Source organism: Kitasatospora albolonga (assembly GCF_039535905.1).
GTDB classification, from domain to species: Bacteria; Actinomycetota; Actinomycetes; order Streptomycetales; family Streptomycetaceae; genus Kitasatospora; species Kitasatospora albolonga.
This window is the reverse complement of sequence record NZ_BAAAYB010000106.1, coordinates 1-57,548: the sequence shown is the minus strand read 5'-3', so window position 1 is coordinate 57,548 and position 57,548 is coordinate 1. Positions and strand designations below refer to the sequence as shown.

The following is a 57,548-nucleotide window of genomic DNA, read 5'->3' as shown; positions in this document are numbered from 1 at the left end:
TCTGACGCTGCGTCTGGTCGGCGGCCTGACCACGGCCGAGATCGCCCGGGCGTTCCTGGTGCCCGAACCGACGATCGCCCAGCGGATCGTCCGGGCCAAGCGGGCCATCGCCGCGGCCGGGGGTGCCGTTCGAGGTGCCGGGCGGCGCGGACCGGGCCGGACGGCTGGCCTCGGTGCTGGAGGTCATCTACCTGGTCTTCAACGAGGGCTACGCCGCCACCGCCGGGGAGGAGCTGCTCCGTCCGGCGCTCTGCGAGGAGGCGATGCGGCTGGCCCGGGTGCTGGCCGCGCTGATGCCGCAGGAGCCGGAGGTGCACGGCCTGGCCGCCCTGACGGAACTCCAGGCCGCCCGTCTCCCCGCCCGCACCGGGCCGGGCGGCGAGCCGGTGCTGCTGGCCGACCAGAACCGCGGCCGCTTCGACCGCCTGCTGATCCGGCGCGGCACCGAGGCCCTGGCCCGCGCGGGCGTCACCCGCCCCGACGCCGGCCCGTACACCCTGCAGGCCGCCATCGCCGCCTGCCACGTGCTGGCCCCGCGCTGGGCCGACACCGACTGGGCCACCATCACCGGCCTCTACACCCGTCTGGAAGCCCTCAACCCCTCCCCCGTGGTCCGCCTCAACCGCGCCGTCGCCCTCTCCTACGCCCGCGGCCCCGCCGAGGCCCTCGCCCTGGTCGACGCCCTCGCGGCGGAGCCCGCCCTGCGCAGCTACCACCTGCTCCCCAGCGTCCGCGGCGACCTCCTCGCCCGCCTGGACCGCCCGGCCGAGGCCCGCGCCGAGTTCGAACGCGCCGCCGCCCTGGCCGGCAACGACCGCGAACGCGAGCTCCTCCTCGCCCGCGCGGCCGGGCTGGGTGGCTGACCGGCCGTCAGGCCCCGGCCGGCGCGGTGGCCTTGCCGCGCAGGGTCCACGCGACGGCGCCGAGCAGGGCGGCACCCGGGGCGATGCCCGCCACCGTGGCGACCGCGGCCTGCGGGGCGCCCGCCCAGGCGAGCGCGATCCCGGCGGCACCGCAGACGGACAGAACCGCCGCGAGGGCGTTGACGGCGGGCATCCGCCAGACGGCGGCGAGCCCGAAGAAGTGCAGGCCGACGACGAGGGCGATCCAGCCGACGGCGGCCTGCGGGTGGTGCAGGACGCGGGAGATGACGAAGAGTCCGGCCGCGCCCGCCGCCACCTCGACGGCCACCACGAGGCGGTAGCCCCGGCCGAAGGTCGCGGACGGGGCGGAGGGCGCGGAGCGGCGGCGCAGGAGGGTGAAGAGCCGCAGGAAGGCGAGGACCGCGAGGACGCGGATCGGTATGCCGACGCCTGCGGGGAGGGGCCCGGTGTTGGCCAGAACGAAGACGAGGCCGAAGACGGCGCCGATGAGCGGGCCGAGCTGGTTCTTTCGCACGGCGCAGGCTCTCACCAAAGTGGATCATGATGCAACGCACTTCCCGGTCCGCGCGGGCGCGCAGGTGGATGCGGTGATTCACCGTCCGTCAGCTTCCATGCCTGGATAGGGTGTTGACGCCGTGGCCGGGTGGCCGCGGCCGGGGAGGGGTGTGGAATGGCACAGCTGGCCAGAATCGCTCTGGACGGGGGCGGCTCGATCCTGGTGGAGGCGGCGGACAGCGCGGTCGGCCCGGTCAAGGCCTCTCGGATCGGCGACTCCATCCGGGAACTGCCCACCACTCTCTCCGCCGCCCTGGGCCCGGTCACCGGCATGGCCCGCACCGTGCTGACGCACCTGCGCGAGGCGGGCCCCAGTGAGGTGGAGGTCGAGTTCGGCGTGGACCTCTCCACCGAGGCGGGCGTGGTGATCTCCAAGACCGCCGCCAACTGCCACCTGACGGTCCGGATGACCTGGAGCAAGGACGAAGGCCCCGCCACTGCGGGCGGCGCCACGGCTCCCTGAGGCGGTGAACGTGCCCGCCTCGGATCCGGACGACCCCGGACCTTCCCTGGCCCTGGCGGTCGCCCAAGTCCTCGGCCGGGCCGGGGAAGTGGCGGGCTCCGGTTTCCTGGTGGCCGAGGACCTGCTGCTGACCTGTGCCCACGTCCTGGAGGACGGCGGCCACGGGCCGGGCGACCTGGTCCCCCTCGTCTTCCCCCGGGCACCCGGCGGGCCGGAGGGCACGGGGCTGGTGCTGCCCGGCTCCTGGCGCGCACCCGACGAGCAGGACATCGCCGTCCTGCGGCTCACCGACCCGGTGCCCGGTACCGTACCGCTCGCGCTCGGGTCAGCGGTCGGGGTGCGCGAGCACCGGCTGCACGCGCTGGGCTTCCCCCAACAGGCGCCCCCGGCCGGGCACTTCGGCTACGCCGTCGCGGGCCACGTGCTCCCGGCCGGCGACCGGAGCGGCGCCCTGCTCCAGCTGACCGACGCCAACGACCTGACCACCGGCTTCAGCGGCGGCCCGCTGCTGGACGAACTGACCGGCCTGGTGGTCGGCATGGTCTCCGCCATCGCCCCGCCCGACGAACACGGTCGCGGCACGGAGATCGCCTACGCCACCCCGACCTCCGAACTACGCGATGCCTGGCCCGAGTTGACCGAGCAAGCGTTCTCGCCCTACCGGGCCCTGGAGTCGTTCACCGCCGAGCACGCCCGCTGGTTCCGGGGGCGCGAGGAGGCGGTCGAGCGGGTGCTCGCCGGCCTGGCCGGGCGACGGCGGGCCACGCTGCTGCTGGGGCCCTCCGGTGCGGGCAAGTCCTCGCTGGTGGGGGCGGGCGTACTCCCCGCCCTGGCGGCGGGACGGCTGCCGGGGAGCAGCCGCTGGCTCCCCGTGGTGGTCCGGCCGGGCCTGGACCTGGACGCGGCCATGGCGGCGGCGGGCCTGACGGACGTCGGCGCGCAGGGTTGGGACGCCGCCGTCGCCCGGCTGCTGGACACGGACGCGGAGCACGACCGCGTCCTGCTCGTCGTCGACCAGTTCGAGGAGCTCCTCAGCGGGCCCGAGGGCGCACCCGACCCTGCGGCCCTGGACCTGCTGACCGCCGCGGTCGGGTCCACCGCCCCGCTGGGTCTGCTCCTGGTGATGCGCGACGACTTCTACTCGCGGCTCTCCTCGACCGCCCCGGAGCTGCTGGACCTCCTCCTCCCGTCCCTGCTCAACGTCCCGGCCGCCCTGACCCGCGCCGAGCTCACGGCCATCGTCACCGGCCCCGCCGCCGACCTGCGGACCCCCTTCGAACCGGGCCTGGCCGACCGGATCGTCGCCGACGTCCTGACCGCCTCCCCCGGCCCCGGCCCGGACCGGGCCCCGGCGACGGTCCTCCCCCTGCTGGAGGTCACCCTGAGCCTGCTGTGGGAGAGCCGCGCGCAGCACGACGGGCGGCTCACCCACGCCGCCTACCAGGCCCTGGGTGGCATCACCGGCGCACTGGCCGACTGGTGCGAGAGCGCCCTCGCCGAACTCGACACCCCCGGGCGGGAGGTGGCCCGACGGCTGCTCACCGCCCTGGTCCGCCCGGCCGACCCGGCCCTCGACCTGCCCGCCTCACGGCAGCAGCTCCCGCTCGGCCAACTCCGGGACCTGGCGGCCGGATCCGAGGACTCCGGCACGGTGGACCGGGTCCTGACCGTCCTCACCGCCCGACGGATCGTCACCACCCACCGCGGCACCGCACCCCCGGGGACCGCCGACCTGGACAGCGACGAGCCGGTGGCCGAACTCATCCACGACGCCCTCATCCGGGACTGGGCCCAACTCCACGACTGGATCGACCAGGACGCCCGCTTCCACGACTGGCTCCACCGCCTCCGGTCCCTGCACCTGCGCTGGTCCGCCCGCCCGGACCCGCAGGACCTCCCGGCCGGCTCCCTGCTCGCCGAAGGAGTGGAGGCGCTTCGGGTCCGCCGCCTGCCGACGGAGTTGGACGAGTTCGTCCGGGCCGGGCTGCGGCGGCAGCAGCTCGCACTCCGCCGCAGCCGACGCCTCGTCACCGGCCTGGCGGTGCTGCTGGTCCTCGCACTGGCCGCCTCCGCGCTGGCCTGGGGTCGGCAGCGGGCGGCGGTCGCCGCCCAACGCACCGCCCTGTCGCGCCAACTCGCCGCGGACTCACGGACCTTGATGGGTGCCACCCCCGATCTGGCCTCACTGCTGGCCGTGGCCGCCTACCGCATCAGCCCCACCAACGAGTCCGCCGTCGCCCTGAACGCGGCTGCGGACCTGCCGCTCCGTCAGCGCATCGTGATCCCCGGCGCCATCGGCAGCGCGCTCGCGTTCAGTCCTGACGGGAGGACCCTGGCGACCGGCGCCACCCGCTGGTCCAGGAAGCCGAACGACCAACAGCACGTGCGACTGTGGGACACGACGACGGGCAGGCTCCGCTCCGGCTTCGGGACCGACCCGGTGGACGTCATGGCCTTCAGTCCGGACGGGACCCTGGTGGCCAGCGGCGGTCACGGCGGTCCGGCCCACCTCTGGGAGGTGGCCACCGGTACGCGGCGGATCACGCTCACCGGACATGACGGGGACGTCCTGGCGCTGGCCTTCTCCCCGGACGGCCGGACCCTCGCGACGGGCAGCGACGACCGTACGGTGAGGCTCTGGGACGTGCCCGGCGGGACGCTTCTGGCCGAACTTCCCGGCCAGGGCGGTCCGGTGACGGCACTGGCGTTCAGCCCGGACGGGAAGACGCTCGTCAGCCGGGCCGGCGACCACCAGGCAGCCGTCTGGGACACCGCGACCCGCACCCTGCGACGGACCCTCCAAGGCACCCCCGGAGACTTCCAGGCACTGGCGTACGCGCCGGACGGCCTCACACTCGCCAGCGGCACCCCGTTCGGTGAGGCCCTGCTCTGGGACACCAACACCTGGACCCCGCGCACGGTGCTGCGCGGGCCACGCGACGCCGGAGTGAACAGCATCGCGTTCAGCCCCGACGGTCGAACCGTCGCCACGGGCGCCGGAAACAAGCCCCGGCTGTGGAACGTCCGAACCGGCACCCTTCGAGCCACTCTCATCGGCCACGACTCGGTCGTTCGCGCCGTGGCCTTCGATCGGACCGGGCAGTTCCTGGCCAGCAACGCCGACGACGGAACGACTCGCCTCTGGGACGCCAGCGCCACCGACGCTCCCGAAGCAGTGCTCGAACTGGGCTCGGCCGTCGAGGCCGTCCGCTTCACACCGGACGGGAGGGAGCTCACCGCCGTCAGCGCACGGCGCCGTTCCGGCGACCTCGCCATGGGACCGGCCGGCGCCAAGACCCTGCGGGTGTGGGACTCCGTCTCGGGAACCGTCAGCGACCCTGCCTGGAGTCCCAGCTCCGCGGCCGTCAGCGACGACGGTGGAACCATGCTCGTTGCCGACCGCGGGAGGCTCAAATGGTGGGACCCTGCCACCGACTCGGCCCACACCGAGCTCAGGATCGACCCGCTGTCCGAGGTGACCGCGGTCAGCCCCGACGGACGGATCGTCGCCCTCAGCGGCTCCGTCAAGGACCTGACCACGGGCGCCGAGCGCCCGCTCCAGGGGGCCGGCGGCGAATCGAGCGACCCACCGGTCTTCGGCCCGGGCGGAGAGCTCATCGCACGGGCCGCCGCCGGGTCGGTCCGCCTGTGGGACGTGTCCACCGGCAAGAGGCGTGCGGACATCACCGAGAAGGGCGTCATCGCCTTCGCCTTCAGCCCCGACCGGAAGTCGCTCCTCACCGCCTCGATCGGCGGCCCGCTCCGGTTGTGGGACCTCACCACCGGCAGGCAACGGTCCACCTTCGCTCCGCTCATGCCAGGCGTGACGTCCGTTGCGTTCAGCCCTGACGGGACCACCGTGGCCACCGGCGGCCGCGACATGACGGCCCGCTTGTGGGACGTGGCGACCGGCACCCTGCGGCACGAGCTCACCGGCCACACAGAGGCGGTCGACCTGCTGACCTTCAGTCCCGATGGGCGGACACTGGCCACCGGTGCGGGAACCGATCCGACGTTGCGACTGTGGGACGCGGCGACCGGCGCTCCCCGGGCCGCCCTCGTCGGGCTCGGCTCCGGCGCCACCGCGTTGGCCTTCCGTCCGGACGGCCAGGCACTGGCCGCCGGCGCCGACGACGGTACGGTCCGCGTCTGGAACACCCTCTACGCGGCTCCGGCGACGGCGGCCGAGCGCATCTGCGCCAGGGTCGGCCGCGAGCTCTCGACATTCGAGTGGTCGACCTACCTGCCCGGCGAGACGCCCCGGCCGCTCTGCCCCGAGGCCACCGCCGCGCGCGAGGCCGGGACGGCCCCGTGGACCGTGCCGTCCTGACGCCCCTGCGGCGTACACCATCGGGTTGAGGCGGGCCCTACGGCGTCAACTCCCGGGTGGACGACGGAGCCTGGGAACTCGGGCAACATCATCCCCCCGGGCCGTCCGCCCAACCCCCTCGGGTGGTCGGCCCGGTCGGTCAGCCGCCGAGGTGCCAGATGGTGCCGTGGCCCGCGTGCAGGGTGAGGGCGAGGACGGCCAGGTCGGCGAGGCCGAGGGTGAGGCCGAGGAGGGCGCGGGCCGGGCGGGTGGTGCCGCGGGCCAGCGCCACGGCGGCCAGCACCAGGGCGACGGGGCCGAGGACGAGGTTGAAGAACAGCAGACCGAGCAGGCCCAGGACGAAGGAGGCGACGGCCATGCCGTCGGCGTCTCCACGGGTGCGGGTGCCGGCGCCGGTGCGGACGTGAGTGGTCATCAGGTGCTCCTGGTCAGTGGCGGCGGGTGCGGGCGAGGCGTTCGCGGGCGGCGAAGAGCAGCAGCCAGACGGTGATGGCGGAGCCGGCGGCGAGGAAGACCGGGCCGGAGGTGTGGACGGCGGCGCCGCCGAGCAGCGCGAGGGCGAGGAGCATGGCGAGCAGGGACACGGGACGGGCCTCTCGGTCGGCTGTGGGTCCGGGCAGGAGGGCTGACGTGCAGTCAGCGAACAGTTGGGTTCACAAGTGTTCGCCGACATCTCCACTCTACGCTTCCCAAAGTCGGCAAACAGTTGTTTACTGAATGACGTGAGTCACACCCTCGGCCCCCGCCAGGCCCAGAAGCAGCAGTCCCGCCGCGCCCTCCTCGACGCCGGCCTGCACCTGCTGGAGGCCCAGAACCTCAGCAGCCTCGGCGTCCGCGAGGTCACCCGCGAGGCGGGGATGTCCCCGGCCGGGTTCTACCGGCACTTCCGCGACATCCCGGACCTGGGCGTGACCCTGGTCGAGGAGTCACTGGCGAGCCTGCACACGATGGTGCTCGCCGTCCTCGCGGGGCCCGACGACGCGGACGAACTGATCGACCGAGCGGTGCGGGTGGTGGCCGACCACGTCCGCGAACACCGGGCCCACGTACGGTTCCTGGCCCGCGAGCGGCACGGCGGGGTCCGCCCCGTCCGCGAGGCCATCGCCGCCGAACTGGCCCGCTTCGCCGACGAGGTGGCCGCCGCGCTGGGGGCGCAGCCCGCCTCCGAGGGCTGGGACGCGGACGACCTGCGGATGCTGGCCGAGCTCTACGTGGAGCACCTGGTGACCACCGCCGCCGCCCTCCTCGACGCCCCCGAGGACCGCCCCGACGTGGAGGAGCGGATCGGCCTGCTCGCCCGCCGCCAGCTGCAGCTGATCAGCGTCGGCCGCCGCCACTGGCCGGCCGGCGAGAGGCGGTAGGAGAGCGGTAGGGCAGACGCGGCGGACGGACCGTCAGGTCCGCGCGCGTGTCAGGCGAACGGTCTCCAGGTACTCGGAGACGGCGTCCCTGTTGCGGGTCAGGCAGTCGATCCGCCGGCTCATCTTGTCGCGCTCCAGCTCCAGCGCGGCGAGCATCTCCGGGGTGGCGTCGGTGAAGTGGATGACCCTGGGCTGGTCCAGGCAGGGCAGGATCTGCTTGATGATCCTGGTCGGGAGCCCGGCGTCCAGCAGACCGCGGACCTGGAGCACCCGGTCCACCGAGCGCGGGTCGTACTCCCGGTAGCCGTTGGCGGAGCGGGTGGAGAGGATCAGGCCCTGCTCCTCGTAGTAGCGCAGCAGGCGCCGGGAGGTGTCGGTGCGCTCCGAGAGTTCGCCGATCCGCATGTGACCCACCTCACGCCAGCCCGCTTTGACCCTCACACCGGTGTGAGGGTTCGACGATAACCGGCATGACGACAACTCAGCCAGTCACCGACACCCGAAACCCGTCCCGGCAGGGCGGGTTGCCGATGGCGGCGCTGCTCGCGCTCGCCACCGCCGTCTTCGTCACCAGCCTCACCGAGACGCTCCCGGCCGGCGTCCTGCCCGCGATGAGCGCCGACCTGGCGGTCAGCGAGTCCGCCATGGGCCAGTCGGTCACCGTCTACGCCGTCGGCACGGCGCTCACCGCCCTCCCGCTGACCGCCGCCACCGCCGGCTGGCGGCGCCGCGGGCTGCTGCTCACCGCCATGGCGGGCTTCGCCGCCGCCAACACCGTCACGGCGGTGTCCACCGACTACGCCCTCACGATGACCGCCCGGGCCCTCGCCGGGGTCGCGGCCGGACTGGCCTGGGCACTGCTCGCCGGGTACGCGAGCCGCATGGTGACGCCCGAACTCCGGGGCCGGGCCATCGCGGTGGTGATGACCGGCATCCCGCTCGCCCTCTCGCTCGGGGTGCCCGCCGGGACCTTCCTCGGCCGGGTGGCGGGCTGGAGCGCGGCCTTCCTCGCGATGACCGTGCTGGCCGTCCTGGTGATCGCCTGGATCGCGGCCGCCGTACCGGACTTCCCCGGCGAGCCGCAGCGCGCCGGGAAGGTCACCGGCGCCCTGGCCGTCCCCGGCGTGCGGCCGGTGCTCGCCGTGACCCTCGTCTTCGTGCTGGCCCACACCGTCCTGTACGCCTACGTCGCCGCCTACCTGGCCCACCTCGGGCTCGGCGACCGGACCGACGGCGTGCTGCTGGTCTTCGGCGCGGCCTCGCTGCTCGGCATCTGGGCCGTCGGCGCGCACGTCCACCGCGCGCTGCGCCGCCTCACCGTGGCGAGCACCCTGCTGGTCGCGCTCGGCGCCGGCCTGCTGGCCGCCGCCTCCGGGAGCACCCTCGCCGTCTACACGGCGGCCGCCCTCTGGGGGCTCGGCTGGGGCGGCGTGCCGACCCTCCTCCAGACGGCGGCGGGCCGGGCCGGTGGGCAGCGCGCCGATTCCGCCCAGGCGATGCTGGTCACCTTGTGGAACGTGGCGATGGCCGGCGGAGGCGTGCTCGGCGGCGTGCTGGCTGCTGCTCGCCAACCTGGCGTTCACCCCGGACTTCTTCGCGGATCCGATCAAGGACGGCCACCTCTACGGCAGCCTGATCGACATCCTGCACTTCGGCTCGCCGCTGATATCCTGGTGGCGCTCGGCATGACCCTGGTGATCGCCACCGGCGGCATCGACCTCTCGGTCGGCTCCACCGTCGCGATCGCCGGCGCGCTGGCCTGTCTGCACATCAGCCAGGCAGACCGACCCGGGCAGTCCGGGCACGGTGCTCACGGCCGTGGGGCATCGCCCTCGGCGTGGCGGTGCTGCTCGGTGGGGTCAACGGCCTGCTGGTGGCCAGGATCGGGGTCCAGCCGATCATCGCCACCCTGATCCTGATGGTGGCCGGGCGCGGCGCTCGCCCAGCTCATCACGGACGGTCAGATCATCACCATCACCAGCGAGCCGTACAAGCTGATCGGCGGCGGCTACTGGCTCACCGTGCCGTTCTCGATCCTGCTGGCCGGTGCCGTGGTCCTGCTGGCCTCGGCGCTCACCCGGCGCACCGCGCTCGGACTGCTGCTGGAGTCGGTCGGAGGCAACCCGGTGGCCAGCCGCCTGGTCGGCATCCGGGCGGCCCGGCTGGTCGGGCTGGTCTACGTGGTCAGCGCGCTCTGCGCGGCCCTGGCCCGGACTGATGATCAGCTCCAATGTCTCCAGCGCCGACGGCAACAACGCCGGGCTCTGGATCGAACTGGACGCGATCCTGGCCGTGGTGGTCGGCGGCACCTCGCTGAACGGCGGCCGCTTCTCGCTCGGCGGTACGGTGCTCGGCGCCCTCGTCATCCAGACCCTGTCCACCACCGTCTACACCATCGGCATCCCGCCGGAGACCACCCTGGTCTTCAAGGCCGTCGTGGTGATCACCGTCTGCCTGGTCCAGTCGCCCGCCTTCCGGGCCAAGGCCGCCCGACGGCGCTCCCGCGCCAAGCACGGCGCCCCGCCCGGTGGCGTCCGAGAAGTTGGAGGTCGGAGCATGAGCACCGTCCTGAACACCATTTCCCGCGCGCGGCCGGGGTCAACTCCCGGTCCTGGTCACCTCGGTGCTGCTGGTGGTGATGTTCGCCGTCGGCTCGGTGAACTACCAGGGCTTCTTCTCCGGGCAGGTGCTGCTCAACCTGCTGATCGACAACGGCTTCCTGCTGGTGGTCGCGGTCGGCATGACCTTCGTGATCCTGACCGGCCGGCATCGACCTCTCGGTCGGTGCGATGGTCGCCCTCTCCACCATGGTCTCCGCCTGGCTGGTCCAGACGCACGGCTGGCCGCCGCTGGTGGTGATCCCGCTGGTGCTGGCGATCGGCACCGGAGCCGGCCTGGCGATGGGCTGGGTGATCCAGAACTTCGAGATCCAGCCGTTCATCGTGACGCTGGCGGGCATGTTCCTGGCCCGGGGCCTCTGCTACACGATCAGCATCGACTCCATCTCGATCACCGACCCGACGTACACCGCGATGGCCCAGACCAAGATCCCGCTGGGCGAGCTGTTCGTCTCGCCGAGCGTGCTGATCGCGGTGCTGGTGGTGGTGGCGGCGTTCACCGTGCTGCACCACACCAAGTTCGGCCGCAACGTCTACGCGCTCGGCGGCAGCGAGCAGTCCTCGCTGCTGATGGGCCTCCCGGTGGCCCGCACCAAGATCGCGGTCTACGGGGTGAGCGGCTTCTGCTCGGCGCTCGGCGGCGTGCTGATGACCTTCTACATGCTGTCGGGCTACGGACTGCACGCGGTGGGGCTGGAGTTGGACGCGATCGCCGCGGTGGTGATCGGCGGCACCCTGCTCACCGGCGGCTCCGGCTACCTGCTGGGCACCGTGCTCGGCGTGCTGGTGCTCGGCCTGATCCAGACCGTGATCACCTTCCAGGGCACGCTCAGCTCCTGGTGGACCAAGATCGTGATCGGCGCGCTGCTGTTCGTCTTCATCCTGCTCCAGCGCCTGATGACGGCCCGCCGCCGGGTGTAGCCGACGCGGCGTCAGACTCCGCACGCTGGGCCGGCCCCCCGCTTCGGCCCGCCCAGGACGAGCGGCCCCGTCCCCCCACGGGACGGGCAGACCGGCCGCCGGGCCCGCAACGCCGCGGACCCCTCCCGGCGGCCGGTACCAGAAACCTCGCAACGAACGAAGGACGTGAACGTGCCACCAACCACCGACTCCCCGGAGCGCTACGTCGTCGGCGTCGACTTCGGCACCCTCTCCGGCCGCGCCGTGGTGGTGCGGGTCAGTGACGGCGAGGAGCTCGGCACCGGCGTCCACGAGTACCCGCACGGCGTGATCGAGCACCGACTCCCCGGCACCGGCGAGCAGTTGCCGCCCGACTGGGCGCTCCAGCACCCCGAGGACTGGCGCCAGGTGCTGCGCACCGCGGTCCCCGCCGCGCTCGCCGCCAGCGGCGTCGACCCGGCCGCCGTGATCGGCATCGCCACCGACTTCACCGCCTGCACCGTGCTGCCGGTCACCGCCGACGGCACCCCGCTGGCGCAGACCGCGCTCGCCGACCGCCCGCACGCCTGGCCCAAGCTGTGGAAGCACCACGCCGCGCAGATCCACGCCGACCGGATCAACGAACTCGCCCACCAGCGCGGCGAGAAGTGGATCGGCCGCTACGGCGGCAAGATCTCCGCCGAGTGGCAGTACGCCAAGGCCCTCCAGCTGCTGGAGGAGGACCCGGGCGTCTACGCGGCCACCGAGCGGTGGATCGAGGCCGCCGACTGGATCGTCTGGCAGCTCACCGGCACCGAGAGCCGCAATACCTGCACCGCCGGCTACAAGGGCGTGTACCAGGACGGCAGTTACCCCTCCGAGGAGTACCTCGCCGCCCTCAACCCCGAGTTCGCCGACTTCGCCCGCACCCGCCTGGAGCACCCGCTCGCCCACCTCGGCTCCCGGGTGGGCAACCTGACCGCCGAGGCCGCCGCCTGGACCGGCCTGCCGGAGGGCATCGCGGTCGCCGCCGGGAACGTCGACGCCCACGTCGCCGCCCCCGCCGCGCAGGCCGTGGAGAACGGCCAGCTGCTGGCCATCATGGGCACCTCCACCTGCCACGTCGTCAACGGCGCCACCCTGGCCGACGTCCCCGGCATCTGCGGCGTGGTCGAGGGCGGCATCGTCGAGGGCGCCTACGGCTACGAGGCCGGGCAGAGCGCCGTCGGCGACATCTTCGCCTGGTGGCTGCGCCAGGGCCTGCCCGCCGACTATCTCGCCGAGGCCGAGGCCACCGGCGAGGACGCCCACCAGCTGCTCACCCGAAAGGCGGCCGGCCAGCCCGTCGGCGGACACGGCCTGGTCGCCCTCGACTGGCTCAACGGCAACCGCTCCACCCTGGTGGACCACCACCTCTCCGGCGTGATCGTCGGCCTCACCCTGGCCACCCGCCCCGAGGACGTCTACCGGGCCCTGCTGGAGGCCACCGCCTTCGGCACCCGCACCATCGTCGAGGCGCTGGAGCGGGGCGGCGTCCCCGTCACCGAGTTCATCGTCACCGGCGGGCTCAAGAAGAACGCCCTGCTGATGCAGATCTACGCCGACGTGCTGCGCCGCCCGGTCTCGCTCGCGGTCTCCACCCAGGGCCCCGCCGTCGGCTCCGCCATCCACGCCGCCGTCGCGGCCGGCGCCCACCCGGACGTGCGCACCGCCGCCGCCGCGATGGGCCGGGTGGAGCGCGCCGCGTACCGGCCCGACCCGGCCCGGGCCGACGCCTACGACGAGCTGTTCGCCGAGTACCGCGAACTGCACGAGCACTTCGGCACGGCGGCGGACAAGCAGCTGCACCGCCTGCGCCGCATCCGGAACACCGCCCTGACCCAGAACTGTGAGGCATCGTGAGCGACCTGATCGACCTGATCCGCCGTCAGGTCAGTCACCTGCACCAGGAGTTGGTGCGGTACGACCTGGTGGTCTGGACGGCCGGCAACGTGTCCGCCCGGGTGCCCGGCGAGGACCTGATGGTGATCAAGCCCAGCGGCGTCTCCTACGATGAGCTGTCGCCGGAGAACATGATCCTCTGTGACCTGGACGGCGTCGTTGTCGAGGGCGCCCACTCGCCCTCCTCCGACACCGCCGCCCACGCCTACGTCTACCGCCACCTGCCCGAGGTCGGGGGAGTGGTGCACACCCACTCCACCTACGCCTGCGCCTGGGCCGCCCGCGGCGAGGCCGTCCCCTGCGTGCTGACCGCGATGGCCGACGAGTTCGGCGCCGAGATCCCGATCGGCCCGTTCGCCCTGATCGGCGACGACTCGATCGGCCGCGGCATCGTCGACACCCTGCGCGGCCACCGCTCGCCCGCCGTCCTGATGAAGAGCCACGGCGTCTTCACCATCGGCAAGGACGCCAAGGCCGCCGTCAAGGCCGCCGTGATGTGCGAGGACGTCGCCCGCACCGTGCACATCTCCCGCCAGCTCGGCGAACCGCTGCCGATCGCCCAGGCGGACATCGACAGCCTCAACTTCCGCTACCAGAACGTGTACGGCCAGCAGCCGGCCACCGCCGCCAAGGAGACCCACGCATGAAGTCGATCGAAGGCCGCGAGGTCTGGTTCCTGACCGGCAGTCAGGGCCTGTACGGCGAGGAGACCCTGCGCCAGGTCGCCGAGCAGTCCCGGCGGATCGCCGAGCAGCTCGACGGCAACCCCGAGGTGCCCGTCACGGTGGTCTGGAAGCCCGTGCTCACCGACGCCCCGGCGATCCGCCGGATCTGCCTGGAGGCCAACGCGGCCGACGAGTGCATCGGCCTGATCGCCTGGATGCACACCTTCTCCCCGGCCAAGATGTGGATCGCCGGCCTGGACGCGCTGCGCAAGCCGCTGCTCCACCTGCACACCCAGGCCAACGTCCGACTGCCCTGGTCCACCATCGACATGGACTTCATGAACCTGAACCAGGCCGCCCACGGCGACCGCGAGTTCGGCTACATCCAGTCCCGCCTCGGCGTCGCCCGCAAGACCGTGGCCGGCCACGTCAGCGACCCCACCGTGGCCACCCGGATCGCCTCCTGGGCCCGTGCCGCCACCGGCCGCGCCGAGATGGCGACCCTCAAGCTGGCCCGCTTCGGCGACAACATGCGCGACGTGGCCGTGACCGAGGGCGACAAGGTCGAGGCCCAGCTCCGCTTCGGCGTCTCGGTCAACACCTACGGCGTCAACGACCTGGTCGAGGTGGTCGACGCCGCCGACGAGGCCACCGTCACCGAGCTCGTCAAGGAGTACGAGGACGGCTACCGCCTCGCCCCCGCCCTGCGTCCGGGTGGCGAGCGGCACGAGTCCCTGCGCTACGCCGCCCGGATCGAGGCCGGTCTGCGCACCTTCCTCACCGAGGGCGGCTTCCGCGCCTTCACCACCAACTTCGAGGACCTCGGCGGCCTGCGCCAGCTCCCCGGCCTGGCGGTCCAGCGCCTGATGGCCGACGGCTACGGCTTCGGCGGCGAGGGCGACTGGAAGACCTCGGTCCTGCTGCGCACCCTCAAGGCGATGGCCACCGGCCTGCCCGGCGGCACCTCCTTCATGGAGGACTACACCTACCACCTGGAGCCCGGGCGGGAGTTGATCCTCGGCGCGCACATGCTGGAGGTCTGCCCCTCCATCGCCTCCGCCACCCCGTCCTGCGAGGTCCATCCGCTCGGCATCGGCGGCCGCGAGGACCCGGTCCGCCTGGTCTTCGACGCGGCCCCCGGCCCGGCCGTGGTGGTCGGCCTGGCCGACCTGGGCGACCGCTTCCGCCTGGTAGCCAACCAGATCGACGTGGTCGACCCGGCCGAGCCGCTGCCCGCACTCCCGGTCGCCCGCGCGGTCTGGCAGCCCCGGCCCAACTTCCACACCTCCGCCGAGGCCTGGCTGGCCGCCGGGGCCCCGCACCACACGGTGCTCTCCTCCGCGCTCGGCGCCGAGCAGCTCGACGACCTGGCGGAGATGCTCAGCACCGAGCTGGTCCTGATCGACTCCGACACCACGATCCGCCAGTTCACCCGCGAGCTCCGCTGGAACCAGGCCTACCACCGCCTGGCCCAGGGCTTCTGACCCGGCAATCGGGGCGGGGCGGAAGGGCAGCGCCTCAGGGGCGCGAGGAACTGCGCGCGGGGGAACGGCACGTGCTGCAACTGGCTCGCGTGCCCCGATTTAGCGCTGGTCCGCCTTCCGAATCGCGCAGTTCCTCGCGCCCCTGAAGGCCCCTTCGGGGCCCCGGGGTGGCCACCGTCCAGGTCATCCACACCCACGGGGCGGTACCGGGCACCGGTGCCGCCCCACCGTCGTTCCACGAAAGGGAGCACCCAGTCATGACCGGCGACCTGACCATCCACCGGTACCCCGCGGGCGAGCTGCGGGACGGGAGAGGCATCGACCGCTGGGTGTTCGGCACCCCGGGCGGCGTCACCGCCGAGGTGCTCAGCCTGGGCGCCCGGCTGCAGTCGCTGCACGCGCCGGACCGGGCCGGACAGCGCGCCAACGTGGTGCTCGGCGGCGGCTCGGTCGCCGAACTCCTGGGCGAGGCCGCCTACTTCGGCGCCACCGTGGGCCGCTACGGCAACCGGATCGCGGGCGGCGAACTGCCGCTGGACGGCGTCGTGCACAGGCTGGCCACCCAGTCCACCGGCCACACCCTGCACGGCGGCCCGGACGGCTTCGCCACCCGGCTCTGGCACGGCGAGGAGCTGCGCGTGGGCCAGCGGACCGGCGTCCGGCTGACCCTGCACAGTCCCGCCGGTGACCAGGGCTTCCCCGGCGCGCTCGACGTGACGGTGACCTACCTGCTCGACCGGGGCGGCGAGTTGACCATCACCTACCGGGCCGAGACCGACGCCCCGACGGTGGTCAACCTCACCAACCACGCCTACTTCAACCTCGGCGGAGAGGGCAGCGGGCCGGTCCTGGACCACCTGCTGCGGGTCGAGGCGGACGCCTACCTCCCGGTCGACAAGACCCTGATCCCGCTCGGGGCGCCGGAGCCGGTCGAGGGCCTGCCCTTCGACCTCACCACCGCGGCCGGCCTCGGCGGCCGGATCTCCGCACCCCACCCCCAGCTCTGGCTGGCCGGGGACGGCTTCGACCACACCTGGGTGCTCCGCCCCGGCCCCGGACTGCGGCTGGCCGCCACCCTCCACCACCCCGCCAGCGGACGCCGCCTGGACTGCCTCACCACCGAGCCCGGCATCCAGGTCTACACCGGCAACCACTTCGACGGCTCGCTCACCGGCCCCGGCGGCACCCGCTACCGGGCCTACGCCGGCATCGCCCTGGAGACCCAGCACTTCCCCGACTCCCCGCACGTCCCGGACTACCCCTCGACCGTCCTGCGCCCGGGCGAGGTCTACGAGTCGACCACGGCCTACCGCTTCTCAGTGGAGTGACACATGATCAGGAACCGCCTGCTCGCGGCGGCCGCCACCACCCTGGCCGCCGCCCTGCTGCCGGTCGCGCCCGCCCGGGCCGCCGAGCCCGGCTCGCCGGCTGTCTCGTACGGCAACACGCTGATCGAGAAGCGCGCCGACGCGCAGATCTACAAGCACAGCGACGGCTTCTACTACTTCACCGCGACCGCCCCCGAGTACGACCGGATCGTGCTGCGCCGCGCGACCACCATCCAGGGTCTGGCCACCGCGCCCGAGACGGTGATCTGGACCAAGCACGCCACCGGTGAGATGGGGGCGCACATCTGGGCGCCGGAGATCCACTTCATCGACGGCAAGTGGTACGTCTACTTCGCCGCCGGCAGCACCACCGACATCTGGAAGATCCGGATGTACGTGCTGGAGACCTCGGCCGCCAACCCCCTCACCGGGAGCTGGACCGAGAAGGGCCGGATCGCCACCCCGGTGGACAGCTTCGCGCTGGACGCCACCACCTTCACGGTGAACGGCACCCGGTACCTGAGCTGGGCCCAGCAGGACCCGGCGATCAACACCAACTCCAACGTCTACATCGCCAAGTTGAGCAACCCGTGGACCCTGGCGGGCGCCCCGGTGCGGCTCACCGTGCCGACGCTGGCCTGGGAGACCGTCGGCTACAAGGTCAACGAGGGCCCGGCGGTGATCCAGCACGGCGGCAAGGTCTTCCTGAGCTACTCGGCCTCCGCCACCGACAGCAACTACTGCCTGGGCCTGCTCAGCGCCCCGGCCTCCGCCGACCTGCTGGACCCGGCCTCCTGGACCAAGAGCGCCACCCCCGTCTTCAAGAGCAACGCGGGCACCGGCCAGTACGGCCCCGGGCACAACCAGTTCACCGTGTCCGAGGACGGCAAGAGCGACATCCTGGTCTACCACGACCGCGGCTACAAGGACATCAGCGGCGACCCGCTGAACGACCCCAACCGCCGTACCCGGGTGCAGAAGCTCTACTGGAACGCCGACGGCACCCCCAACTTCGGCATCCCGGTGGCCGACGGCGCCACTCCCGTCCGGTTCTCCTCCTACAACTACCCGGACCGCTACATCCGGCACTGGGAGTACCGGGCCCGGATCGACCCGGACGTGACCAACCTGGCCGACTCCCAGTTCCGCACCGTCCCCGGCCTCTCCGGCTCCGGCACCGTCTCGCTGGAGTCCGCCAACTTCCCCGGCTACTACCTGCGTTCGCGCCCCAACGGCGAGGTCTGGGTGGAGAAGAGCGACGGCTCCACGGCGTTCAAGGACAGCGCCAGCTTCCGCCGGCGGGCCGGCCTGGCCGACTCCGCCGCCGTCAGCTACGAGTCCTACGCCCTGCCCGGCCGGTACGTGCGGTACCACGACTACCTGCTGCGGGTCCAAGCCGTGGCCACGACGGTCGACAAGGCCGACGCGACCTTCCGCCAGCAGTAGACCCACCCCACCCCCGGTCCGGCCGTGATCTGACACCAGGTCACGGCCGGACCCGTACCACGAGGAGCACCCCCACATGTCCGAGTTCCGCCACCTCGCCGTAGCCGCGGCCCTCGCCCTGGCCGGCAGCGCCCTGCCGGCCGGCGCCGCCGAGGCCGCCGCACCCCCGGCCGGGAGCGCCACCCGCTACACCATGGCGGCGTTCACCAACAGCAGCGAATCCAACATGAACGTCTACGAGTCCCCGGACGCCACCGGCTACCGGACCGTCAAGTCCTCGGCGTACGTGCCGCCGTCCGGCCTGATCCGGGACCCGAGCGTCATCAAGCGCACCGACGGCACGTACTACCTCACCTACACCACCGGCTGGTCCGGCAACACCATCGGCTTCGCCACCAGCGCCGACCGGGTGAACTGGACCTTCCTCGGCAACCACACCATCCCGCTGGCCGGCCTCCAGCGCACCTGGGCCCCCGAGTGGCACGTCGACTCCGACGGCAGCGTCAACGTGGTCGTCTCGCTCTCCACCTCCGCCTCGGGCGCCGACTTCCTGCCCTACCGGCTGACCGCCACCAACGCGGCGCTCACCGGCTGGAGTTCGCCCACCCCGCTGGCCGGGATCACCGGAAACCACATCGACACCTTCGTGGTGAAGTTCGGCTCGACCTACCACGCCATCACCAAGAACGAGACCACCAAGTACCTGGAGCACGCCACCGCCAGCAGCCTCGGCGGCCCCTACACCTTCACCGGCACCGGGAACTGGGCCGGCTGGGGCAACTGGGTCGAGGGCCCGGCGCTGGTCAAGCTCGACAACGGCGGCTGGCGGATCTACTACGACGCCTACAGCGCCCACAAGTACTACTACAGCGACAGCTACGACGGCCTCGCCACCTGGACCGCCCCCACCGAGCTGCCCGGCCTCAGCGGCGTCGCCCGCCACTTCACCGTGCTCCGGGAGACCGTCTCCGGCGGCGCCACCCTCCCGGTCAACACCGCCCGTTCCCTGCGGTCCGTCAACTACCCCGGCCGCTACGTGAGCTCCGACGGCACGCTGCCCACCGTCGACGCCTCCAGCAGCGCCGCAGCCAAGCAGGCCGCCACCTTCACCGTGGTCCCGGGCCTCGCCGACCCCAACTGCTACTCGCTGCGCGCCGCCGACGGCCGCTACCTGCGCCACTGGGACTTCGTCCCGCGCCTGGACGCCGACGACTCCAGCGCCGTCTTCAAGGGCGATGCCACCTACTGCGCCCGCCCCGGCTCCGCGGCCGGCTCGGTCTCCCTGGAGTCCTACAACTACCCGGGCCGTTACCTCCGCCACTACGACTACAAGCTCCGCCTGGACGTCTACCAGGACAACGACACCTTCCGCGCCGACAGCTCCTTCCAGGACGTCAACCCCTGGGGCTGAGAACGCCGAACGGCCCGGCTCCCCTCCAGGGGGAGCCGGGCCGTTCTGTCTGTCGGAGCGTCAGGAACCGACCTTGCGCTTGTTGTAGACGTCGAAGCCGACCGCCGCCAGCAGCACCAGGCCCTTGATCACCTGCTGGTAGTCGGTGCCGACGCCCACCAGGGACATGCCGTTGTTCAGCACGCCGAGCACCAGACCGCCGATGATCGCGCCGAGCACCGTGCCGACGCCGCCGCTGGCCGAGGCGCCGCCGATGAAGGCGGCCGCGATGGCCTCCAGCTCGAAGTTGATGCCGGCCTGCGGGGTGCCCGCGTTGAGCCGGGCGGCGAAGACCAGGCCGGCCAGTGCGGCCAGCACGCCCATGTTGACGAAGGCGAGGAAGACCACCCGCTTGCTCTTCACACCGGAGAGCTTGGCCGCCGCCTCGTTGCCGCCGATCGCGTAGGTGTGGCGGCCGAGGATCGAGTTGCGCATCAGGTAGCCGAAGCCGACCAGCAGCGCGCCGAGGATCAGCAGCACGATCGGCACGCCGTGGTAGCTGGCCAGCAGCATGGTGAAGGCCAGGACCGCCACCGCGATCGCCGCGAGCTTGACCGCGAACAGCCCGAACGGCAGCAGCTCCAGCCCGTACGAGGCGGCCTGACGACGGCCCCGGATCTCCTGGAGGACCGCGACGGCCAGCACGGCCGCGCCGATCAGCAGGGTCAGGTTGTGGTAGTTGGTGTGCGGGCCGACCTCCGGCAGGAAGCCGCTGCTGATCTTCTGGAACCCGGACGGGAACGGGGCCACCGACTGGCCCTGGAGCAGGATCTGGGTGCCGCCGCGGAAGAGCAGCATGCCGGCCAGCGTCACGATGAACGAGGGGATGCCGATGTAGGCGATCCAGAAGCCCTGCCAGGCACCGGCCAGCGCGCCGATCAGCAGCGCGGCCACCAGGGCGACCGGCCAGGACACCTGGTGCTTGACCATCATCACGGCCGAGGCCGCGCCGACGAAGGCAGCCAGCGAGCCGACCGAGAGGTCGATGTGCCCGGCGATGATGACGATCATCATCCCGATCGCGAGGATCAGGATGTAGCCGTTCTGCTGGATCAGGTTGGTGATGTTCAGCGGCTGGAGCAGGATGCCGTCGGTCCAGATCTGGAACAGCAGGACGATCAGCACCAGGGCGCCCAGCATCCCGTACTGGCGGACGTTGCCCCGCAGGGCCCGGGTCAACAGCCCTACCGTGTCCGGCCGTTCGGCCTTCCCCGGGGTTCGGGGCGTCTCGGTGGTCATCTGGGCCATGCCTTACACCTGCTCGTCTCGTCGGTCCGCGGTCTGGGTCATCAGCCGCATCAGGGATTCCTGGGTCGCCTCGGCCCGGTCCACCTCACCGGTGATCCGGCCCTCGGCCATGGTGTAGATCCGGTCGCAGAGGCCGAGCAGCTCGGGCAGCTCCGAGGAGATCACCAGCACCGCCCGGCCCTGCTCGGCGAGTTCGGCGATCACGGTGTAGATCTCCGCCTTGGCGCCGATGTCGATGCCGCGGGTGGGCTCGTCCAGGATCAGCACCTCGGGCTCGGTGAAGATCCACTTGCTCAGCACCACCTTCTGCTGGTTGCCGCCGCTGAGCTTGCCGGTCTCCGCGAAGACCGAGGGGGCCTTGATGTTCATCGACGCGCGGTACCGCTCGGCGACCCGGGTCTCCTCGTGCCGGTTCACCCAGCCGCGCTTGGCGACCTTGCCGAGGGCGCTCAGCGAGATGTTCCGGCTGATGTCCTCCGCCAGGTTCAGGCCGAGGTGCTTGCGGTCCTCGGTGACGTAGGCGAGGCCGTGGCCGATCGCCTCGGGCACCGTCCGGGTGCGGATCTCCTGACCGTCCAGCAGCACCCGGCCGCCGTCGTAGCGGCCGTAGGAGCGGCCGAAGACGCTCATCGCCAGCTCGGTGCGGCCGGCTCCCATCAGCCCGGCGATGCCGACGATCTCGCCGCGGCGCACGTTGACCGAGACGTCGTCGACCACCTTGCGCTGGTGGTCGATGGGGTGACGGACCGTCCACTCCTCGATCGCGAGCGCGACCTCGCCGATCGACGGGGTGCGGTCGGGGTAACGGTGCTCCAGGTCGCGGCCGACCATGCCGCGGATGATCCTGTCCTCCGTGATGCCCTCGACCGGGATGGTCTCGATGGTCTGCCCGTCCCGCAGGATCGTCACCGAGTCCGCCACCCGGGCGATCTCGTTGAGCTTGTGCGAGATGACGATGCAGGCGATGCCCCGGGCCTTGAGCTCGAGGATCAGGTCGAGCAGCTTGCGGCTGTCCTCGTCGTTGAGCGCGGCGGTCGGCTCGTCCAGGATCAGCAGCCTGACGTCCTTGGCCAGCGCCTTGGCGATCTCGACCAGCTGCTGCTTGCCCACGCCGATGTCGGCGACCCGGGTGTTGGGGTTCTCGGGCAGGCCCACCTGCCGCAGCAGCTCGGTGGCGTGGGTCAGGGTCCGGTGCCAGTCGATCCGGCCGAAGCGCGAGTGCTCGTTGCCGAGGAAGACGTTCTCGGCGATCGACAGGTAGGGCACCAGGGCGAGCTCCTGATGGATGATCACGATGCCGCGCCGCTCGCTGGCCCGGATGTCGCGGAACTCGCAGGTCTCGCCCTCGAACAGGATCTCGCCCTGGTAGGAGCCGTGCGGGTAGACGCCGCTGAGCACCTTCATCAGGGTCGACTTGCCGGCGCCGTTCTCCCCGCAGATCGCGTGCACCTCGCCGGGGGCCACGGTGAGGTTGACGTCGGACAGTGCCCGGACGCCGGGGAAGGTCTTGGTGATCGAACGCATCTCGAGGATGGGTCCGGCCATGGTGGTGGTTCCGTTCGCCGGGGCGGCCCCGGGCCCGTTGGGGCGGGCCCGGGGCCACCGGTTCGGGTGGGTCGGCTACTTGACCTGGTCGGCGGTGTACTGGCCGCCGTCGATCAGCACCTTCCGGTAGTTCTCCTTGTCCACGCTCACCGGCTGGAGCAGGTACGCGGGCACGGTCTTGGCCCCGTTGTCGTACTGGCTGGTGTCGTTGACCTCCGGCTTGCCGCCGGTCAGCACCGCGTCGCCCATCTGCACGGCCACCTTGGCGAGCTCGCGGGTGTCCTTGTAGACGGTCTGGGTCTGCTCGCCCGCGATGATCGACTTCACCGAGGCCAGCTCGCCGTCCTGGCCGGTGACCACGGGCAGCGCCTTGCCGCCGGTGCCGTAGCCGACGCCCTTGAGCGAGGAGATGATGCCGATCGAGATGCCGTCGTAGGGCGAGAGCACCGCGTCCACCCGGGCGGTGGTGTAGGCCTTGCTGAGCAGATTGTCCATCCGGGACTGGGCGACGCCGCCGTCCCAACGCAGGGTGGCGACCTGGTTGAAGGCGGTCTGGCCGCTCTGCACCACGAGCTTCTTGTCGTCCAGGTACGGCTTGAGCACGCTCATGGCGCCGTTGAAGAAGAAGGTGGCGTTGTTGTCGTCGGGGGAGCCGGCGAACAGCTCGAGGTTGAACGGGCCCGCGCCGTTCTTCAGGCCGAGCTTGTCGACGATGTAACTGCCCTGCAGGACACCGACCTTGAAGTTGTCGAAGGTGGCGTAGTAGTCGACGTTCTTGGTGCCGCGGATCAGCCGGTCGTAGGAGATCACCGGAATCTTGGCGTCGGCGGCCTTCTGCAGCACGTTGGAGAGCGAGGAGCCGTCGATGGCGGCGACCACCAGGAGCTTGGCCCCCTTGGTGATCATGTTCTCCAGCTGGGAGACCTGGTTCTCCACCACGTTGTCGCCGTACTGGAGGTCGGTCTTGTAGCCCTTGGCCTGGAACTCCTTGGCGATGTTGTTGCCGTCGTTGATCCAGCGCTCGGAGGACTTGGTAGGCATCGCGATGCCGACCAGGCCGCCTTTGGCCCCGTCGCCCTTGGCCGGGGCGTCGCCGACGCCGTTGGCACTCTGACCGCAGGCGGCCAGGGTCAGGGAGAGGCCCGCAGCCGCGAGACCGATCGAGAGCTTTCGCACAGTTCCTCCAGGAGTGGTCCGCGCCGTTGTGGTGGCGGAGCGGTACCTGAGTGTTAACGCTCACAGGAGGGTCGTCAAGAGTTCAACAGGTCACCGTTGCGTCTCGTGGGGGCGGCTTGACGCGATGATTGTTAGCGTTAACAATTCCTTCTCGTGGACTGCCCGGCCGCCGGAGGTGCCCCCGGCGGCCGGGCGGGTCTTACAACTCCCGGACGGTGAAGGCCGGGTGGAGCCGCCGGGTGTGGTCGACCGGCCGGACCGGACCGGTCAGGCGCAGCGGCACGGCGAATCGGACGTCGGTGCTGGAGGCCGAGATCCGCAGCTCCAGCGCGCCCGGCTCGACGATCCGGCGGCCGTCCCGGCCGGTGAAGGAGGCCAGGTCGGCGGGGAGCCGGACCTCCACCCGGTGGCGGGCCCCCGGCTCGGCGGCTATCCGCCGGTAGCCGACCAGCCGCTGCACCGGCTGGACCACCGAGGCCACCGGGTCGTGCAGGTAGAGCTGGACGGTCTCGCCGCCGGACCGCCCACCGGTGTTGCGCAGCTCGAAGGCGAACGCGAACTCGCCGTCCGTCCCCGCATCCGCCGTCTCCATGGTCAGCCCCGACCAGGCGAACTCGGTGTAGCCGAGCCCGTGCCCGAAGCCGTAGGCCGGGGTCGGGTCGGTGCTGGAGACCTCGCCCGCCTGGGCCAGCCGGGCGGCCAGGTAGGTCGAGGGCTGGACACCCGGGTGGGCGGGGACGGAGACGGGGAGCCGCCCGGAGGGGTTGACCCGCCCGCTCAGCACCCCGGCCAGCGCCTGGGTGCCGGCCTCGCCGGGGAAGAAGCACTGCACGATCGCGGCCGCCTCGGTGACGGCCCGTCCGAGTGCGTACGGCCGCCCGGCCAGCAGGGTGAGCACCACCGGCGTGCCGGAGTCCAGCAGCTCGTCGAGCAGCCGCTGCTGCAGTCCGGGGAGTTCGAGGGTCGGCGCGTCGCAGCCCTCGCCGCTGGTGCCCCGGCCGAACAGACCGGCCCGGTCGCCGAGGGCGAGCACCACGACCTCGGCCTCCCGGGCGGCCAGCACCGCCTCGGCGATACCGCCCGGGTCCGTGCCGTCGACCGTCACCCCGCGCACCACCCGCAGCTCGCTGTCGGGGAACTCCTTCTCCAAGGCCTCGCGCAGGGTGGGCAGTTCGATGCCGAGCGGGACCTGCGGATGCTGGCCGCCGACGTGCACCGGGAAGGCGTAGCAGCCGAGCACGGCGGTCGGCTCGTCCGCGTTCGGCCCGATCAGGGCGATCCGCCGGGGCCGGGCGAGCGGCAGTGAGCCGTCGTTGCGCAGCAGCACCACGGCCCGTTCGGCGAGCTCGGCGGCCAGCGCCCGGTTGGCGGGCGCGGGTCGAGGTCGACCGATCCGCGCAGCTTCTGAGGGTGTGCTCAGGTCGGCGCCGGCCAGGATCTCCCGGCACCGGGTTCACAGTCGGCGTCCAGCAGGCCGAGCCGGACCTTCTGGACCAGTACCCGGCGCAGCGCCCGGTCGATCAGCTGCTCCGGGACGGCGCCGCTGCCGACGGCGTCCAGCAGCGGCTGCCCGAAGGTCTTCACGGTGGGCAGCTCGACGTCGACCCCGCTGGCCAGGGCCAGCCCGGCGGCGTCGGACCAGTCCTCGGCCACGCCGTGCAGCACCTTGAGGAAGGCGATGCCGAAGTAGTCGGCCACCAGGGTGCCGGTGAAGCCCCAGGTGTCCCGGAGCAGTCCGGTGAGCAGGGCCTCGTCGGCGGCGGACGGCAGCCCGTCCGGTGTCGGTGTAGGCGTGCATCACCGAGCGCGGGCGGCCCTCGCGGACGGCCATCTCGAAGGGGGGGCAGGATGGACGTCGGCCCGTTCGCGCGGCCCCATGCTCACCCGGCGCGAGGTTGCGCCCGGCGCGGGAGGCCGAGTAGCCGGCGAAGTGCTTGAGGGTGGCGACGATCCCGGCGGACTCCAGGCCCTGGACGTAGGCGGTGGCGACACGGGTGCCGACCAGGTAGGGGTCCTCGACGATGGTCTCCTCGACCCGCGCACCCAGCGGGCGTCGCGGACCACGTCGAGCACCGGGGCCAGGCCCTGGTGCACGCCGACGGCCCGCAGGTCGCGGCCGATCGCGGGGCCATCATCCCGGACCAGGTCCGGGTCGAAGGCGGCGCCCCAGGAGAGCGGCACGGGGTAGGCGGTGGCGCCCCAGGAGGCGAAGCCGGCCAGGCACTCCTCGTTGGGCGAGGGCCGGGATGCCGAAGCGGTTGGCGGCCGTGATCAGCTGCTGGCGCTGCGCAGGCAGCGAGAGCGCGCGCGAGCGCCGGGTCGACCGGGGGGCGGTGCCGAACAGGGGCGGGTCAGCTGGCCGAGCCCGTGCGCGGAGCAGCTCGTCCAGGTCGGGCGGCGCCTCCATCTCGTGCTGGTGCGGGGCGACTTCGCCACCCTCGTCGCTGGCGCCGACCCAGACAACGACCAGTCTGGGCGGTATTTTTCGCGCAGGGTCATCGCCGCGATCAGGGCGTCGGCCCGGTCCTCCGCGGAGCGCGAGGTGTCGTGCCAGGCTGGCGCGGGATTCTGACGGTGGTTCACTTTCCTCCGATGCCCATCAGCCCCTGGACCAAGGGCCGCGACGGGCGAACAGGTAGACGACGAAGATGGGGAGCACGGACAGCACCCACGGCGCTGAGCAGGCCGGGGACGTCCACGCCGTGCTCGGTCTGGAACTCGTACAGACCGAGCGTGATGACCTTGGTGGAGTCGGACTGGGTGAGGGATCAGCGGGAACAAGAAGCCCGTTCCACGCCTGGGAGGGCGGCGAAGACCACGATGGAGGAGAGACCACCCTTGGACAGCGGCAGCACCAGCTGGCGGAACACCCGGGCCGGGGTGGCTCCGTCGAGGGCCATCGCCTCGTACAGCTCGGGGCTGATGTCGCGCATCGCGCCGCGTCAGCACCAGGGTGCACACCGGGAGGCCAGAACGCGGCGGGTCGGCAGGATGACGCCGATCAGGTGGTCGTACAGGCCGGTCTTGCTGATCAGGTAGAACATCGGCACGATCACCGCCTGGGCGGGGATCGCCAGGCCGAGCAGGAAGAGCCGGAAACACCCAGCCGGTGGCCGGCCGCGGGCGCGGACGACGGCGTAGTGAGAGTGGCGGGACGAGCAGCAGGACGAGGGCGACCACGCTCGCGATGGTGACCACCAGGGTGTTGAGGAAGTCCTGGCCGAAGCCGTTGGACAGGTCGGTCAGGTAGTTCTGGAAGTTCCACGTGGCGGGGCAGGCTGAGCGGCCCTCGGTGGAGTAGTCGGAGCGGGTCCGGACGGTGGCGATCAGCAGCACGTACAGCGGCAGGCCGACCAGCGCAAGCCAGACCAGGGAGCCGAGGCCGGCCAGGTGGTTGGGGCGTCGACGGGGCATCAGATCCCTCCGCGGTGGAGCGCATCTCGTCGTAGCCGGTGAACCGGACCACCGCGAGCGAGATCAGGGTGGCGACCACCACCAGGACCAGGGCGATGGCCGAGCCGGCGCCGAAGTCGAAGCCCTTGAAGGCCTTCTGGTACATGTAGTAGGCACTCACGGTGCTGTCGGTGCCGGGGGCCGCCCTGGGTGAGGATCAGCACGGTGTCGAATGTGGTCAGGCCGCCGACCACCATCAGGACCGTCGAGGTGATGACGGTGTTGCGCAGCTGAGGCAGCGTCACGTGGAGGAACTGCCGCGCCCGGCCCGCCCCGTCGATGGCGGCGGGCTGGTAGAGCACCCGCGGGATGGCCCGGGCGCCGCCCTGGTAGATCAGCGCGTGCAGCGGGGTGAACTGCCAGACGCCGACGAAGGCCAGCACGCCGATCGCCCCCGCTCCGGGTGCCGAGCAGGTTGCCGTCCCCGAACAGCCAGGTGAGCTGGGACGGCACGCCGAAGTTGGGGTCGAGCACGGCCCGCCACACCACCGAGACGGCGGTCGCGGAGAGCAGCAGCGGGACGAAGTAGATCGCCGAGAGCACGGCCCGGTTGCGCTGGTGGCCGGCCGCCCAGACCCCGAGCAGGATGCTGACCGGGGTCTGGGCCGCCACGCCGAGCGCGGTGAGCAGCAGGGTGGTCCAGATCGACTGGATCATCACCGGGTCGTGCACCAGCGCGGTCCAGTTGTCCAGACCGTTGAAGGTCGGTTCGTTGATGCCGTTCCAGCTGGTGAAGGAGAGCACGGCGACCAGCAGCAGCGGCACCAGCGCGAACAGGGCGAAGAAGACGGCGGCGGGGCGCCGCCCAGGCGAAGCCGGGGCGGGTCACCCCCACGCCTTTCTGCTGGGCCGTCATGAGGTCGGCAGGGCCTGCATGGCCTTGACGAAGCCGTCCGCGTCGAGCTTGCCGTTGAAGAACTGCTGGATGGCGGTCTGCAGCGGCGTCATGGCGCTCGGCGGGTAGGCCTGGTCCCAGGAGAGCTGGAACGAGGGGGCAGCCTTGACCAGCTCGAACTGGTACTTGGAGTACTCCGGGCTGGCGGCGGTGTCGAGGAAGTTGACGGTGTTGGTGGTGGTCGGCAGGTTGCCGACGGCGAGCTGCGCCTTCACGAACTCGTCCGAGTACATCAGCTTGAGGAAGGCCGCGGCGGCCTCGGGGTGCTTGGTCTTCTTCAGCACCGAGTAGAAGTTGTTGGTGTTGCCGACCACGGCGGTCGCCTCGCCCTTGCCGCCGGTGACGGAGGGGAAGCGGTGTAGCCGAGGCCGTTCTTCACGAAGTCGGGGTTGGCGTCCTGCTGGGTCGAGTAGTACCAGGAGCCCATCAGCTCGAAGGCCGCCTTGCCCTTGGCGACCCAGCGCGGGGGAGCCGCCGTCGGTGAACTTGACCGAGTCGAAGTTGGTGCCGAAGGCGCCCGTGTCGGTCAGCTCCCGCAGGGCGGCCAGCGCCTTGCGGCTGTCCTCGCCCGCCCAGGCCGCCTTGTCGCCCTCGACGGCCTTCTGGAACAGGCCGGGCCCGGCGACCCGGTCGTAGAGGTACTCGAACCACATCAGGGTGGGCCACTTGTCGGCGCCGCCGAGCGCGATCGGGGTGATGCCCTTGGCCTTCAAGGCCTTGGTGGTGGTGAGCAGTTCGTCCCAGGTCTTCGGCGGGGTGAGGCCGGCGTCGGCGAGCACCTTCTTGTTGTGGAACAGCAGCACCGGCTGGGTACCGCGCATCGGGACGCCGTACGGCTTGCCGTCCACCACCGCCGAGTTGAACACCGACGGCAGGAAGTTGGTCTTCAGCCCGGGGTCCTTGGCGATGAACTCGTCCAGCGGGAGCAGCAGGTCCGCCTTGACGAACGGCTGGATGGAGCCGCCGCCCCAGTTGAAGAAGACGTCGGGGGCCTGCGGGGTGTTGATGACGGTTTGCAGCTTCTGCTGGTAGTCCGCGCCGGGGACGGTGTCCAGGACGACCTTGACCGGGGAGGTCTTGTTGAAGGTGTCGACGAGCTGCTTCTCGACCTTGTTGGTGGCGTCGCCGTAGACCATCACGTGGATCGTCCCGGAGTCCCCGCCGGAGGCGCCGCCGCCGGATCCGCAGGCGGCCGTCATGGCCAGAAGAAGCACGGTGGCCGCGGTGGTCGCGACGAATCTGGAGCCCATACCTTGCCCTCGGTTTCGAATGTTTCGAGTGGATTACCGAATGTTGTGGGAAACCTAGGCCCGTGCTGACCACCCGTCAAGGGGTCCGGCGGGATCCGATCGGAGCCTGCCGAGGGCTAGTATTCGGGCCGTACACAGGCTGACAACGGCGTTCGCCCAGCAGGGGCGGTACAGGAGGAAGTCGTGACCAGAGCAGCCACGCTCGCCGAGATCGCGCAAGAAGCGGGGGTGTCCGCCCCGACTGTTTCGAAAGTCCTGAACGGCCGGGCCGACGTCGCCCCGGCCACCCGGGAGCGGGTGGAGGACCTGCTCCGGCGGCACGGCTACCGGCGGCGGCGCGGCACCGCCCAGGCCGCCCCGCTGCTGGAGCTGGTCTTCCACGAACTGGAGAGCGTCTGGGCGATGGAGGTGATCCGCGGGGTGGAGAACGTGGCCCGGGAGGAGGGCCTGGGCATAGTGCTCTCCGAGTCCTCCGGCCGGCTCAGCCCCGGCCAGTCCTGGGTGGACGGCGTGCTCGCCCGGCGTCCCACCGGTGTCCTGCTGGTGCTCTCCGGCCTGGACCGCGCCCAGCAGCAGCAACTGGCGGGCCGGGACATCCCGTTCGTGGTGCTGGACCCGGCGGGCGACCCCGGCCAGGGGGTGCCGGCGGTCGGCACCACCAACTGGGACGGCGGCCTGGAGGCCACCCGCCACCTGGCCGACCCTCGGCCACCGCCGGATCGCCCTGATCGGCGGACCGCGCCGGATGATGTGCAGCCGGGCCCGCGCCGACGGGTACCGGGCGGCGCTCGACATGGCGGGCCTCGCGTACGACCCGGAGCTGGTCCGCGAGGGCGACTTCCACCACGAGTCCGGGCGTCGGCTCGGCCTCGAACTGCTCGGCCTGCCGGATCGGCCGACCGCCGTCTTCGCCGGCAACGACCTGCAGGCGCTCGGTCTGTACGAGGCCGCCCGGGAGCTGGGCCTGCGCATCCCGGAGGACCTCAGCGTGGTCGGTTTCGACGACCTTTCGCTGGCCCGCTGGGTCGGCCCGCCGCTGACCACGGTGCGCCAGCCGCTGACCGAGATGGCCGAGGTGGCGACCCGGATGGTGATCGACCTGGCCCGGGGCGGGCAGCCGGGCACGCTCCGGGTGGACCTGGCCACCAGCCTGGTCGAGCGCAGCAGCACCGCCCCGCCCCGGTCGGCCGGACAGCCTGACGAGGTGCGCGCGAACGGTTGACGGGGGGACGGACCGGCCCTAGGGTCACCGATCGGAATCGGGCCGAGCAGCGAAACTTTCGAAGCCTCCGCCTTCGCCGCTCCGTCCGAGGACGTTCCATGCCCCACCGCACGTCCAGCTCTTTCCCCCACCCGAGAAGAGAAGGGACCACGCTGGTGCCCGTCCGTACGCTCCGCGACCCCCGCCCCGAGCACTCCCGCCCCAGGCACGCCCGACGCCGCGCCCTGGGCGCCGCGGCCGCCGCCGTCACCGCCGCCGCCCTGGCGGCGGCCGCCCTGCTGCCGGCCGGCCAGGCCGGCGCGGCGGGGCCGAGCCTGCGCGGCCTCGCAGAGTCGAAGGGGATCTACTTCGGTACCGCGATCTCCCAGTTCGACCTGGGCAACGCCACCATCACCGGCCTGGCGAGCAGCCAGTTCGGTGTGCTGACCCCCACCAACGAGATGAAGTGGGACACCGTCGAGTCCTCGCCGGGCAGCTTCAACTTCGGCCCCGGCGACCGGCTGCTCTCCTTCGCCCAGGCCAACTCCATGAAGACGCGCGGCCACACGCTGGTCTGGCACAGCCAACTCCCTTCCTGGGTGAGCAACCTGCCGAACAGCCAGGTGCAGGGCGCGATGCGCAACCACATCACCACCACGGCGACCCACTACAAGGGCAAGCTCTACGCCTGGGACGTGGTGAACGAGATGTTCAACGAGGACGGCAGCTACCGGAACTCCGCCTTCTACCGCGCGATGGGCACCGGCTTCGTGGCCGACGCGCTGCGCACCGCCAGGGCTGCCGACCCCGGGGTGAAGCTCTACCTGAACGACTACAACACCGAGGGCCTGAACGCGAAGAGCGACGCCATGTACAACCTGGCGAAGTCGCTCAAGGCCCAGGGGGTCCCGCTGGACGGCATCGGGTTCCAGGGGCACTTCATCCTGGGCCAGATCCCGTCGAGCCTGAAGGCCAACCTGGAGCGGTTCACCGCGCTCGGCCTCGAGGTCGCCATCACCGAGCTGGACGTCCGTATGCAACTGCCGGCGGACAGTGCGAAGTTGGCCCAGCAGGGACGTGACTTCGCGAGTGTGACCAATACCTGCCTGGCCGTCAAGGGCTGCGCCGGCATCAGCCAGTGGGCCGTCGGCGATCCGGACTCCTGGGTCCCCGGCACCTTCCCCGGCGAGGGCGCCGCCACCCTGTACGACAACAACTACCAGCCGAAGCCCGCCTACACCGCCACGGTGAACGCCCTCGGCGCCGCCACCTCCAGCCCCTCGCCGTCCAACTCGCCGAGCCCGAGCCCGAGCCCGAGCTCCAGCCCGAGCCCGAGTTCGAGCCCCAGCCCCACCCCGACCCCCACCCCGACCGGGGGAGCGGGCTGCAAGGTGACCAGTGAGATCAACGCCTGGAACACCGGTCTGACCGAGAACCTCACCGTCACCAACACCGGGGCCACCACCGTCAACGGCTGGGCGCTGTCCTTCGCCCTGCCCGGCGGCCAGACCGTCACCAACAGCTGGAACGCGACGGTCAGCCCCGCCGCCGGCCAGGTGACCGCCAAGAACCTCGGCTACAACGCCACCATCGCCCCCGGCGGCTCGGTCTCCTTCGGCTTCCAGGCCACCCACTCCGGGAACGCCGCCCCGGCCGGCCAGTTCAGCCTCAACGGCATGGCCTGCACCACCGCCTGACGGCCCCGCAGCGCCACCGTCCTACCCTCCGCCCCGTCGCCCCTGCGGTGGGGCGGAGTCATTGCAGTCATCGGATCGGCTGCCGCGCCTGATCCTCGCGGCTGGCGTGGAGGCTGCCGAGCAGGGAGAACGCCTCGGCGCTGGGACTTTCCGGCTGGTTCCGGTACACGACTAGGTCGTTTCTTTCGGATCATCGCGCTGACCAGATGAAGATGGCGGCGAGGTGGAGTCCGGCGAGGTAGATGGTGGCGGTCTTGTCGTAGCGGGTGGCCAGGCCGCGCCACTGCTTGAGCTTGTTGATGCACCGCTCGACGGTGTTGCGGCGCTTGTAGGTGTCGTAATCGCATGCGGGTGGTCTGCCTCCGCGTCGGCCGAGGCGTTTGCGGTTGGCGACCTGGTCGGCGGGTTGCGGGATGACGGCCCGGATGCCGCGCCTTCTCAGGTGGGCGCGGATCGCGCGGGAGGAGTAGGCCTTGTCCGCCAGGACCGCCTCCGGCGTGGTTCTCGGTCTGCCGACGGGTCGGGGGACGCGGATGCGGGCCATGACGTGTTCGAACTCCGGTGCGTCGCCGGCCTGTCCGGGGGTGAGGACGAAGGCGAGCGGCCGGCAGTTGCCGTCAGCGGCGAGGTGGATCTTCGTGGTCAGCCCGCCGCGGGAGCGTCCGAGGGCATGGTGGTGGGGCTCGTCGGCCGGAGCCCCTTTTGACGGGCTCCGGCCGCGTGCTGGTGAGCGCGCACGACGGTGGAGTCGACCGCGACGACCCAGTCCAGGTCGCCGTCGGCGTCCGCCTGGGCGAGCAGAGCGGTGAAGACCTTCTCCCAGGTGCCGTCGAGCGCCCACATCCGCAGGCGGTTGTGGGCGCCCTTCCAGGACCCGAACCGCTCGGGCAGGTCCGCCCAAGGCGTCCCGGTGCGGTACTTGAACGCGATCGCGTCGATCACCTGCCGGTGATCACGCCACCTCCCACCCCGCTTCGGTGCCCGGTCCGGCAGCAACGGCTCGATCCGCGCCCACTGGGCATCAGTCAACGACACATCAGATCCAACGATCCGATGATCTGAAAGAAACGGCCTAGCTGCTGGCCGGGCGCGCCGCACGCCTCGAAGGTCTGGTAGGTCAGGGCCGGGCGTCCCGCCTCGGAGTGGATCAGGTTCTTGGCGGCGGAGCTCTTCCCGTGGACGGTGTGCGAGGACCACAGGCGGGCGAACTCCTCGCTCGTGGCCGAGAGTTCACGCACCAGAGACCGGAGGCGGCGGTATTCCGGGTAGAGGTCACTCGCCCGGCGCAGTCCCGCGACGACGCTCCCGGTGGTCTCGGTCCGGTCCGTGAAGAGGTCGCGGGCGGCGGGATCGAGGAAGGTCATCCGGGCGAGGTTGTCGGCCGGCCGGAACGGTGAGAACAGGGCGTGGACCAGGGTGTTGGAGGCGAGCAGGTCCATCGCGGGGTTGAGGACGAACGCCGGGGTGCCCGTCCAGGCGTCCAGCAGCTGGCGCAGCGCTGCGCCGACGTGCTCCTGCGGCTGCGCCGGCCGGCCGCCGGGCGGGGCATCCGCGAGCCGGAAGAGGTGTGCGCGCTCCTCTCCCTCCAGGCGCAGGGCCGCACTGATCGCGTCCAGGACCTGGGGGAGGGGCCGCGCTCGCGGCCCTGTTCGAGGCGGCCGTAGTAGTCGCTGTTCATGCCGGCCAGGACGGCGACCTCCTCGCGCCGAAGACCCGTTACCCGCCGGGCGCCGCAGGAGGTCAGACCCACGTCGGCCGGCCGCAGGCGGCCGTGGTGGGCGCGCAGGAAGTCCCCGAGATCGTTGTCGTCACCCTCTCACCCCAGGGTCCGTCGCCAGGCCGTGCCTGGGTGCGGCGCACCCAGGCACGGACCGTCCTGGCTGCCTCCCTCGGACTCCCACAGGCTGGCCGAGGCCCGGGGACAGGGCCGCACCGGAGCAAAGCCGACCCAGGGAGACGACGATGACGAAGATCACCAAGACCGTGGCGATCACGGGGGCGAGCAGTGGGATCGGCGCGGCGGCCGCGCGCAGGCTCGCCGCGGACGGACACCACGTGATGCTCGGCGCACGCCGCACCGACCGGCTCGGGCAGCTGGCGCAGAGATCAGCGCCCGGGGCGGCGCCGCGGCTCACCGGGTGCTGGACGTCACCGACGCGGCGGACGTACGGGCGTTCGTCGAGGCCACCCGGTCCGAGTTCGGCGGGATCGACGCCCTGGTGAACAACGCGGGGGTGATGCCCCTCTCGCCGCTGGACGCGCTGAGGACCGAGGGGTGGGACCACACGATCGACGTGAACGTACGCGGCGTCCTGCACGGCATCGCCGCCGCCCTCCCGGCGATGCGCGCCCGGGGCCACGGACACATCGTCAACATCTCGTCGGTCGGCGCGTACGAGGTGTCCCCGACCGCCGCCGTGTACTGTGCCACGAAGTTCGCCGTCCGCGCCATCACCGAGGGCCTGCGCCAGGAAGCGGCCGCCACGCTCCAGGTCACGCTCGTCTCCCCGGGCGTGACGGAGTCCGAGCTCGCCGACGGCATCACCGACCCCACGGCGCGGCAGGCCATGGCGACGTACCGCTCGGTCACGCTCCCCGCCGAGGCCGTCGCCGACGCCATCGCCTACGCGATCTCCCAGCCGCCCACGGTCGACCTGAACGAGGCGATCGTCCGTCCCGCCGCCCGCGCCCGGTAGGGCGGCCACAACAGGGAAATCCTCACTTCGCCTGCCAGGGTGCGAAGTTGACGCTCTGCCTGGTTGGGAAACTCATTGCGGCGAGAGCGTTGACGGCGCTGCGCTCTCCCGCCACGATGGTGGCTGCGCTGGGGCGCCCAGTGGATTGTTAACGCTCACAGTACCTCACAGCCACCCCTCTGGAGACCCTGTGTTCCGATTCCGCACGCCCCTGTCACGCCTCTGGGGTGTGGTCGCCGCGGTCGGCCTCGCCGTGGGCCTGAGCCTTCAGGCCGCCCCCCAGGCCAGTGCCGCCTCGCTGACGCAGATCACCGACTTCGGGACCAACCCGACCGGTCTGCAGATGCACCTCTACGTGCCGGCCACCGCCAAGGCCAACCCCCCGATCCTGCTGGCCCTGCACGGCTGTCAGGGCTCGGGGCCCTACCTGCACTCCAGCCAGGACTTCTCCTCGCTGGCCGACCGGTACGGCTTCCTCGTCATCTACCCCTCGACCAACCCCGGCGGGAGCTGCTGGGACGTCTCCTCCGACCAAGCGCTGACCCGCAACGGCGGCAGCGATCCGGTCGGGCTGATGTCGATGATCACCTACGCCCAGCAGCGCCACGGCGGCAACCCCAACGCCGTCTACGTCACCGGCCAGTCCTCCGGCGCGATGATGACCAACGTGATGCTCGCCGACTACCCCGACGTCTTCAAGGCGGGCGCGTCGTTCATGGGGGTGCCCTACCGCTGCTTCTACACCGGCACCGTCCGCGGCTGGAACTCGGCCTGCGCCCAGGGCCAGGTCAACCGGACCGCGCAGCAGTGGGGCGGTTCGGTCCGTACCTCGGGCTACCCCGGGTACACCGGCCCGCGCCCGCGCGTGCAGCTGTGGCACGGGACCAACGACACCATCCTGAGCCACAACAACCTCGGCGAAGCGGTCGAGCAGTGGACCGACGTCCTCGGCGTGAGCCAGACGCCCTCCACGACGGACAGCCCCGTGACCAACTGGACCCGCACCCGGTACAGGACCAGCGCCGGCACCACCCAGGTCGAGGCCTACAGCCTGGCCGCTTCGGGGCACGAACTGCCGGTCAAGGGCTCCACGATGGCCGCCGAGGCGATCCGCTTCATGGGCCTGGACGCGACCGCCCCCGGCGGCACCACCGGCGCGTTGCGCGCGGTGGGCGCGGGCAAGTGCCTGACCGACGCCAGCACGGCGTTGGGCACGCAGCAGCAGATCAACACCTGCAACGGCGGTGCCAACCAGACCTGGACGCGCACCGCGTCCAACCAGCTGACCGTCACCGTCGGCGGCAGCACGCTCTGCCTGGACGCCAACGCTCACGGCACCACCAACGGCACCAAGGCGGTCGCCTGGACCTGCAACGGCCAGGCCAACCAGCAGTGGCTGCTGAACGCGAACGGCACCGTCACCGGGGTGCAGTCGGGTCTCTGCCTGGACGTGGCCGGCCTGGCCACCACCGAGGGCACGCAGGTCCAGCTGTGGGCCTGCAGCGGCGGCGGCAACCAGCAGTGGACCCTGGCGTGACGCCGCGAGCGCACCGGTCCTGAGGACGGCCGAATCCCCGGAGCGGGCGTGCTCCGGGGATTCGGCACGTCATGTCACGTGCGCAGCGAGTCAGTTGCGGCGACGGGCGGCGAGGAGGACCAGGACCGCACCGGAGAGCACGAGACCGGCCGCTGCGCCCGCGGGCCCCGCGAGGCCGGTGGCACCGGTCTCGGGGAGTGCCGGTCCCTGTTCGGTCGGCCGCGGCGAAGCCGTCGGAACGGCGGTCGGCGTCGGCGTCGGTGTCGGGAGGGGCGTAGGCGTGGGGCTCGGTGACGGTGTCGGTGACGGCGGCGGGGGGTTCTGTCGGGTGTTGGTGACGGTGCAGGTGGCGCCACCCGCCGGGAGGTCGAGGGCGAAGCCGTCGGTGGAGTTGGTGGCGGTCGCGCCCTGGCAGGAGACCGTGCTGAGCGACCAGCCCTCCGGGAGCGCCTCGGTGACGGTGTGTCGGCCGGGCGCGAGGTACGTCGTCCCGACGTTGACCGGAGTGTCCGGCCGGGTGGTGCTGGCCGTGCCGAGGGTGGTGCCGTCCTCGGCGGTGAAGCCGAACGGTCCGCCCGCGCCGCCGGTGGTCTGCTTGAGCAGGGTGAGCGGGGCGACGGTGTCGCTCGGCGCGTCGGTGTAGACGCAGGTGACGGTGTCGGCGGCGGCCAGGGTGACGGAGGCCCGGGGGCCCGAAGTCGTAGTCGTGCTGGTGCCGTTGGCGGAGGTGCAGGCGAGGTCGGTCATGGTCCAGCCGGCGGGCACCTGCTCCTGCACCGTCCACGGTTGCCCGGTCTCGGCGCTCGGTGCCCGACGGAAGGACTGCTCGCCGTCGGCACCGGGGCCGGCGGTCAACTGGAAGAGGCCGCCGGGGTTGTAGGAGAGGTCGCCGTCGAAGGCGAACGGCCGTGCCGCGGCGGTGCCCAGCACGTGCTTGCGCACCACGACGGTCCCCGGCTCGGCGGGTTGGCGGACGGCGTAGTAGTAGCAGAAGACGTGGCTGGAGCCGGTCGGGTAGGCGGCCCGGTCCACGTTGTCGGCGCGCTGGTTGTCCACGGCGCAGCGCAACGTCGCGAACGAGTAGGTGTTGCCGAGCAGTTGCTGGTTGAGCGGGTCGGTGGGAGCGCCGCCCTGGATCTGCAGGCGGCGGTTCCGGGCGACCGCGATCAGGCTGTCGTCCAGGTCCACGGTGACCGCTCCCGCCAGGATGCGGCCGGTGTCGTTGCGGTTGGCGTCCAACTCGGGCACGGAGGCGAGGGTGGTGGCCCGGGTGAGCCCGTCCGGTGCGGGGGTGACGGTGGACAGGCCCTGCACCTCGCCGCCGATGCCGCTGCCCAGGCTGAACCGCCAGCCGGTCAGCGGCGTGCAGTTCGGGTCGTTGGCGGCCTCGACGTCCGGGGCCACGGGCTGGCCCTCGGAGTAGACCGAGTCCTTGCCGAGGTTCTGCAGGGACTGCATGTTGTCGTCCCGCTGCCGGTTGGCCATCACGTCGGAGTAGCTCGCGCAGACCCGGGCCACCAGGGTCAGCTTGAGGTCGCCGGTGGCTCTCGGCGCGGCGGCGGCCGGGTCCGCGCCCAGCGAGGCCACGGCCGCGAGGGCCGCCGCCGCACACCTCAGGGCGGCGCCGTGCAGGGGTGTCATGCGCATCAGCCTGGCCGCTCGGCGGCTGACGCATGATCAGACCGGGCTGCGCCGTGGCGCGTTCCACTCGATCGGCCCCCGTGGCTTCGGCCCCGCCAGGCCGGCTCAGCGGGCCGCCAGGACCAGCGCCAGGGCGATCAGGGCGGGAACGGTCTGCACGAAGACGATCTTCCGGCTGGACGTGACGGCACCGTAGGCGCCGACCACGGCGACGGACACCAGGAAGAACACCTTCGCCTGGAACCCCACGGGGTCGGAGGCGACGGCACCCCACACCAGGCCTGCGGCGAGGACGCCGTTGTACAGGCCCTGGTTGCCCGCGAGCGTCTTGGTCGCGGCGGCGAACTCGGCGGTGGTGCCGAAGGAGGACCTGGCCTTCGGGCCGGTCCACAGGAACATCTCCAGGACCAGGATGTAGGCGTGCACGGCCGCGATGAGCAGGACCGCGACGGTGGCGGTGATCGACATGGGGCCAGGCTCGCACAGGAGGGCCGCCGTCGCCCTGAGGCGGCCGACGGCCCGTCACCGGCGTGGCGGGACCCCGGCCGAGGTGTGGCCGGGGTCCCTCGGAGTGGCGCGCGCCGGTCAGCGCTGGAGGGTCAGGACCCCCGGACGCCACGGCAGTTGGTCGTAGGGGCCGCTCGCGTTCGGGGCCTTGCCCTGGTACAGGAGCTGCAGGTTGCAGGGGTCGATGGTCATGGTCTGGTCGGGGTTGCTGCGGACCAGGTCACCGTGGCTGATGTCGTTGGTCCAGCCGGCGCCGCTGTTGGCCTTGCCCGCGAAGGGGCTGCCCTCGGTGGCCGCCTGCGGGGTCCAGGAGCCGTTCAGGCTGGTGGCCGTGAAGGAGCGGAAGTAGCGGCCGCCCGATCCCTGGGCCTCGACGATCATGAGGTACTGGTTCTGGCCCTTGACCTTGTACACCTGCGGGGCCTCGAACAGGTTGGCCGCCGTGTCGCTCATGATCGTGGTGTACGAGGAGCCGAAGCTGCCCGGGAAGTTCCCGATCGGCATGCTCGCCCGGTAGATCTTGCCGTTGTCACCGGCGAAGAACAGGTACATGTTCTGGTCGTCGGCGATCAGCGTCTGGTCGATCGGGCCGGTCCCGGAGCCGGAGATGCTGCCGGTGAACAGCGGCTGCGGCGCGGACCAGCCATTGGGGTTGGTCGGGTCGCTGGAGGTGCGGTAGATGAACGGCCACTGGCCCCACTGGTAGGCCAGCACCCAGATGTTCTTCGGAGCGAAGTAGAACAGGGTGGGCGCCACCGCGGCCTGGCTCATCCCGGTCTGGCCTGCCGACGCCATGTCGGACCAGTTGGTGAAGGGACTGAAGGCCATCGAGCCGTACGTGGACCCGTTCACGTTCGAGGCGTAGACCAGGTGCTTGCCGTTCACCGTCACCGTGGTGAAGTCCTTCACCGCGGCCCAGCCGTTGGCCGGCTGCGCCAGCGCACCGTCGAGGACCACCGGTACGAGGACGGGAGGGGCGCAGGTGCCGCCGGTCGGCGTCGGGGTGGGCGTCGGGGTCGGCGTGCCGGTCAGGCCGGTCCACTTCTGGTTGCCGCCGCCGTTGCAGGTCCAGAGCTGCACCGCCGTGCCGTTGGCCGTGCCGCCGCCGGAGACGTCCAGACAGAGGCCGGACTCGACGCCGACCACGGTGCCGTCGTTGTTCACCCGCCACTGCTGGTTCGCTCCGCCGCTGCAGGCCAGATCTGCACCCGGGTGCCGGCGGTGGTCGCGTGGTTTGGGGACGTCCAGGCACTTGGTGCCGTTACAACGGTGAGCTGGTTGGTGGACGTCGCCGTCCACTGCTGGTCGCCCCGCCCCGAGCAGTCGTAGATCTGCAGGGCCGCGCCGTCGGCCTGACTGGCGCCCTGGACGTCCAGGCACCGGTTGGAGCCGGTGCCGCGCAGTGGGGGCCGCTGGTGGCGGCCTGGGCCGGGGCGGGCGACGAGCATCGCCGCCAGGGTCGCCACGGCGACGACCGCGGCGGCGAACGCCGCGGACAGCTGTCGGCGGCTGGAACTCCGTGTGTGCATGGGACCTTCTCTGTGGGTGGGGGAGCTGCGATCCGAGTCTGTTAGCGCTAACATTTTCGAGCGCGCAGAGCCGCTGAGCTCGTGACGAGGGAGGGTCGGTGCGGGGGTCAGCTCGTGGTGCAGGAGACCGTCGGCCAGGCGGAGCTGCCGTTCTTCAGGATGGTCATGCCCCAGTTGTCGCCCGCGCCGTTGGGGGTGGCGACGAGGGTCTGGGCGTCGGGGTAGGTGGCGTTGACGTTCCAGGTCGAGCCGACCTTCTCCGGGGAGGGGACCTTCACGGTCACCTTCCAGGCGCTCGATCCGGTGACCGAGACGTTCAGGTTGTAGCGGTCGCCCCACGAATCGCCGGCGGAGAGCGCCGCGGTGCAGCCGCCGCCGGGCGGGTTGCCGCCGGTGGTGCCGAGGGTGATGTTCGAGCTGCCGCTGCTCTGGTAACCCTCGGTGGCCATGATCTCGTAGTTCATGGTGCCGAGTCTCATCCCGGCCCGGGCCCAGGCGTCGAAGTGGTTCCCGACGGTGATGGTCCCGCCGGTCCGCCGGGTCTGACGGACGCTCCAGTACTGGTTGAAGGTCTTGATGCCTTCGATGGAAGGCGCGTTGTAACGCGTCGTCTGGTAGATGTCGTACGTCCCGCCGTCGCTGGTGACGGTGCCCTTGTACGTCCCGGAGGGCCGGTACGAGCCGTAGTTCTCGACGATGTAGTACTCGACCAGCGGGTTGGTGCTCCAGCCGTACAGCGCCAGGTACGCGTTGCCGTTGGTGCTCCAAGTCCCGGAGTACGTCACGGGGTTGCGCGATCCGGTGCGCCAGCCCTTGCCGGCCACGAAGTTGCCGACCTTGCTCCAGGAGGTGCCGTAGTTGCCGCCGCCGTTCAGCGACATCGAGGACGCTCCGACGCCGTCGCTCCAGAACGAGTAGAAGTACCCGCCGTCGGTGCCGGTCCGGTTGGTGGTGACGGTCGCGGCCTCGGCGGTGCCGGGCAGGGCCAGGACGACCGCGAGGGCCGGGGCGAGGACGCGCACCGCGCTGACGGTCCGTCGGGCGCGGCAGGGGGTGCGGCTCTTGGGGTGGGGAGAGTTCACGAGGGTGTTCCGTCCTGCGGGTGGGGTGGGGGTGGGTGCGGCCCCGCGCCACCGACGACCGCATGGGGGTGGGTCGGACGGACGGTGTCGCGCAGCGCCGCACGGAGCCGACGGGTCGTCAACATCGTTGGGGGCGATGCCGATGGGTGGGTGCGACCTTGTCGACGGCGCCAGTGTTGGGCCACGCTCGACGGGCTGTCAACACTTTCGACTGGAGCGGCGACAGATTCGCTCGCGCTCGGATCCGGCTTGTCCGGCAAAAACCCTGTTCCGTGGCACGGGTGACGCGGAAGACGGCGATTCGATCGTCAGATGACCTACTGCGCCCCGAATTTGAGCGAAATGATGGAGCTCATTGGGCGAAAGTTTCGGCGACTCGGCTCGGATGGAGCGGTGCTCGCTCCCCGGCCGGCACGGGTCAGGTGGACGTCCTGATCCGGGGCTGAAGTGGTCGGGTGAAGAGCCCGTCCGGAGAGCCGGGCCGCGCCGTCGCTGCGGCCCGGCTCCCCGGTGCTCAGCGGGCGCCGAGGAGGTGTTCGAGGGCGAGCTGGTCGAGCTGTTCGAAGGCCATGCCCCGGGAGGCCGCGGCGTCCATGTCGAAGTCCTCGAAGGCCGAGCGGTCCGCCAGCAGGCCGGCCAGGCCGTCTTCGGCGGTGGGGAGGGCGAGTTCGAGGAGGCGGGAAGCGGCGAGGGCGGCCTGCACCTCGGGGTCGGAGCGGAAGGCGCGGGAACGCTCGGCCAGCAGAAGGTAGTTGCGCATGCAGGCGGCCGCCGAGGCCCAGACGCCGTCGAAGTCCTCGGTGCGGGGCGGCTTGAAGTCGAAGTGCTTCGGGCCGTCGTAGCCGGCGTTCTCCAACAGGTCGACCAGCCAGAAGGCCTGCCGCAGGTCACCCGCGCCGAAGCGGAAGTCTTGGTCGTACTTGATGCCGGACTGGCCGTTCAGGTCGATGTGGAACAGCTTCCCGTGCCACAGCGCCTGGGCGATGCCGTGCGGGAAGTTCAGCCCGGCCATCTGCTCGTGGCCGACCTCCGGATTGAGGCCGACCCGGTCCGGGCGCTCCAACTCGTTGATGAAGGCCAGGGCGTGACCGACCGTCGGCAGCAGGATGTCGCCCGCGCGGCTCGTTCGGCTTGGGCTCGATCGCGAAGCGCAGGTCGTAGCCCTGCACCTCAACGTACTCACCCAGCAGGTCGAAGGCCTCCTTCAGCCGGTCCAACGCCACCCGCACGTCCTTGGCCGCGCCCGACTCGGTGCCCTCCCGGCCGCCCCAGGCGACGTAGGTGGTGGCGCCGAGCTCGGCCGCGAGGTCGATGTTGCGGATCGTCTTGCGCAGCGCGTAGCGGCGCACGTCGCGGTCGTTGGCGGTGAACGCGCCGTCCTTGAAGACCGGGTGGGTGAAGAGGTTGGTGGTGGCCATCGGCACCTTCAGCCCGGTGGCATCCAGGGCAGCGCGGAAGCGCTTGACGGTCTGCTCGCGCTCGGCCTCGCCAGCGCCGAACGGGATCAGGTCGTCGTCGTGGAAGGTAACGCCGTGGGCGCCGAGGGCGGCCAGCCGCTGGACGGTCTCGACCGGGTCGAGCGCGGGCCGGGTGGCGTCGCCGAACGGGTCGCGCCCCTGCCAGCCGACGGTCCACAGACCGAAGGTGAAGCGGTGCGCGGGGGTGGGGACGAGCGGGTCGATGGACATCAAAGGGCTCCGGATCGGTGCGGGGGGTGTTTGTTATGGCTCTCAACAAATTAGTATGTCGCAACGCCAGAAGGAACCCCCCGGAGGAACGCATGGCTCAGCAGCGCGTCGTGATCGGCGTGGACAGCTCGACGCAGTCCACCAAGGCCATCGCCGTCGACATCGACACGGGCACCGTGGTCGGAGAGGGCCGGGCCGGACACACCGTCAGCTCGGGAACCGGCCGCGAGAGCGACCCCGAGCAGTGGTGGCGGGCACTCGGCGAGGCCGCCGCCGCCACCGGCTGGGCCGACCGCGCGGCCGCCGTCTCGATCGCCGGCCAGCAGCACGGACTGGTCACCCTCGACGCGGCCGGGGCGCCGGTCCGTCCGGCGCTGCTCTGGAACGACGTCCGCTCCGCACCCCAGGCGGCCGAGCTGCGGGACGGGTTCGGCCCCGAGGAGCTCGCCCGCCGGACCGGCAGTGTCCCGACCGCCGCCTTCACCGCCGCCAAGTGGGCGTGGCTGCGCGCCAACGAGCCCGCCGCCGCCGACCGGGCCGCCGCCGTCCGCCTGCCGCACGACTACCTGACGGAGCGTCTGACCGGCGAGGCCGTCACCGACCGCGGCGACGCCTCCGGCACCGGCTGGTGGGGGCCGGACGGCTACGACAAGGACCTGCTGGCCCGGATCGGCCTCGACCCGGGCCAGCTGCCGCAGGTCCTCCCGCCGGGCGCCCGGGTGGGCGTGGTCCGCCCCGGGACGCCGCTGCGCGAAGGCGCGTTGGTGGCCACCGGCACCGGCGACAACATGGCCGCGGCCCTCGGCCTGGGCCTGGAGCCGGGCCGCCCGGTGCTCAGTCTCGGCACCTCCGGCACCGTCTACGCCGTCGGCCGGAACAGGCCCGCCGACCCCACCGGTACCGTCGCGGGCTTCGCCGACGCCCTCGGCGCCTGGCTGCCGCTGGCCTGCACCCTCAACTGCACCCTGGCCGTCGACCGGATCGCGGCCCTGCTGGGCCGCGGCCGGGAGGATGTCGAGGACGGGGGCACCGCCGTCGTCCTGCCCTACCTGGACGGTGAGCGCACCCCGGACCTCCCGGCCGCCTCCGGCCTGGTCCACGGCCTGCGCCACGACACCACGCCGGGGCAGCTGCTCCAGGCCGCCTACGACGGCGCGGCCCACGCCCTGCTGACCGCGCTCGACTCCGTGCTGCGCGCGGGCGGTAACGACCCGTCGGGCGAGGAGCCGCTGCTGCTGATCGGCGGCGGCGCCCGGGGCCGGGCCTGGCAGCGGACCGTGCTGCGGCTCTCCGGCCGGGCGGTCCTGGTCCCCGAGGCCCAGGAGCTGGTGGCCCTCGGCGCCGCCGCCCAGGCCGCCGCGCTGCTCACCGGCGAACCGGCCGACGCGGTCGCCCGCCGCTGGCGCACGGCGGAGGGACCGCTGATCGAACCGGTGGCGCAGGACCACGACGCCCTGGCTCGGATCGGGGATACCCTGCGTCGGGCCGGGGCCTTGCAAGGTGCCCCGGCCGGGGACCGGTAGGAAGGGCGGCACGTGGCAGCGGTCGGCAGGACGGGCATGGGCGCGGAGAACGGGCCGGCCTGGCAACAGGACATGCGGCGGCAGAACCTCGCGGTGGTCCTCGGCACGGTCGCCGCGCACACCCCGCTCTCCCGCGCCGACGTGGCCGGGCGGGTCGGGCTGACCAGGGCGGCCGTCTCCTCGCTGGTCGACGAGCTGATCGCCCGCGGCACGCTGACCGAGGGCGTGGCCACCGCCAGCGGACGGGTCGGGCGGCCCGGCCGGGCACTGGCGCTGAACGGCGAGGGCCCGGCCGGCCTCGGCCTGGAGATCGGGGTCGCCCACCTCGGCGCCTGCGTGGTGGACCTGCGCGGCGAGCCCCGGGTCTGGTGCCGGACCGAGCGGCCCAACGCGGGGCTGCCGGCCGGGGAGGTCCTGGCGCGGGCCGCCGCGTTGGCCGCCGAGGCGGAGGCCGAGGCGGCCGCCCTCGGACTGCGGGTCGAGGGCCGGGTGCTGGCCGTTCCCGGTGTGGTCCCGAACGAGCCCGACGGCCTGGTCGAGCGCGCGCCCAACCTCGGCTGGCACACCGTCAGGATCGCAGACCACTGGCCCGACCCGGACACCGTGCCCGAGCCGGAGAACGAGGCCAACCTCGGTGCGCTGGCCGAGTACTGGAGCGCGGAGGAGAGCGCCGAGACCTTCGTGCACGTCTCCGCCGAGGCCGGGATCGGCGCCGCCTTGGTCCTCGACGGCCGCCTGTTCCGCGGGGCCCGGGGCTTCGCCGGAGAGCTCGGCCACGTGCCGGTCCACCCGGACGGCCCCGGCTGCGTCTGCGGCTCCCGGGGCTGCCTGGAGCAGTACGCGGGCGAGGCGGCGGTCCTGCGGGAGGCGGGCCTCGCGCCCACCGACCTCGCGGGGGCCGACCGGGGCGACCCGGTGGTCCTGCTGGCTGAGCGGGCCAGGGCGGGCCACCCGCCGACCGTACGGGCGCTGGAGCGCGCGGGCCGGGCCCTCGGCCTGGCCCTGGCGTCCGCCGTCGAACTCATCGACCCGGACGGCCTGGTACTCGGCGGCACCTATGCGGAGCTCGCCGAGTGGCTGCTGCCGGCCGTCCGCGCCGAGCTGGCCGACCGGGTCACCGTGCGCCCGTGGGAGCCGGAGGCGCTGCGGCCCTCCGCCCTCGGGCGGCGCGGGCCGCTGCTGGGCGCGGCGCTGACCACGGTGCACCGGATCATGGCGGACCCCACCCTGCTGTCCGCCGACTGACCCCCCGGTGTGGCAGGGCTGCCACTCGCGCTGTTGCATCGGATGAATGTGCGGTGACGGCGGCGCGGGACGGTGCCGTCGTGCTCCACCTGCCGGAGGGCGCGGACCGTACGGTCCTGACCGACCCGGCCGGCGAGGTGATCGCCCGCGCCTGTGACGTCCGCCGGGAGTTCGCGTTCCCGCTCCGGGCCGGCGGCCGGTACCGGCTCTCGTTCGAGGGGTGACGCCGCGCGGGGCCGGCCGTCCTCGGACGACCGGCCCCGCGGGGTGCTGACGGGCGATCAGCAGGTGCTGTTGGTCTGGGTCAGCAGGCCCATCCGGTAGGGGAGCTTGATGTAGTCACCGGAGGCGCTCGGGTCGAGGCCCTGGTAGACGTACTGCAGCTTGCAGGGGTTGATCGGCAGGGTTTGGTCGTTGCCCGAGCGGACCAGCTCGCCGTGGCTGAAGTCCTGGGTCCAGGCGGTGCCGGAGAAGGTGACGTTGTTCCGGCCGGCGAACGGCTCGCCCTCGGTGGCGGCCAGCGGGGTCCAGGTACCGGTGAGGCTCGGGGCCGTCCAGGAGCGGAAGTAGCGGCGGCCGGTGCTGCCGATCGCCTCGACCACCATCAGGTACTCGTCCTTGCCCTGGACCTTGTAGACGTTGGACGCCTCGAACAGGTTGTTGGGGGTGTCGGACATGATCATCTGGGTGTTGCCGTAGCCGTTCGGGAAGTTCGCCAGGGTGGTCTGGGCCCGGTACATGTGGCCGTTGTCGTCGGCGAAGAACAGGAAGCAGTTGGCGGCGTCACAGATCGTCCAGAAGTCGATCCAGGTGCCGTTGCCCTTGTTCTGGGTCACGATCGCGGGCTCGGTGGAGATGAAGGTCTTCGGCGCGGTCCACAGCGCCGGGTTGCTCGGGTCGGTGCTGGTCGAGTAGGACGGCGGCCCGGTCTGGAAGACCATGTACCAGAGGTTCTGCGGCGCGAAGTAGAAGACCTGCGGCGCGGCCCGGTAGCCCTTGCCGATGCCGGAGCCGGTGTCCAGGTAGGTCGGGGTCGCGGCGGCGGCCTGGGACCAGTCGGAGAAGGTGAACTGCTCCAGGTTCCAGCCCGCGGTGCCGCTGGCGGTGGTCGCGTAGACGATCCACTTGTCGTTGTGGCGGATCACCGAGAAGTCCTTGATCGCCGCGATGTCCGGGTGTGCGGAGTCGGGCTTCGGCCCGGCCAGTACACCGCTGGAGCTCCATCGGAAGGTGGACGGCAGCGAGCCGCCGCCGCTGCCGCCGCCGCCGACGTCGCCGACCGGGACGAGCTGCCACTGCTGGTTGGTCCCGCCCCAGTCGGCGTACTGGACCACCTTGCCGCCGTCGGCGGTGGAGGCACCCTGCACCTCCAGGGCCTTGCTGCTGTGCTTGTTGATCAGGCGCACGTGGCCGTCGGGGGAGTCGGCCAGCCGGAACTGCTGGTTGGCCGCGTTCAGGTCGGACCACTGGACGACGTCGGCGCCGTCGGCGGAGGACCAGTTGTAGTTGTCCAGCACCTTGCCGGACGTGCGGTTCTGCAGGCGGAAGTAGCCGCTGCCGGAGTCCAGGAACCGCCACTGCTGCACGGAGGCGTTGGTGCGCGTCCACTGCACGACCGAAGCGCCGTTGCCCGTACCGCCGTTGTAGTCGTCCAGGGCCTTGCCGCTGTTGCGGTTGACCAGGACGTACCACTTGGCGGTGTCGACCGTGGCGGCCGCGGCGGTGGTGGTGTTGACCGAGACCAGGAAGCCGGCCAGGAAGACCACCGAGAGCACGGCGGCCAGGCGCGAGCGCCAACCACGTGCGTTCATGTGCACTCTCCTACGGGTGGGGTGGGGAGCGCCGGAGAGGTTATTGTTAACGCTAACAACTTGAACGGTGAATTTCCGGCGTGTGGCAGGGAGGTAATCAGGGCCTGCTGGGGCTGTCAAGACCTCGCGCAGGAATCCGTCTGCACCTGACCACCTGCCAAGATGCTTGACCGTATGGGAAGTTCAGGCGCGGATCGGCGGCGGCGTAGCGGAGTGGGCGACCGGGTCGGAGGGCCCGGCCGGCCGTTCGGTTTGAGAGCGCTAACAGACCGTCAGCTCTCCCCGGGCCGCCAGCTGACCTCGGCGACGACTGGCGGGACGGTGAGTATCGCCGCGCGGTCCGCCTCCCAGCGGTCGATCGGCCGGGCGTCGGTGGAGCGGTATCGGCGCCGGTTGGCGATCTGCAGCCAGGCCGTCAGCTGGGTGTTGAAATCGTCGGGGCCGGTGAAGACGCGGTCTACCGGCGGAGCGGGACGACCCCGCCGCCGGGGCCACGCAGTTCGGACTCGCCGCAGCGGCTTGGCAGCGGATCGGCCGTCCGTTCGAGGCCGCCCGGTGCACCGACTCGGCCACCCGGTCGGGCGCGGCCGCCGCAGTGAACTCTCGCCCCGCGAACGCCAGGTGGCCGAAACTCCTCGCCTGCGGGTGCGACCAACCAGGAGATCGCCCGGGCCCAGGTGCTGTCGCCGCGCACCGTCGAGCGGTACGCGGCGCAGGTCCTCCGGAAGCTCGGGGTGAGCCGGACGAACGTCGGACACCCGCTGTACAGGGAGACCTGACGGCCCGGCCGGGTCCGCGCGCGGCCAGTGCGCTCGGTGGGCCGCCAGCACCTGTGCCAGCGCGGCCAGAGCCGGAAGGGTCCAGACGAAGATGACCTTCCGGCTGGCCGTGGCGGCACCGTACGCGCCGACCACGGCCACACGCATCAGGAAGAACACCTCCGCCTGGAAACCCCCTGGGTCGGACGCGACGGCACTCCACACCAGGCCCGCGGCGAGGAAGCCGTCGTACAGCCCCTGATTGGCGGCGGGCGTCTTCGTCGCGGCGGCGAATTCCTCGGTGGTCCCGAAGGCCGCTCGGGCTTCCGCGCCGGCCCACAGGAACATCTCCAGGACCATGGTGCAGGCGTGCACGGCGGCGATGAAGGACCGCGACGGTGGTGATGATCGACATGGCCAAGGCCCGCACTGGGCTTGATCCGCTTTGACGGACACCCCTGATCAGGGGCCTTGATCCCGGAGGGATGATGTCCGTCATGGGGAGCATGGGGAAGAAGAAGCCGCGTCCTCGCCGCTCGTTCACGCCGGAGTTCAAGGCTGAGATCGTCGGGCTGTGCCGGCAAGGCGACCGCTCGGTCGGCCAGGTGGCGAAGGACTTCGACCTGACCGAGACCGCGGTGCGGGCCTGGGTGAACCAGGCTCAGACCGACGCCGGCGAACGCGACGGCCTGACCAGCGACGAGCGCGAGGAACTGGCCCGGTTGCGGCGGGAGAACCGGCGCCTGCGCGAGGACGTCGACATTCTCCGTCGTGCAACGGCTTTCTTCGCGAAGGAGACCCGGTGACGGTGCACCCGTTCATCGAGGCGGAGAAGCGGGCAGGCCGCAACGTCAAACGGGCGTGCGAGCTGTTGAAGGTCTCCCGAGCCGCCTTCTACGCCCGCCGCACCGCAACTCCCGGTCCCCGCAAGGTCCGTGACGCCGAACTCACCGAGAGGATCACCGAGGTTCCGGGGAATCGCGCGGCAGCTACGGCGCCCCGCGCGTCCACGCCGTATTCCAGCGCCAAGGTGAGCGGTGCGGCCGGCGCCGCATCGCGCGCCTGATGCGCCAGGCCGGCCTGGCAGGGCTGCACCGACGGCGGCGGCAGCGCACCACCGTCCCCGGCCCGCACGCCGCCGCCCGGCCCGACCTGGTCCTGCGGGACTTCGAACCCAACCCGTGGGCCACCGACACACGTTGGTGCGGCGACATCACCTACATCCCGACCGAGGAGGGCTGGCTCTACCTGGCCACCGTCATCGACATCGCCTCCCGCCGCGTGGTCGGCTGGGCCACCGCCGACCACCTGCGGACCGAACTCGTCGCCGATGCCCTGCGCACCGCCTGCCACCAGCGTCGGCCCGCCGGACACGTGATCTTCCACTCCGATCGCGGCTGCCAGTACACCAGTAGCGAATTCGCCGGCTTGGCAAGCGAGTTCGGCATCCGCCTGTCCGTGGGTCGTACCGGGCAGTGCTGGGACAACGCCCTCGCCGAGTCCTTCTTCGCCACCCTCAAACGGGAGTTGACCGACCACCGGACCTGGCCCAGCCGGGCAGCGGCCCACTCCGCGATCTTCGAGTGGATCGAAAGCTGGTACAACATACACAGGCTGCACAGCAGCCTCGGCTACCGCAGCCCCGCCGAGTACGAGACCGTCCTCGCAGCCTGACCACCACACCGCAGGTGTCCGTCAAAGCGGAGCAAGCTCACACCGACTGTCCGGGGCAACAGCAATCCTGCCCGGAGCTTCCAGGCCAGACACTACGACGCACACGCACGTCGGTGGCCGGCCTCCTGTCCCGCGCTGCGCTCCCAGCACATTCGACGCGCCACGCCCTGGCAAGCAAACGCCGCGCCCGGCCCAGCCAGCCTCGCCACGCCCCGGACGGAGTTGCCATCGCGTCCGGCGCCGGGTCGGAGCTACACCTGCTACCCGATGAGTGACGGCGCCGTCGGAGGCGACAACCGCACCGCCCGCCGCATCCGCCTGTTCAAGAACACCACCTGCCAGGGCTACGCCACCGCCGTCATCGAGCCCGGCTACTCCTGGCACGACCGCAGCAGCGTCTACCTGTCCTTCGCCACCGTCTGACCCAGCCCGGCGCCGCGGACCCGGCCTCGCGTCGTGCGCCGGCGTCGGGTGCGGGCACCCGAAGGGCTCCGGGTGCCCGCAGGCATCGGTCAGGCGACGTCGAGCCAGAACTTCTCGTGCTCGCCGCCGATGGCGTTGGTCTGGCAGTTCACGGTGCCGCCCGGGCCGGTCTCGGCGGTGACGCCGCTGCCGGTCACCAGGCGCAGGCAGATGCCGGGGAAGGCCTGGGAGGCGAGGGAGAAGGACCCGTCGGGCTGGGCGATCAGGAGGAACTTCTCCCACGGGCCCAGCCCGAACTGACAGTTGACCGTGCCGCCACCGGCCATGGTGGAGGGGACGCCGTTGCCGTCCATGCGCAGGAACACGTTCGCGGACACCGCCGACTCGAAGGAGAACGAGCCGTCCGCGTTGGCGTGGACCTTGAAGGCCGTCAGCGGACCGGGCCCGTACTGGCAGTTGACCTTGCCGCCACCGTTGTCCGTCGCGGTGCTCACGCCCGCGCCGTCCAGCCGCAGGAAGACGTTGTGGAAGAACGTCGACTGGATGCCGATCGGCTTGCCACCGAGCTTGGTCAGGTCGGCTGCTGACAGTGCCATGAGGGATGTCTCCTTCTGCCCGCATGTGCCGCGGACGCGGTCGGGTCGCCGCCCAGGGGTCCCTGGTGGCGCACGCTGCCGGGGCCGCTCCGGACACCGGCTCCGGCACGGCGCCGCCCACGGGCGGCAGGGCTCACGGGGCGCCGGCCGGGTCCGCCGCAGTCCCGCATATGACAGCGACACGTAGCATCAGCGCGGTCACCCGCCGCTGTCGACGGTGCCTGCGGGACGAGCAGCCGGAACCAGCCACGATCCCCAACCACCCCACCAGTAAAGGCAGTTGACTGCCATATCCGCCTAGGTTCTGTCCGGCGGATCGGGTCTGGTCCATAGGCGGATCGAGGCGACGGTGACGGTCCCGTGGAAGACGTAGGCCCGTTTGTCGTAGCGGGTGGCGACGGCGCGGAAGGTCTTGAGGCGGTTGATGGTGCGCTCGACTTCGTTCCGGCGCCGGTAGGTGTCCGCGTCGAAGACGGGTGGCCGGCCTCCTTTGCTGCCGCGGCGCCGGCGGTTCGCCCGCTGGTCCCGGGGTTCGGCGATGGTGTGCTTGATGTGGCGTCTGCGCAGGTAGGTGCGGTTGCGGCGGGAACTGTAGGCCTTGTCCCCGCTGACGTGGTCGGGCCGCGTGCGTGGACGCCCGCCGCCCGGCCGTGGGACGCGGATGCGCTCCAGGACGGCGACGAGCCGCGGTGCGTCGCCCCACTGACCCGGTGTCACCAGCAGGGACAGGGGGCGGCGTCCGCCTTCGCCGGCCAGGTGGATCTTCGTTGTCAGCCCGCCCCGGGAGCGTCCGAGACCCTCGTCGGGGCGGTGCTGCCGGGGCGTTGATCTTTTTTCGGGATCCGCGGTTCCCGGTGGGGCGCCCCGGCGGCGTGCTGATGGGCGCGGCACGAGGTCGAATCCACGCCCACCAGGCTCCAGTCCACGCGGCCCTGAGCGTCGGCGTCGGCCTGGACCGACTGGAGGATCCGGTCCCAGGTGCCGTCCGCGCACCACTGCCGGTGTGAAGTAGGCCGCCGGCGAGGTGCTCGTGGCGCGAGTCCTTTTCCGACGGCCCCTTCCCGAACGGTGCGGGCTAGTTTCCCAGCACACCGCTCTCCAGTGACGCTTTTCGAGTGGACGAGGGAGCCCGTCCTGCGTGGATTCCGTTGTGACATGCTTGGCAGACCACCAGGGTCTTTCGCCTGCGCGACGCCATAATCAGCGCCCACACTGGACGGGTAGGCCGACCCGGCTTGTTCAGGTCTGCGAGCCTGCGGATATGGTGGACTGAGCTTGCTCCGCTTTGACGGACACCTGCGGTGTGGTGGTCAGGCTGCGAGGACGGTCTCGTACTCGGCGGGGCTGCGGTAGCCGAGGCTGCTGTGCAGCCTGTGTATGTTGTACCAGCTTTCGATCCACTCGAAGATCGCGGAGTGGGCCGCTGCCCGGCTGGGCCAGGTCCGGTGGTCGGTCAACTCCCGTTTGAGGGTGGCGAAGAAGGACTCGGCGAGGGCGTTGTCCCAGCACTGCCCGGTACGACCCACGGACAGGCGGATGCCGAACTCGCTTGCCAAGCCGGCGAATTCGCTACTGGTGTACTGGCAGCCGCGATCGGAGTGGAAGATCACGTGTCCGGCGGGCCGACGCTGGTGGCAGGCGGTGCGCAGGGCATCGGCGACGAGTTCGGTCCGCAGGTGGTCGGCGGTGGCCCAGCCGACCACGCGGCGGGAGGCGATGTCGATGACGGTGGCCAGGTAGAGCCAGCCCTCCTCGGTCGGGATGTAGGTGATGTCGCCGCACCAACGTGTGTCGGTGGCCCACGGGTTGGGTTCGAAGTCCCGCAGGACCAGGTCGGGCCGGGCGGCGGCGTGCGGGCCGGGGACGGTGGTGCGCTGCCGCCGCCGTCGGTGCAGCCCTGCCAGGCCGGCCTGGCGCATCAGGCGCGCGATGCGGCGCCGGCCGCACCGCTCACCTTGGCGCTGGAATACGGCGTGGACGCGCGGGGCGCCGTAGCTGCCGCGCGATTCCCCGGAACCTCGGTGATCCTCTCGGTGAGTTCGGCGTCACGGACCTTGCGGGGACCGGGAGTTGCGGTGCGGCGGGCGTAGAAGGCGGCTCGGGAGACCTTCAACAGCTCGCACGCCCGTTTGACGTTGCGGCCTGCCCGCTTCTCCGCCTCGATGAACGGGTGCACCGTCACCGGGTCTCCTTCGCGAAGAAAGCCGTTGCACGACGGAGAATGTCGACGTCCTCGCGCAGGCGCCGGTTCTCCCGCCGCAACCGGGCCAGTTCCTCGCGCTCGTCGCTGGTCAGGCCGTCGCGTTCGCCGGCGTCGGTCTGAGCCTGGTTCACCCAGGCCCGCACCGCGGTCTCGGTCAGGTCGAAGTCCTTCGCCACCTGGCCGACCGAGCGGTCGCCTTGCCGGCACAGCCCGACGATCTCAGCCTTGAACTCCGGCGTGAACGAGCGGCGAGGACGCGGCTTCTTCTTCCCCATGCTCCCCATGACGGACATCATCCCTCCGGGATCAAGGCCCCTGATCAGGGGTGTCCGTCAAAGCGGATCAAGCCCAGCCCGGCCCGGCGCAGCCGACGGCTGTGCGACCGACGCCGCGCACCTTCGGCGTCTTGAGGACGTCCACCGGGCGGGCCCACAGTCTCCGGGCCGACCTCGCCGCCGCCGTCGGCCCGGATCACCCGAGCACGCTACAGGTGGACGCACTGCTCGCGGACCTCGCCTGGCTGTCCGGTGGCCACAGCCTGGCGGTGGCGCGGTGGACCTCGGTGGCCCTCGCCCGGGCAGGAACGGAGGGCTCTGACAGTCCCCAGGCACGCTTCGCCGCTCGGCAGGCCGCAGCAGCCTGGAAGCACGTGCCCGACGCGAGTGCCGCCGACGTGGGCCGTCCGCTGTTGGCGATGCTCCTTCAGATCGCGCCCTTGCCCGAGGTCAACCCGATCGTCCGCACTGTCCGCCGGCGTGTCGAAGAGCTGGACTGACCGAATCCGCAAGTGACTGTCGTCGTCATGGCCTGGGGCCGAGGCCGTGGGCGTTCGGGCTCACCCGCCGGTCAACGTGCCTCTGCGCATTGCGGGTTCGTGCATCGTCCAGGGGTCCACGATTCCAACCGTCGGCCGTCCGCGTCGGTGACGGTGCCGGCGTGGTCGGGCTCGACGGCTGAGTTGCACCGGGGGCACGTCATGTCTTTCGGCTTCCTCGTGCCAGTGCGGCGCTCGGCCATGTCATGTCTCCTTGCTGGGCCCAGGGCATGCCTGAGTCGGTGGAACGGGTGCGAGCTCCCAAGGTGCACCTAGGAGTAGACGATGGCAGAGCTCGGGTGGCGCATCGGTGCGGCGCCAGGCTCCTTCCGTTGAATCCGGTGCGCTGTTGAATCGGATTTCGGGGTGGAGCAGGGGTGAGGTCTGCTCGGTGACGTAGCGGAGCTTGCCGAGGCCGCGGATGTCGGGCTCGCCTCGTCGGGAGATGGCGGGCAGAATCCGACGGCGGGTCAGCTCCAGGGGGACATGCTGATTGTCGCAGTCGGCGGGCCAGGCCGTAGGTGACCGCGCCGAGCATCGCTCCGCCCAGGGCGAAGGCGACCGCCGCACCGGCAATGGCCGACAGCTCCACCGAGAAGGTGGAGCCGAGGACGTCGTGCGCCGGAGTCGCTGTCTGAGGACCGGGGCCGGGGTCGCGGGGCAAGTCCGAGAACACCGGGGGTGGGGACCCCGGCCACGAGGAGACCTCCGGGCGGCGGGCGTCGGTTCCACCGTGGCGGGACGCCCACGGCCGTGTCGCCGGCAGTGCGGTGGCCGCTCCGGGACGGTCCGGAGCGGCCACCTGGCGAAGGCCGCCGCGGTCAGCGGGTGGTGTACCCACCGTTCGCGAACAGGGTCTGTCCGGTGATCCACCCGCCCTCGGTGGCGAGGAAGGTGACGATGGGGACGATGTCCTCGATCTTCGTGAGTTCGTTGCCGAGGGCCTGGGACTTGTGGAAGGCGACCCGCTCGGGAGTCTCCTGTCCGTAGAAGAACGGGGTGTCCATCGGCCCGGGCGCGATGTTGTTCACCGAGATCCCTCGTGCCGCGAACTCCTTCGCGGCCGCCCTGGTGAAGTGCTCCACCGGTGCCTTGAGCCCGGCGTAGGTGGAGTACCCGTCGGTGAAGGCGGCCAGTAGGGAGGTGACGATGGTGATCAGCCTGCCGCCGTCGTTGAGCTGTCGGCCGGCCTCGCGGATGAAGAAGTAGGCCGCCTTGGCGTTGACGTCCGACATCCGGTCGTACTCCGCCTCGGTGGTGTCCACAATCGGCTTGCGCAGGACCATGCCGGCGGTGTTCACCGCTACGTCGATCCCGCCGAACCTCTCCTTCACCACGGCGAACACCCGCTCCACCTCGGCCACGTCGGACAGGTCGGCCTGCACCGCGAGGGCTTCACCCCCGGCCCGCTCCACTGCCTCGACGGTGGCCTCCGCGTCGGCCTTGGCCGCGTCCGAGTGGAAGTGCACTCCCACCTTCGCCCCGTCGGCCCCCACCGTCCGGCTGATCAGTCCGCCGAGGTTCTTCGCGCCCGCGCCGACCAGGACGACCTTGCCGGCAAGGCTCTTGTTGTCGCTCATGATGCTCGTTCCTCCGCTGTCGGGTGTCGGGGAGTGCCCCCGGACGCCTGCGGTGTTGATCGTCACATATGGGCTGGATTGTCCGGAATGTCCATGCGCGGATCGGCTCCGGAAACAGGACCAAGGTCCCGCCGGACCCCCGCCGAACTGCGGGCCCGGCGGGCCCGTCCGGCCTCCGGCCCCCGCCGGTCGGCGGGGTGGTCACCCGTCCGCCCCGTTCCGGCGGTGACGGGTGGCCGGCGCTGCCTACGGTCGGAGGGCACGCCCGGCGCACCCGGGGAGTGGAGCGACGGCGAGAGGCAGGGCCCTGCGGTGGATCCGGTGACCGAGTCCCTCGGTGAACTCCTGGGGCGGTGAGCGCCCTGAAGGGCGGCGAGGTCGCCTCCTACATCCCGCAGCTGGCCAAGGCGGACCCGGACGACTTCGGGATCGCGATCACCAGCATGGCCGGCCGTCGCTACAAGGTGGGGAAGGCCGACACGCCCTTCACCATCCAGTCGGTCTCCAAGCCCTTCGTCTACGCGCTGGCGCTCTCCGACCTGGGCCCGGAGGAGATGCTCCGGCGGGTCGGTGCCGAGCCCAGCGGCGAGGCGTTCAACGCGATCAGCCTGGAGCCGCACACCGGGCGGCCGGCCAACCCGATGGTCAACGCCGGCGCGATCGCCACCACCGCCCTGGTGCGGGCGGCCGACCCCGGAGCCCGGTCGGCCCGGATCCTGGACCGGCTGTCGGCGTTCGCGGGCCGCCGCCTGGACCACGACGAGGAGGTGTACGCCTCCGAGTCCGCCAGCGGTGACCGCAACCGCGCGCTCGCCTACCTGATGCGGGCGGCCGGATCACTGGTGGACGACCCGTACGCGGTGACCGACACCTACTTCCGCCAGTGCGCCGTCCGGGTCACCGCGGCCGAACCTCGCGGTGATGGCCGCGACGCTGGCCACCGGGGGGCTCAACCCCGTCACCGGCGAACGGGTCGTCAGCCAGCTGGTGGCGACCCGGACGCTGGCCGTGATGGCCACCTGCGGAATGTACGACGGTGCCGGGGAGTGGCTGTTGAACGTCGGGCTGCCGGCCAAGAGCGGTGTGGCGGGCGGGCTGATCGCGTGCAGCCCGGGCCGCTTCGGCGTCGCCGTCTACAGTCCGCCGCTGGACGCGGAGGGCAACTCCGTCCGGGGCGTGGCGGCGCTGACCGAGATGTCCTCGCGGTACGCGCTGCACCTCATGCACGTCCCGGTGCACATGACCGCCACCGTGACCGACACGGTGCGCGCGGCGCGCTCCGGCCGTGAACACGATCCCGCGCGGACCGCCGTCCTGGACGCGCGGCCCATCGTGGTGATCGGCGCCCAGGGAGACCTGGAGTTCACCGAGACCGAGCAACTGCTGGCAGCGGTGGAGCGGGCCGCCGAGGCCGCTCCCGGCGCGATCGTGCTCGACCTCACGGCGGTCACCGCCGTCGGGGCGGGCCCCGCGACCATGGTCGAGGGGACCTTGAAGGACCTCGAACGACGCGGTCTGCGGGTCGCCGTCGCCGTCCAGCAACCGTTCCTGGACCAGGTCGACGGCCCTCCCGGCCGATGGACGGCCACGCGCGACGAGGCGGTGGCCTGGTGCGAGGACCGGCTCCTGGAGGACGCGGGCTGACGGTGCGTCGGCAGTGCGGGTGCGGGTGCGGGACGCGGAGAGCGGGAGGCGGCCGGTGGTTCAGGACGGTGCACCACAACCGATGTGACGACCCGTCAACCGATCGGCCCTGCAGGCCGCCCCGCAGGAGGCCGGTTCCGTGGTGATTGCGTAGGCGGGCCCGCTGGCCACGGACGTGCGCAGGCCGGAGGCCCTCAGCCGGGCCGCGACGGCCAGTGCCTCCCCGGCCCCGGGTGCCAGGAAGACGCAGGTCGAACCGGCTCCGCACACCAGCGCCGCCAGTGCCCCGGCCTCCAGGCCGGCGTCCAGGGTCCGCCGTAGCAGGGGGAGGAGGGAGAGGGCGGCCGGCTGCAGGTCGTTGGTGAGGCGACGGGCCAGTGCCTTGACGTCGCCCCGCTGCAGGGCGGCGAGCAGCCTGTCGTCGGCACGGTCCGGACTCCCCTCGGAGCCGCGTGGTGGCCGGACCTTCCCGGCTGCCCGGAGCTCGTCCCAGCGGCGGAACACCTCGGGGGAGCGAAGCGGGCGGTCCGCCGGAGCCAGCACCCAGTGGGTGTCCGTGCCCACCGCGACCGGCACCAGCCGGTCTCCCCGGCCGGTGGCCAGCGCCGCGCCGCCGTGCAGTCCGAACGGCACCTCGGTGCCCAGGGTGCGGGCCAGCCGGGTCAGGACGGAGGGCAGGGTCGCGGTGCCCCACAGGAGGTCGCAGGCGAGCAGGGCGGCGGCGCCGA

General features: G+C 71.8%; 43 protein-coding genes and 17 pseudogenes (1 of these 60 running past the window's edge). 27 read left to right on the top strand and 33 right to left on the bottom strand.

Annotated features, from left to right (window positions below; all coding sequences use genetic code 11):
* Positions 1-863 (top strand): annotated as a pseudogene (locus tag ABD946_RS27255) (RNA polymerase sigma factor); it begins 344 nt to the left of the window's first position.
* A 7-nt stretch (positions 864-870) separates the two neighbouring features.
* Here the strand turns inward: ABD946_RS27255 and ABD946_RS27250 are convergent.
* Entirely contained in the window at positions 871-1,398 is a 528-nt protein-coding gene (locus ABD946_RS27250) for a hypothetical protein (protein WP_345287937.1), read from the bottom strand.
* A 156-nt stretch (positions 1,399-1,554) separates the two neighbouring features.
* On the opposite strand from ABD946_RS27250, the gene ABD946_RS27245 reads away from it, so the two are divergent.
* Positions 1,555-1,902 carry a CU044_2847 family protein gene (locus tag ABD946_RS27245; protein WP_345287935.1) on the top strand — a complete coding sequence of 116 codons (348 nt, stop codon included), beginning with the start codon at positions 1,555-1,557 and terminating at the stop codon, positions 1,900-1,902.
* 10 nt (positions 1,903-1,912) lie between these two features.
* Entirely contained in the window at positions 1,913-6,232 is a 4,320-nt protein-coding gene (locus ABD946_RS27240; RefSeq protein WP_345287934.1) for an nSTAND1 domain-containing NTPase, read from the top strand.
* Positions 6,233-6,371: 139 nt separating this feature from the next.
* Here the strand turns inward: ABD946_RS27240 and ABD946_RS27235 are convergent, their stop codons facing one another.
* Complete coding sequence (locus ABD946_RS27235; RefSeq protein ID WP_345287932.1) at positions 6,372-6,647, bottom strand: DUF4190 domain-containing protein; 276 nt, start codon at positions 6,645-6,647, stop codon at positions 6,372-6,374.
* Positions 6,648-6,660: 13 nt separating this feature from the next.
* Positions 6,661-6,816 (bottom strand): hypothetical protein, encoded by a 156-nt coding sequence (locus tag ABD946_RS27230; protein WP_345287930.1) that lies wholly within the window; start codon positions 6,814-6,816, stop codon positions 6,661-6,663.
* A 138-nt stretch (positions 6,817-6,954) separates the two neighbouring features.
* Between ABD946_RS27230 and ABD946_RS27225 the strand changes: the two genes are divergently transcribed.
* The gene (locus ABD946_RS27225) at positions 6,955-7,593 is read left to right on the top strand and encodes a TetR family transcriptional regulator (protein ID WP_345287928.1); all 639 of its coding nucleotides are present in this window, start codon (positions 6,955-6,957) and stop codon (positions 7,591-7,593) included.
* Positions 7,594-7,626: 33 nt separating this feature from the next.
* On the opposite strand, the gene ABD946_RS27220 is transcribed toward ABD946_RS27225, so the two are convergent.
* A complete protein-coding gene (locus tag ABD946_RS27220) occupies positions 7,627-7,998 on the bottom strand; it encodes a MerR family transcriptional regulator (protein ID WP_345287926.1) in 372 nt (123 codons plus the stop codon).
* Between the two features lie 65 nt (positions 7,999-8,063).
* Between ABD946_RS27220 and ABD946_RS27215 the strand changes: the two are divergent.
* From ABD946_RS27215 to ABD946_RS27175, 9 genes and pseudogenes are all read left to right on the top strand, one after another.
* Positions 8,064-9,179 (top strand): annotated as a pseudogene (locus tag ABD946_RS27215) (MFS transporter); the annotation flags it as partial.
* A pseudogene (locus tag ABD946_RS27210) lies at positions 9,151-10,134 on the top strand (ABC transporter permease); the annotation flags it as partial. The pseudogenes ABD946_RS27215 and ABD946_RS27210, both read left to right, overlap by 29 nt.
* A gap of 70 nt (positions 10,135-10,204) precedes the next feature.
* Positions 10,205-11,132 (top strand): annotated as a pseudogene (gene yjfF / locus ABD946_RS27205) (galactofuranose ABC transporter, permease protein YjfF).
* 171 nt (positions 11,133-11,303) lie between these two features.
* Positions 11,304-12,992, top strand: coding sequence for a ribulokinase (locus ABD946_RS27200; protein WP_345287924.1), 1,689 nt, complete (start codon positions 11,304-11,306; stop codon positions 12,990-12,992).
* Complete coding sequence (locus tag ABD946_RS27195) at positions 12,989-13,678, top strand: L-ribulose-5-phosphate 4-epimerase (protein ID WP_345287922.1); 690 nt, start codon at positions 12,989-12,991, stop codon at positions 13,676-13,678. The genes ABD946_RS27200 and ABD946_RS27195 overlap by 4 nt, the downstream gene beginning before the upstream one ends.
* Positions 13,675-15,180 carry an L-arabinose isomerase gene (gene araA, locus ABD946_RS27190; protein ID WP_345287920.1) on the top strand — a complete coding sequence of 502 codons (1,506 nt, stop codon included), beginning with the start codon at positions 13,675-13,677 and terminating at the stop codon, positions 15,178-15,180. The genes ABD946_RS27195 and araA overlap by 4 nt, the downstream gene beginning before the upstream one ends.
* Before the next feature lie 257 nt (positions 15,181-15,437).
* Positions 15,438-16,508 (top strand): aldose epimerase family protein, encoded by a 1,071-nt coding sequence (locus ABD946_RS27185; protein WP_345287919.1) that lies wholly within the window; start codon positions 15,438-15,440, stop codon positions 16,506-16,508.
* A 3-nt stretch (positions 16,509-16,511) separates the two neighbouring features.
* Positions 16,512-17,954 carry a family 43 glycosylhydrolase gene (locus tag ABD946_RS27180; RefSeq protein WP_345287917.1) on the top strand — a complete coding sequence of 481 codons (1,443 nt, stop codon included), beginning with the start codon at positions 16,512-16,514 and terminating at the stop codon, positions 17,952-17,954.
* 76 nt (positions 17,955-18,030) lie between these two features.
* Positions 18,031-19,365 (top strand): glycoside hydrolase family 43 protein, encoded by a 1,335-nt coding sequence (locus tag ABD946_RS27175; protein ID WP_345287915.1) that lies wholly within the window; start codon positions 18,031-18,033, stop codon positions 19,363-19,365.
* A 60-nt stretch (positions 19,366-19,425) separates the two neighbouring features.
* Here the strand turns inward: ABD946_RS27175 and mmsB are convergent, their stop codons facing one another.
* The 10 genes and pseudogenes from mmsB to ABD946_RS27140 form a co-directional block, all read right to left on the bottom strand.
* The gene (gene mmsB / locus ABD946_RS27170; RefSeq protein WP_345287970.1) at positions 19,426-20,643 is read right to left on the bottom strand and encodes a multiple monosaccharide ABC transporter permease; all 1,218 of its coding nucleotides are present in this window, start codon (positions 20,641-20,643) and stop codon (positions 19,426-19,428) included.
* A 12-nt stretch (positions 20,644-20,655) separates the two neighbouring features.
* Positions 20,656-22,197, bottom strand: a complete 1,542-nt coding sequence (mmsA, locus tag ABD946_RS27165) for a multiple monosaccharide ABC transporter ATP-binding protein (protein ID WP_345287913.1) — start codon at positions 22,195-22,197, stop codon at positions 20,656-20,658.
* Between the two features lie 75 nt (positions 22,198-22,272).
* Complete coding sequence (gene chvE, locus ABD946_RS27160) at positions 22,273-23,373, bottom strand: multiple monosaccharide ABC transporter substrate-binding protein (protein WP_345287912.1); 1,101 nt, start codon at positions 23,371-23,373, stop codon at positions 22,273-22,275.
* A gap of 199 nt (positions 23,374-23,572) precedes the next feature.
* The gene (locus ABD946_RS42955; RefSeq protein WP_425558709.1) at positions 23,573-24,700 is read right to left on the bottom strand and encodes a glycoside hydrolase family 3 C-terminal domain-containing protein; all 1,128 of its coding nucleotides are present in this window, start codon (positions 24,698-24,700) and stop codon (positions 23,573-23,575) included.
* An 89-nt stretch (positions 24,701-24,789) separates the two neighbouring features.
* Positions 24,790-25,107 carry a glycoside hydrolase family 3 N-terminal domain-containing protein gene (locus tag ABD946_RS42950; RefSeq protein ID WP_425558712.1) on the bottom strand — a complete coding sequence of 106 codons (318 nt, stop codon included), beginning with the start codon at positions 25,105-25,107 and terminating at the stop codon, positions 24,790-24,792.
* Between the two features lie 106 nt (positions 25,108-25,213).
* Positions 25,214-25,378 (bottom strand): annotated as a pseudogene (locus tag ABD946_RS42945) (glycoside hydrolase family 3 N-terminal domain-containing protein); the annotation flags it as partial.
* Positions 25,379-25,473: 95 nt separating this feature from the next.
* Positions 25,474-25,554: pseudogene (locus tag ABD946_RS42940) on the bottom strand (hypothetical protein); the annotation flags it as partial.
* Between the two features lie 398 nt (positions 25,555-25,952).
* A pseudogene (locus ABD946_RS27150) lies at positions 25,953-26,787 on the bottom strand (carbohydrate ABC transporter permease).
* 4 nt (positions 26,788-26,791) lie between these two features.
* A pseudogene (locus ABD946_RS27145) lies at positions 26,792-27,682 on the bottom strand (carbohydrate ABC transporter permease); the annotation flags it as partial.
* Positions 27,679-28,971 (bottom strand): ABC transporter substrate-binding protein, encoded by a 1,293-nt coding sequence (locus ABD946_RS27140; protein ID WP_345287910.1) that lies wholly within the window; start codon positions 28,969-28,971, stop codon positions 27,679-27,681. The gene ABD946_RS27140 and the pseudogene ABD946_RS27145, both read right to left, overlap by 4 nt.
* Before the next feature lie 210 nt (positions 28,972-29,181).
* Between ABD946_RS27140 and ABD946_RS27135 the strand changes: the two are divergent.
* Positions 29,182-30,193 (top strand): annotated as a pseudogene (locus ABD946_RS27135) (LacI family DNA-binding transcriptional regulator).
* A gap of 155 nt (positions 30,194-30,348) precedes the next feature.
* Positions 30,349-31,869: a glycoside hydrolase family 10 protein gene (locus ABD946_RS27130; protein WP_345287908.1), complete on the top strand. Its 1,521-nt coding sequence runs from the start codon at positions 30,349-30,351 to the stop codon at positions 31,867-31,869.
* Between the two features lie 190 nt (positions 31,870-32,059).
* Here ABD946_RS27130 and ABD946_RS27125 read toward each other — a convergent pair.
* The 3 genes and pseudogenes from ABD946_RS27125 to ABD946_RS27115 all read right to left on the bottom strand — a co-directional run.
* Positions 32,060-32,919 (bottom strand): IS5 family transposase gene (locus tag ABD946_RS27125; protein WP_425558645.1). Its coding sequence is split into 2 segments (ribosomal slippage): positions 32,060-32,562 and positions 32,562-32,919, totalling 861 coding nucleotides; the frame shifts between segments, so codons are not numbered across the junction.
* Complete coding sequence (locus ABD946_RS27120; protein ID WP_345287968.1) at positions 32,895-33,353, bottom strand: MmyB family transcriptional regulator; 459 nt, start codon at positions 33,351-33,353, stop codon at positions 32,895-32,897. The genes ABD946_RS27125 and ABD946_RS27120 overlap by 25 nt, the downstream gene beginning before the upstream one ends.
* 176 nt (positions 33,354-33,529) lie before the next feature.
* Positions 33,530-33,619 (bottom strand): annotated as a pseudogene (locus ABD946_RS27115) (transcriptional regulator); the annotation flags it as partial.
* A 212-nt stretch (positions 33,620-33,831) separates the two neighbouring features.
* On the opposite strand from ABD946_RS27115, the pseudogene ABD946_RS27110 reads away from it, so the two are divergent.
* A pseudogene (locus ABD946_RS27110) lies at positions 33,832-34,565 on the top strand (SDR family oxidoreductase).
* 190 nt (positions 34,566-34,755) lie between these two features.
* On the top strand, positions 34,756-36,102 hold the full coding sequence (locus ABD946_RS27105; protein ID WP_345287906.1) for an extracellular catalytic domain type 1 short-chain-length polyhydroxyalkanoate depolymerase: 1,347 nt from the start codon (positions 34,756-34,758) through the stop codon (positions 36,100-36,102).
* Positions 36,103-36,192: 90 nt separating this feature from the next.
* Here ABD946_RS27105 and ABD946_RS27100 read toward each other — a convergent pair whose 3' ends face one another.
* The 6 genes and pseudogenes from ABD946_RS27100 to xylA all read right to left on the bottom strand — a co-directional run bounded on the left by ABD946_RS27100 (position 36,193) and on the right by xylA (position 42,549).
* The gene (locus ABD946_RS27100; protein WP_345287904.1) at positions 36,193-37,743 is read right to left on the bottom strand and encodes a prealbumin-like fold domain-containing protein; all 1,551 of its coding nucleotides are present in this window, start codon (positions 37,741-37,743) and stop codon (positions 36,193-36,195) included.
* A 105-nt stretch (positions 37,744-37,848) separates the two neighbouring features.
* Positions 37,849-38,211, bottom strand: a complete 363-nt coding sequence (locus tag ABD946_RS27095) for a DUF1304 domain-containing protein (RefSeq protein WP_345287903.1) — start codon at positions 38,209-38,211, stop codon at positions 37,849-37,851.
* A 117-nt stretch (positions 38,212-38,328) separates the two neighbouring features.
* Positions 38,329-39,498 (bottom strand): non-reducing end alpha-L-arabinofuranosidase family hydrolase, encoded by a 1,170-nt coding sequence (locus tag ABD946_RS27090; protein ID WP_345287966.1) that lies wholly within the window; start codon positions 39,496-39,498, stop codon positions 38,329-38,331.
* Positions 39,411-39,779, bottom strand: a complete 369-nt coding sequence (locus ABD946_RS27085; RefSeq protein ID WP_345287901.1) for a ricin-type beta-trefoil lectin domain protein — start codon at positions 39,777-39,779, stop codon at positions 39,411-39,413. Before ABD946_RS27085 ends, ABD946_RS27090 begins: the two co-directional genes overlap by 88 nt.
* Positions 39,780-39,886: 107 nt before the next feature.
* Positions 39,887-40,861, bottom strand: coding sequence for a glycoside hydrolase family 11 protein (locus tag ABD946_RS27080; protein ID WP_380150144.1), 975 nt, complete (start codon positions 40,859-40,861; stop codon positions 39,887-39,889).
* 514 nt (positions 40,862-41,375) lie between these two features.
* Positions 41,376-42,549, bottom strand: a pseudogene (xylA, locus tag ABD946_RS27075) (xylose isomerase).
* Positions 42,550-42,641: 92 nt separating this feature from the next.
* Between xylA and xylB the strand changes: the two are divergent.
* The 3 genes from xylB to ABD946_RS27060 are packed head-to-tail and all read left to right on the top strand — an operon-like array spanning position 42,642 to position 45,541.
* Positions 42,642-44,072, top strand: coding sequence for a xylulokinase (gene xylB / locus ABD946_RS27070; RefSeq protein ID WP_345287899.1), 1,431 nt, complete (start codon positions 42,642-42,644; stop codon positions 44,070-44,072).
* A 36-nt stretch (positions 44,073-44,108) separates the two neighbouring features.
* Positions 44,109-45,317, top strand: a complete 1,209-nt coding sequence (locus ABD946_RS27065) for an ROK family transcriptional regulator (RefSeq protein ID WP_345287962.1) — start codon at positions 44,109-44,111, stop codon at positions 45,315-45,317.
* A 53-nt stretch (positions 45,318-45,370) separates the two neighbouring features.
* Positions 45,371-45,541 carry a hypothetical protein gene (locus tag ABD946_RS27060; protein WP_345287897.1) on the top strand — a complete coding sequence of 57 codons (171 nt, stop codon included), beginning with the start codon at positions 45,371-45,373 and terminating at the stop codon, positions 45,539-45,541.
* Positions 45,542-45,598: 57 nt separating this feature from the next.
* Here ABD946_RS27060 and ABD946_RS27055 read toward each other — a convergent pair whose 3' ends face one another.
* On the bottom strand, positions 45,599-47,128 hold the full coding sequence (locus ABD946_RS27055) for a non-reducing end alpha-L-arabinofuranosidase family hydrolase (RefSeq protein ID WP_345287895.1): 1,530 nt from the start codon (positions 47,126-47,128) through the stop codon (positions 45,599-45,601).
* Positions 47,129-47,400: 272 nt separating this feature from the next.
* The gene (locus tag ABD946_RS27050) at positions 47,401-48,261 is read right to left on the bottom strand and encodes a DUF1304 domain-containing protein (protein WP_345287894.1); all 861 of its coding nucleotides are present in this window, start codon (positions 48,259-48,261) and stop codon (positions 47,401-47,403) included.
* Between the two features lie 131 nt (positions 48,262-48,392).
* Here ABD946_RS27050 and ABD946_RS27045 point away from each other — a divergent pair, with 131 nt between their 5' ends.
* From ABD946_RS27045 to ABD946_RS27030, 4 genes and pseudogenes are all read left to right on the top strand, one after another.
* Positions 48,393-48,692, top strand: a complete 300-nt coding sequence (locus ABD946_RS27045) for a transposase (protein ID WP_425558707.1) — start codon at positions 48,393-48,395, stop codon at positions 48,690-48,692.
* A complete protein-coding gene (locus tag ABD946_RS27040; protein WP_345287890.1) occupies positions 48,689-48,952 on the top strand; it encodes a hypothetical protein in 264 nt (87 codons plus the stop codon). Before ABD946_RS27045 ends, ABD946_RS27040 begins: the two co-directional genes overlap by 4 nt.
* Positions 48,922-49,560, top strand: a pseudogene (locus ABD946_RS27035) (IS3 family transposase); the annotation flags it as partial. The gene ABD946_RS27040 and the pseudogene ABD946_RS27035, both read left to right, overlap by 31 nt.
* Before the next feature lie 267 nt (positions 49,561-49,827).
* A complete protein-coding gene (locus ABD946_RS27030) occupies positions 49,828-49,983 on the top strand; it encodes a hypothetical protein (RefSeq protein ID WP_345287893.1) in 156 nt (51 codons plus the stop codon).
* Between the two features lie 89 nt (positions 49,984-50,072).
* On the opposite strand, the gene ABD946_RS27025 is transcribed toward ABD946_RS27030, so the two are convergent.
* The 6 genes and pseudogenes from ABD946_RS27025 to ABD946_RS27000 all read right to left on the bottom strand — a co-directional run bounded on the left by ABD946_RS27025 (position 50,073) and on the right by ABD946_RS27000 (position 53,057).
* The gene (locus ABD946_RS27025) at positions 50,073-50,579 is read right to left on the bottom strand and encodes a fascin domain-containing protein (RefSeq protein ID WP_345287892.1); all 507 of its coding nucleotides are present in this window, start codon (positions 50,577-50,579) and stop codon (positions 50,073-50,075) included.
* 297 nt (positions 50,580-50,876) lie between these two features.
* Positions 50,877-51,583: pseudogene (locus ABD946_RS27020) on the bottom strand (IS5 family transposase); the annotation flags it as partial.
* Positions 51,584-51,654: 71 nt separating this feature from the next.
* Positions 51,655-51,822: an HNH endonuclease gene (locus ABD946_RS27015; RefSeq protein ID WP_425558711.1), complete on the bottom strand. Its 168-nt coding sequence runs from the start codon at positions 51,820-51,822 to the stop codon at positions 51,655-51,657.
* A 67-nt stretch (positions 51,823-51,889) separates the two neighbouring features.
* Positions 51,890-52,528: pseudogene (locus tag ABD946_RS27010) on the bottom strand (IS3 family transposase); the annotation flags it as partial.
* On the bottom strand, positions 52,498-52,761 hold the full coding sequence (locus ABD946_RS27005) for a hypothetical protein (RefSeq protein ID WP_345287890.1): 264 nt from the start codon (positions 52,759-52,761) through the stop codon (positions 52,498-52,500). The gene ABD946_RS27005 and the pseudogene ABD946_RS27010, both read right to left, overlap by 31 nt.
* Positions 52,758-53,057: a transposase gene (locus ABD946_RS27000; RefSeq protein WP_425558707.1), complete on the bottom strand. Its 300-nt coding sequence runs from the start codon at positions 53,055-53,057 to the stop codon at positions 52,758-52,760. The genes ABD946_RS27005 and ABD946_RS27000 overlap by 4 nt, the downstream gene beginning before the upstream one ends.
* Before the next feature lie 215 nt (positions 53,058-53,272).
* On the opposite strand from ABD946_RS27000, the gene ABD946_RS26995 reads away from it, so the two are divergent.
* Positions 53,273-53,557 carry a hypothetical protein gene (locus ABD946_RS26995; protein ID WP_345287888.1) on the top strand — a complete coding sequence of 95 codons (285 nt, stop codon included), beginning with the start codon at positions 53,273-53,275 and terminating at the stop codon, positions 53,555-53,557.
* 860 nt (positions 53,558-54,417) lie between these two features.
* On the opposite strand, the gene ABD946_RS26990 is transcribed toward ABD946_RS26995, so the two are convergent.
* The gene (locus ABD946_RS26990) at positions 54,418-55,176 is read right to left on the bottom strand and encodes an SDR family oxidoreductase (protein WP_345287886.1); all 759 of its coding nucleotides are present in this window, start codon (positions 55,174-55,176) and stop codon (positions 54,418-54,420) included.
* A 353-nt stretch (positions 55,177-55,529) separates the two neighbouring features.
* Between ABD946_RS26990 and ABD946_RS26985 the strand changes: the two are divergent.
* Together ABD946_RS26985 and ABD946_RS26980 are read left to right on the top strand one after the other, a co-directional pair.
* A pseudogene (locus ABD946_RS26985) lies at positions 55,530-56,024 on the top strand (glutaminase); the annotation flags it as partial.
* A gap of 73 nt (positions 56,025-56,097) precedes the next feature.
* A complete protein-coding gene (locus ABD946_RS26980) occupies positions 56,098-56,820 on the top strand; it encodes a glutaminase (protein WP_345287884.1) in 723 nt (240 codons plus the stop codon).
* Between the two features lie 60 nt (positions 56,821-56,880).
* On the opposite strand, the pseudogene ABD946_RS26975 reads toward ABD946_RS26980, so the two are convergent.
* Positions 56,881-57,548, bottom strand: a pseudogene (locus tag ABD946_RS26975) (hypothetical protein); the annotation flags it as partial.

Coding starts and splice junctions, on each gene's coding strand:
- ABD946_RS27140 (WP_345287910.1), bottom strand. CDS start 28,971: ATGGGCTCCAGATTCGTCGCGACCACCGCGGCCACCGTGCTTCTTCTG.
- ABD946_RS27220 (WP_345287926.1), bottom strand. CDS start 7,998: ATGCGGATCGGCGAACTCTCGGAGCGCACCGACACCTCCCGGCGCCTG.
- ABD946_RS27055 (WP_345287895.1), bottom strand. CDS start 47,128: ATGAACGCACGTGGTTGGCGCTCGCGCCTGGCCGCCGTGCTCTCGGTG.
- mmsB (WP_345287970.1), bottom strand. CDS start 20,643: ATGACCACCGAGACGCCCCGAACCCCGGGGAAGGCCGAACGGCCGGAC.
- ABD946_RS27095 (WP_345287903.1), bottom strand. CDS start 38,211: ATGTCGATCACCGCCACCGTCGCGGTCCTGCTCATCGCGGCCGTGCAC.
- ABD946_RS27045 (WP_425558707.1), top strand. CDS start 48,393: ATGGGGAAGAAGAAGCCGCGTCCTCGCCGCTCGTTCACGCCGGAGTTC.
- ABD946_RS27185 (WP_345287919.1), top strand. CDS start 15,438: ATGACCGGCGACCTGACCATCCACCGGTACCCCGCGGGCGAGCTGCGG.
- ABD946_RS26990 (WP_345287886.1), bottom strand. CDS start 55,176: ATGAGCGACAACAAGAGCCTTGCCGGCAAGGTCGTCCTGGTCGGCGCG.
- ABD946_RS27025 (WP_345287892.1), bottom strand. CDS start 50,579: ATGGCACTGTCAGCAGCCGACCTGACCAAGCTCGGTGGCAAGCCGATC.
- ABD946_RS27030 (WP_345287893.1), top strand. CDS start 49,828: ATGAGTGACGGCGCCGTCGGAGGCGACAACCGCACCGCCCGCCGCATC.
- ABD946_RS27065 (WP_345287962.1), top strand. CDS start 44,109: ATGGGCGCGGAGAACGGGCCGGCCTGGCAACAGGACATGCGGCGGCAG.
- ABD946_RS27175 (WP_345287915.1), top strand. CDS start 18,031: ATGTCCGAGTTCCGCCACCTCGCCGTAGCCGCGGCCCTCGCCCTGGCC.
- mmsA (WP_345287913.1), bottom strand. CDS start 22,197: ATGGCCGGACCCATCCTCGAGATGCGTTCGATCACCAAGACCTTCCCC.
- ABD946_RS27085 (WP_345287901.1), bottom strand. CDS start 39,779: ATGCACACACGGAGTTCCAGCCGCCGACAGCTGTCCGCGGCGTTCGCC.
- ABD946_RS26980 (WP_345287884.1), top strand. CDS start 56,098: ATGGCCGCGACGCTGGCCACCGGGGGGCTCAACCCCGTCACCGGCGAA.
- xylB (WP_345287899.1), top strand. CDS start 42,642: ATGGCTCAGCAGCGCGTCGTGATCGGCGTGGACAGCTCGACGCAGTCC.
- ABD946_RS27000 (WP_425558707.1), bottom strand. CDS start 53,057: ATGGGGAAGAAGAAGCCGCGTCCTCGCCGCTCGTTCACGCCGGAGTTC.
- ABD946_RS27100 (WP_345287904.1), bottom strand. CDS start 37,743: ATGACACCCCTGCACGGCGCCGCCCTGAGGTGTGCGGCGGCGGCCCTC.
- ABD946_RS27245 (WP_345287935.1), top strand. CDS start 1,555: ATGGCACAGCTGGCCAGAATCGCTCTGGACGGGGGCGGCTCGATCCTG.
- araA (WP_345287920.1), top strand. CDS start 13,675: ATGAAGTCGATCGAAGGCCGCGAGGTCTGGTTCCTGACCGGCAGTCAG.
- ABD946_RS27235 (WP_345287932.1), bottom strand. CDS start 6,647: ATGACCACTCACGTCCGCACCGGCGCCGGCACCCGCACCCGTGGAGAC.
- ABD946_RS27180 (WP_345287917.1), top strand. CDS start 16,512: ATGATCAGGAACCGCCTGCTCGCGGCGGCCGCCACCACCCTGGCCGCC.